The organism is Caulobacter sp. GW821-FHT09B11 (assembly GCF_059418205.1).
Genome location: NZ_JBWKPK010000023.1, coordinates 54,965 through 103,749, shown reverse-complemented (window position 1 = coordinate 103,749; position 48,785 = coordinate 54,965). Strand labels below are relative to the sequence as shown.

At 67.8% G+C, this 48,785-nt stretch carries 44 protein-coding genes, 1 tRNA gene and 1 pseudogene (1 of these 46 cut by a window edge); 27 read left to right on the top strand and 19 right to left on the bottom strand.

The features are described 5' to 3' along the window. Nucleotides 1-308: 308 nt before the first annotated feature. Both AC07N1_RS17495 and AC07N1_RS17490 read right to left on the bottom strand, forming a co-directional pair. Nucleotides 309-1,034 (bottom strand): energy transducer TonB, encoded by a 726-nt coding sequence (locus AC07N1_RS17495; RefSeq protein WP_494672941.1) that lies wholly within the window; start codon nt 1,032-1,034, stop codon nt 309-311. 83 nt (nt 1,035-1,117) lie between these two features. After that, the gene (locus AC07N1_RS17490; RefSeq protein ID WP_494672940.1) at nt 1,118-1,879 is read right to left on the bottom strand and encodes a glutathione S-transferase family protein; all 762 of its coding nucleotides are present in this window, start codon (nt 1,877-1,879) and stop codon (nt 1,118-1,120) included. Between the two features lie 95 nt (nt 1,880-1,974). On the opposite strand from AC07N1_RS17490, the gene AC07N1_RS17485 reads away from it, so the two are divergent. From AC07N1_RS17485 to AC07N1_RS17470, 4 genes are all read left to right on the top strand, one after another. Next, entirely contained in the window at nt 1,975-2,709 is a 735-nt protein-coding gene (locus tag AC07N1_RS17485) for a helix-turn-helix transcriptional regulator (protein ID WP_494672939.1), read from the top strand. 119 nt (nt 2,710-2,828) lie between these two features. Continuing rightward, on the top strand, nt 2,829-5,135 hold the full coding sequence (locus tag AC07N1_RS17480) for a TonB-dependent receptor (RefSeq protein ID WP_494672938.1): 2,307 nt from the start codon (nt 2,829-2,831) through the stop codon (nt 5,133-5,135). Next, the gene (locus AC07N1_RS17475; RefSeq protein ID WP_494672937.1) at nt 5,132-5,695 is read left to right on the top strand and encodes a hypothetical protein; all 564 of its coding nucleotides are present in this window, start codon (nt 5,132-5,134) and stop codon (nt 5,693-5,695) included. Before AC07N1_RS17480 ends, AC07N1_RS17475 begins: the two co-directional genes overlap by 4 nt. Then, the gene (locus AC07N1_RS17470) at nt 5,695-7,191 is read left to right on the top strand and encodes a PepSY-associated TM helix domain-containing protein (protein ID WP_494672936.1); all 1,497 of its coding nucleotides are present in this window, start codon (nt 5,695-5,697) and stop codon (nt 7,189-7,191) included. The genes AC07N1_RS17475 and AC07N1_RS17470 overlap by 1 nt, the downstream gene beginning before the upstream one ends. Nucleotides 7,192-7,265: 74 nt before the next feature. On the opposite strand, the gene AC07N1_RS17465 is transcribed toward AC07N1_RS17470, so the two are convergent. Continuing rightward, nucleotides 7,266-7,340 (bottom strand) — tRNA-Gly (locus AC07N1_RS17465). 670 nt (nt 7,341-8,010) lie between these two features. Here AC07N1_RS17465 and AC07N1_RS17460 point away from each other — a divergent pair. The 7 genes and pseudogenes from AC07N1_RS17460 (at nt 8,011) to AC07N1_RS17430 (ending at nt 17,201) form a co-directional block, all read left to right on the top strand. After that, the gene (locus AC07N1_RS17460) at nt 8,011-9,075 is read left to right on the top strand and encodes an alpha/beta fold hydrolase (protein ID WP_494596677.1); all 1,065 of its coding nucleotides are present in this window, start codon (nt 8,011-8,013) and stop codon (nt 9,073-9,075) included. Between the two features lie 367 nt (nt 9,076-9,442). Then, a pseudogene (locus AC07N1_RS17455) lies at nt 9,443-9,610 on the top strand (LacI family DNA-binding transcriptional regulator); the annotation flags it as partial. Beyond that, nucleotides 9,590-10,477, top strand: a complete 888-nt coding sequence (locus AC07N1_RS17450) for a LacI family DNA-binding transcriptional regulator (RefSeq protein ID WP_494672942.1) — start codon at nt 9,590-9,592, stop codon at nt 10,475-10,477. The pseudogene AC07N1_RS17455 and the gene AC07N1_RS17450, both read left to right, overlap by 21 nt. Before the next feature lie 174 nt (nt 10,478-10,651). Further along, the gene (locus AC07N1_RS17445) at nt 10,652-13,108 is read left to right on the top strand and encodes a TonB-dependent siderophore receptor (protein ID WP_494672935.1); all 2,457 of its coding nucleotides are present in this window, start codon (nt 10,652-10,654) and stop codon (nt 13,106-13,108) included. A 96-nt stretch (nt 13,109-13,204) separates the two neighbouring features. Then, nucleotides 13,205-15,034 (top strand): alpha-amylase family glycosyl hydrolase, encoded by a 1,830-nt coding sequence (locus AC07N1_RS17440; RefSeq protein ID WP_494672934.1) that lies wholly within the window; start codon nt 13,205-13,207, stop codon nt 15,032-15,034. Then, the gene (locus tag AC07N1_RS17435; RefSeq protein ID WP_494596682.1) at nt 15,031-15,963 is read left to right on the top strand and encodes an ROK family protein; all 933 of its coding nucleotides are present in this window, start codon (nt 15,031-15,033) and stop codon (nt 15,961-15,963) included. Before AC07N1_RS17440 ends, AC07N1_RS17435 begins: the two co-directional genes overlap by 4 nt. After that, on the top strand, nt 15,960-17,201 hold the full coding sequence (locus AC07N1_RS17430) for an MFS transporter (protein ID WP_494672933.1): 1,242 nt from the start codon (nt 15,960-15,962) through the stop codon (nt 17,199-17,201). Before AC07N1_RS17435 ends, AC07N1_RS17430 begins: the two co-directional genes overlap by 4 nt. A gap of 202 nt (nt 17,202-17,403) precedes the next feature. Here AC07N1_RS17430 and AC07N1_RS17425 read toward each other — a convergent pair whose 3' ends face one another. Next, nucleotides 17,404-18,858, bottom strand: a complete 1,455-nt coding sequence (locus AC07N1_RS17425; protein WP_494596685.1) for an efflux transporter outer membrane subunit — start codon at nt 18,856-18,858, stop codon at nt 17,404-17,406. A gap of 94 nt (nt 18,859-18,952) precedes the next feature. Between AC07N1_RS17425 and AC07N1_RS17420 the strand changes: the two genes are divergently transcribed. From AC07N1_RS17420 to AC07N1_RS17405, 4 genes are all read left to right on the top strand, one after another. Continuing rightward, nucleotides 18,953-19,576, top strand: a complete 624-nt coding sequence (locus AC07N1_RS17420; protein WP_494596686.1) for a TetR/AcrR family transcriptional regulator — start codon at nt 18,953-18,955, stop codon at nt 19,574-19,576. Nucleotides 19,577-19,652: 76 nt separating this feature from the next. Further along, the gene (locus AC07N1_RS17415) at nt 19,653-20,744 is read left to right on the top strand and encodes an efflux RND transporter periplasmic adaptor subunit (RefSeq protein ID WP_494596687.1); all 1,092 of its coding nucleotides are present in this window, start codon (nt 19,653-19,655) and stop codon (nt 20,742-20,744) included. Next, on the top strand, nt 20,741-23,833 hold the full coding sequence (locus tag AC07N1_RS17410; RefSeq protein WP_494672932.1) for an efflux RND transporter permease subunit: 3,093 nt from the start codon (nt 20,741-20,743) through the stop codon (nt 23,831-23,833). The genes AC07N1_RS17415 and AC07N1_RS17410 overlap by 4 nt, the downstream gene beginning before the upstream one ends. Before the next feature lie 55 nt (nt 23,834-23,888). Next, a complete protein-coding gene (locus AC07N1_RS17405; protein WP_494596689.1) occupies nt 23,889-24,353 on the top strand; it encodes a PaaI family thioesterase in 465 nt (154 codons plus the stop codon). Nucleotides 24,354-24,573: 220 nt separating this feature from the next. Here AC07N1_RS17405 and AC07N1_RS17400 read toward each other — a convergent pair whose 3' ends face one another. Next, nucleotides 24,574-27,687, bottom strand: a complete 3,114-nt coding sequence (locus AC07N1_RS17400) for a PAS domain-containing protein (protein ID WP_494672931.1) — start codon at nt 27,685-27,687, stop codon at nt 24,574-24,576. A gap of 256 nt (nt 27,688-27,943) precedes the next feature. Next, nucleotides 27,944-28,588: an arylesterase gene (locus tag AC07N1_RS17395; protein WP_487290767.1), complete on the bottom strand. Its 645-nt coding sequence runs from the start codon at nt 28,586-28,588 to the stop codon at nt 27,944-27,946. A 57-nt stretch (nt 28,589-28,645) separates the two neighbouring features. On the opposite strand from AC07N1_RS17395, the gene AC07N1_RS17390 reads away from it, so the two are divergent. Next, entirely contained in the window at nt 28,646-29,335 is a 690-nt protein-coding gene (locus tag AC07N1_RS17390) for an ABC transporter ATP-binding protein (protein WP_487290766.1), read from the top strand. Beyond that, entirely contained in the window at nt 29,332-31,851 is a 2,520-nt protein-coding gene (locus tag AC07N1_RS17385; protein WP_487290765.1) for an ABC transporter permease, read from the top strand. The genes AC07N1_RS17390 and AC07N1_RS17385 overlap by 4 nt, the downstream gene beginning before the upstream one ends. A 424-nt stretch (nt 31,852-32,275) precedes the next feature. Here the strand turns inward: AC07N1_RS17385 and AC07N1_RS17380 are convergent, their stop codons facing one another. From AC07N1_RS17380 to AC07N1_RS17360, 5 genes are all read right to left on the bottom strand, one after another. Further along, on the bottom strand, nt 32,276-32,527 hold the full coding sequence (locus AC07N1_RS17380) for a hypothetical protein (protein WP_487290764.1): 252 nt from the start codon (nt 32,525-32,527) through the stop codon (nt 32,276-32,278). 71 nt (nt 32,528-32,598) lie between these two features. Further along, on the bottom strand, nt 32,599-32,862 hold the full coding sequence (locus AC07N1_RS17375) for a hypothetical protein (protein WP_487290763.1): 264 nt from the start codon (nt 32,860-32,862) through the stop codon (nt 32,599-32,601). A 10-nt stretch (nt 32,863-32,872) separates the two neighbouring features. Beyond that, complete coding sequence (locus tag AC07N1_RS17370; protein ID WP_487290762.1) at nt 32,873-33,355, bottom strand: Hsp20 family protein; 483 nt, start codon at nt 33,353-33,355, stop codon at nt 32,873-32,875. 375 nt (nt 33,356-33,730) lie between these two features. Then, nucleotides 33,731-34,282: a type 1 glutamine amidotransferase domain-containing protein gene (locus tag AC07N1_RS17365; RefSeq protein ID WP_487290761.1), complete on the bottom strand. Its 552-nt coding sequence runs from the start codon at nt 34,280-34,282 to the stop codon at nt 33,731-33,733. Between the two features lie 141 nt (nt 34,283-34,423). After that, nucleotides 34,424-34,744, bottom strand: a complete 321-nt coding sequence (locus AC07N1_RS17360) for a plasmid stabilization protein (protein WP_494672930.1) — start codon at nt 34,742-34,744, stop codon at nt 34,424-34,426. Nucleotides 34,745-34,940: 196 nt separating this feature from the next. Between AC07N1_RS17360 and AC07N1_RS17355 the strand changes: the two genes are divergently transcribed. The 4 genes from AC07N1_RS17355 (at nt 34,941) to AC07N1_RS17340 (ending at nt 36,765) form a co-directional block, all read left to right on the top strand. Beyond that, nucleotides 34,941-35,228, top strand: coding sequence for a hypothetical protein (locus AC07N1_RS17355; RefSeq protein ID WP_494672929.1), 288 nt, complete (start codon nt 34,941-34,943; stop codon nt 35,226-35,228). A 107-nt stretch (nt 35,229-35,335) separates the two neighbouring features. After that, complete coding sequence (locus AC07N1_RS17350) at nt 35,336-35,518, top strand: hypothetical protein (RefSeq protein ID WP_494672928.1); 183 nt, start codon at nt 35,336-35,338, stop codon at nt 35,516-35,518. A gap of 327 nt (nt 35,519-35,845) precedes the next feature. Further along, nucleotides 35,846-36,139: a DUF3175 domain-containing protein gene (locus AC07N1_RS17345; protein ID WP_494672927.1), complete on the top strand. Its 294-nt coding sequence runs from the start codon at nt 35,846-35,848 to the stop codon at nt 36,137-36,139. 236 nt (nt 36,140-36,375) lie between these two features. Next, the gene (locus AC07N1_RS17340) at nt 36,376-36,765 is read left to right on the top strand and encodes a response regulator (RefSeq protein WP_494596709.1); all 390 of its coding nucleotides are present in this window, start codon (nt 36,376-36,378) and stop codon (nt 36,763-36,765) included. A 23-nt stretch (nt 36,766-36,788) separates the two neighbouring features. On the opposite strand, the gene AC07N1_RS17335 is transcribed toward AC07N1_RS17340, so the two are convergent. The 4 genes from AC07N1_RS17335 to AC07N1_RS17320 form a co-directional block, all read right to left on the bottom strand. Further along, the gene (locus tag AC07N1_RS17335) at nt 36,789-37,217 is read right to left on the bottom strand and encodes a response regulator (protein WP_487290755.1); all 429 of its coding nucleotides are present in this window, start codon (nt 37,215-37,217) and stop codon (nt 36,789-36,791) included. A gap of 141 nt (nt 37,218-37,358) precedes the next feature. Further along, nucleotides 37,359-38,453: a response regulator gene (locus AC07N1_RS17330; protein WP_494672926.1), complete on the bottom strand. Its 1,095-nt coding sequence runs from the start codon at nt 38,451-38,453 to the stop codon at nt 37,359-37,361. A gap of 239 nt (nt 38,454-38,692) precedes the next feature. Further along, the gene (locus AC07N1_RS17325) at nt 38,693-38,986 is read right to left on the bottom strand and encodes a hypothetical protein (protein WP_494672925.1); all 294 of its coding nucleotides are present in this window, start codon (nt 38,984-38,986) and stop codon (nt 38,693-38,695) included. Between the two features lie 295 nt (nt 38,987-39,281). Further along, nucleotides 39,282-39,443, bottom strand: coding sequence for a hypothetical protein (locus AC07N1_RS17320; protein ID WP_487290751.1), 162 nt, complete (start codon nt 39,441-39,443; stop codon nt 39,282-39,284). A 212-nt stretch (nt 39,444-39,655) separates the two neighbouring features. Between AC07N1_RS17320 and AC07N1_RS17315 the strand changes: the two genes are divergently transcribed. Further along, nucleotides 39,656-40,021, top strand: coding sequence for a PRC-barrel domain-containing protein (locus tag AC07N1_RS17315; protein ID WP_487290750.1), 366 nt, complete (start codon nt 39,656-39,658; stop codon nt 40,019-40,021). Between the two features lie 205 nt (nt 40,022-40,226). Here AC07N1_RS17315 and AC07N1_RS17310 read toward each other — a convergent pair whose 3' ends face one another. After that, nucleotides 40,227-42,491, bottom strand: coding sequence for a TonB-dependent siderophore receptor (locus tag AC07N1_RS17310; RefSeq protein WP_487290749.1), 2,265 nt, complete (start codon nt 42,489-42,491; stop codon nt 40,227-40,229). A gap of 157 nt (nt 42,492-42,648) precedes the next feature. On the opposite strand from AC07N1_RS17310, the gene AC07N1_RS17305 reads away from it, so the two are divergent. From AC07N1_RS17305 to AC07N1_RS17295, 3 genes are read left to right on the top strand one after another with little or no spacing between them, the layout of a single operon-like run. Beyond that, a complete protein-coding gene (locus AC07N1_RS17305) occupies nt 42,649-42,957 on the top strand; it encodes a hypothetical protein (RefSeq protein ID WP_487290748.1) in 309 nt (102 codons plus the stop codon). Then, a complete protein-coding gene (locus AC07N1_RS17300) occupies nt 42,954-44,582 on the top strand; it encodes a PepSY-associated TM helix domain-containing protein (protein ID WP_487290747.1) in 1,629 nt (542 codons plus the stop codon). Before AC07N1_RS17305 ends, AC07N1_RS17300 begins: the two co-directional genes overlap by 4 nt. Then, nucleotides 44,572-44,889 carry a DUF3325 family protein gene (locus AC07N1_RS17295; protein WP_487290746.1) on the top strand — a complete coding sequence of 106 codons (318 nt, stop codon included), beginning with the start codon at nt 44,572-44,574 and terminating at the stop codon, nt 44,887-44,889. The genes AC07N1_RS17300 and AC07N1_RS17295 overlap by 11 nt, the downstream gene beginning before the upstream one ends. 208 nt (nt 44,890-45,097) lie before the next feature. On the opposite strand, the gene AC07N1_RS17290 is transcribed toward AC07N1_RS17295, so the two are convergent. The 3 genes from AC07N1_RS17290 to AC07N1_RS17280 all read right to left on the bottom strand — a co-directional run bounded on the left by AC07N1_RS17290 (nt 45,098) and on the right by AC07N1_RS17280 (nt 46,920). After that, complete coding sequence (locus tag AC07N1_RS17290) at nt 45,098-46,027, bottom strand: alpha/beta hydrolase fold domain-containing protein (RefSeq protein WP_494672924.1); 930 nt, start codon at nt 46,025-46,027, stop codon at nt 45,098-45,100. Continuing rightward, entirely contained in the window at nt 46,024-46,443 is a 420-nt protein-coding gene (locus AC07N1_RS17285; RefSeq protein ID WP_494672923.1) for an EF-hand domain-containing protein, read from the bottom strand. The genes AC07N1_RS17290 and AC07N1_RS17285 overlap by 4 nt, the downstream gene beginning before the upstream one ends. A 69-nt stretch (nt 46,444-46,512) precedes the next feature. Beyond that, nucleotides 46,513-46,920: a hypothetical protein gene (locus tag AC07N1_RS17280; RefSeq protein WP_494672922.1), complete on the bottom strand. Its 408-nt coding sequence runs from the start codon at nt 46,918-46,920 to the stop codon at nt 46,513-46,515. 158 nt (nt 46,921-47,078) lie between these two features. Here AC07N1_RS17280 and AC07N1_RS17275 point away from each other — a divergent pair, with 158 nt between their 5' ends. Both AC07N1_RS17275 and AC07N1_RS17270 read left to right on the top strand, forming a co-directional pair. Further along, nucleotides 47,079-47,786 carry a response regulator gene (locus AC07N1_RS17275; protein ID WP_337685406.1) on the top strand — a complete coding sequence of 236 codons (708 nt, stop codon included), beginning with the start codon at nt 47,079-47,081 and terminating at the stop codon, nt 47,784-47,786. 2 nt (nt 47,787-47,788) lie between these two features. Next, on the top strand, nt 47,789-48,785 hold the 5' portion of the coding sequence (locus AC07N1_RS17270; RefSeq protein ID WP_494672921.1) for a sensor histidine kinase. The gene runs 353 nt beyond the window's last position; only the first 997 of its 1,350 coding nucleotides appear in the window; it begins with the start codon at nt 47,789-47,791; its stop codon lies beyond the right edge, outside the window.

The following is a 48,785-nucleotide window of genomic DNA, read 5'->3' as shown; positions in this document are numbered from 1 at the left end:
GGAAAAAGCCTGGGTCCCCGCTTTCGCGGGGATTTTACGGGAGGGGGCAGGCTCCCCGCTCGTAACTTCCCTCGCCCAACCCAACACCGCCTTCCTGGGCCTTGTGCCCAGGATCCATCGTTCAGCCGCTCAGGTCTTTGCACTACGGCCTGGGTTTGAGCGGTCGCCGGCATGGACCCTCGCCACAGGGGCGAGGGAGGCGGGGTTTTGTTTGTTGCTGGGTGCGGAGACGGCCCGCGTCGCGGAAGCTGAAAACTTCCCCCCTCCGGCGCTTCGCGCCACCTCCCCCAGAGGGGGAGGATCTTGGCCTAGCCCTTCACGGCGTAGGAGATCGGGGTCTCGAAGCGGCGGCGGTTCCAGTCGGAGTCGCGGGGGGCCTTGGGGAAGGGGGCGGCGGCGGTGAGGAGGTCCAGGGCGGCGGCGTCGAGGGCGTGGTCGCCGCTGCTTTCGACCACCGCCGCCCGCGACATCCGGCCGAAGCGGTCGAGGGTGAAGGCCACCACCACGACGCCCTGGGAGCGGCGGTGGCGCAGGGCCTCGGGCATGGTCTTGCGGGCCTCAATCCATGACAACACCTGGGCGGCGTAGGGGTCGTGCGACTTGGCCGCATCGCCGCGAACCTGCACCGGCGCGCCGCCGCCGGCCTGGGCCGAGGCGGCCGCGGCGACCGTCGCCACCGGGGTGACCGCCGACGACACGCGGCTCTCGACCGTCTGGGGCGCGACCTGCGGAGCGGCGTACAGCGGCTCGGGCGCGGGAAGCGGGACCGGGCGCGGGCGGATCGGCGAGACGCTGCGGGCCTCGCGCGGCACTTCCTGCGCGCGCCGTTCGCTCGACGTCGTGGACGGCGAAGGCTCGGGACTGGGGGTCAGGGCCTCGAACAGCGCCGCCTCCATGGCCGGCGGCTCGGACAGGCCCGGCATGGTGCGCACGAAGCCGACGAGCGCCAGAACGGCGGCCGCGTGCAGACCCAGGGAAACGCCCGTCGCGAGCGCCTTGTCCCCGCCTCGCCCGCCCGTCCGGGGTCGTCCCACGCCGATAGACTCCACGCACTCGATAAGAATGCGTCGCATCTACAGGAAGGCGCGCCCCGAAACAACGTCCGGACGGATACGGATCACGCGGCCCACAGGGTCTCTGGTTGCTTCTCCGGGCGCACCTCCTCACGGCCTTGGGGCGCGAAGGCCGGATAGAAGCTCGCCAACATCCGCTCGGCATAGGCCACGAGGTTGCAGAACCCCTCGGCCCGCCGGCGGATCGGCGAGTCGAAGAACGGCGTCAGGATCTGGGCCAGCATGGAGAAGACGATGGCGTCGACGCTGGTCGGCCGCTCGCCCATCATGAAGGCCTTGTCGCCCAGCATCTCCGACAGCGCGGTCAGCGACCAGGCGGCCAGCTCGACGATCTCGTCGGGCGAATGGCGGCCGATCCCGACGGCCTTGAGATTGGCCTCGACCGCGTCGAGCAGGCCCGCCTTCAGGTCCTGGCGCATGGCTTCGGGCGCGCCGTCGAACCAGTGGGCCGGCCCTTTCTCGAAATTGTCGAAGTCGAAGAAGCGGAAGTAGCAGTTGGCCCAGCCCAGCTGGTTCTCGACCATCCGCTCGATCGCCCAGGCCTGGGCGCGTTCGACCCGGGTCAGGCCCGCATCAAGATCGACGCCGTAGCTGCGCTCCAGATAGGCGCGGATGAAGGTGGAGTCGGCGACCTTGACTCCGTCGTCGTCGATCCAGGGCAGTTGGCCCTTGGGCGAGGTCTCGGGATGGGCCGGGAGCTTCTGGTAGGCCAGGCCCGCCATCATCAGGTGGATCTCGGTCTTGGTGACGTAGGGGCTTCCCTCAGGCAGGCCGTAGGCCGGGCCGGCGGCGTAGAGCGTGATCATCTCGAGGTCCCTCTCGTGCGGTCTTGCGATGAGGACAGACTGCCGCCACCCTGCTGCCAGCATGCTGTCAGCAACGATCCGGCACTGTGGGACCCATGAGACGCGCTGAACGCCTATTCCAGATCATCCAGATCCTTCGCCGCAGCCGGACGCCGGTCACCGCCGACTCCATCGCCGCCGAACTGGAGACCTCCAAGCGCAGCGTCTATCGCGACATCGCCGCCTTGGTCGGTCAGAGGGCGCCCATCCGCGGCGAGGCGGGCGTCGGCTATGTGCTGGAGGCCGGATACGACATGCCGCCCCTGATGCTGACGCCGGACGAGATCGAAGCCGCCGTGCTGGGCGCCCAATGGGTGGCCGGCCGCGGGGATCCCGCCCTGGCCACCGCCGCCCGCGATCTGATCGCCAAGATCGCCGCCGCCGTGCCCGACAACCTGCGGCCCTATGTGCTGGAGCCGGCGACCCGCGCCCCCGCGCCGTGGAACCCGACGCCCGACAATATCGACATGGCCCAGACCCGGGCCTGGATCCACGCCGGACGCAAGATCCGCCTGGACTATCGCGACGAGAAGGGCGCGGTCAGCCAGCGGGTCGTCTGGCCGGTGACCGTCGGTTACCTCTCGACGGTGCGGATGCTGATCGCCTGGTGCGAGCTGCGGGCCGACTTCCGCAACTTCCGCACCGACCGGGTGGTGGCCGCGCAGTTCCTAGACGACCGACACGGCCAGCGTCCCGCCGTGCTGCGCGCCCGATGGCAGCGGCAGATGGAGGAGGAATGGGCCGCCTACGACGCGGCCAAGGCGGCGGGACCAGCCCTGCCCTCTTCCTGAACCATGGCGGCAGGCATCGAAACTGCGCACCTAGCGATCACTTTTGCAAATGAGTTTGCATTTGACTCGCAACTGAACGCCCGGTAGCTGCGACCCGTTCTTAGTAACGGGGGAAGTGCATGAAGTCGCGATTGATGATGGCGAGCGCCCTGGGCGCGTGGGCGGCGCTGGCGGGCGTGGTTCGAGCCGAGGAGCCGATCGCGACGGCGCCCGAAGCCCCCACCGCCGTCGACGCCGTGGTCGTGACCGGCGAAAAGACCGCCCGCTCCCTGCAGGACACCGTCACCAGCGCGGCCGTGACCACCGCCGCCACGATCGAGCGCGAGCAGATCCGCAGCTTCTACGACGTGGTCGCCAAGACCGCGAACATGAGCGAGACCTATGGCAAGAGCGGCTTCACCATCCGCGGCGTGGCCAACAACAACGTCTCGGGCGGCGGCACCAGCGGCCTGGCCACGGTCTATGTGGACGGCGCGGCCATTCCCGAGCGGGCCATGTACGGCGGTCCGCTGGACATGTGGGACGTGGGCCAGGTCGAGATCTTCCGGGGTCCGCAGTCAACCCTGCAGGGCCGCAACGCCCTGGCCGGGGCGGTGATCATCCGCACCACCGACCCGAGCTTCGACTGGAACTTCAATAGCCAGGTCGCCTTCGCCAGCGGCGACGACCGCTCGATCGGCCTGGCCGGCGGCGGCCCGATCGTCGACGACCAGCTGGCGTTCCGGGTGGCCTTCCACGATCGCCAGGCCGACGGCTTCATCTACAACACCGTCCAGAAGCGCGACGACGACGCCGTCGACACCCGCTCGTACCGCGGCAAGCTGCTGCTGACGCCCACGGCGCTGGAAGGCTTCAAGGCGATCGCCACCTACAGCCGCAACGAGAACAAGTCTGGCTATCTCTACACCTACGCCCGCACCGACACGCCGGACTATTACGACCACCGCGTCAGCACGACCGACAGCCCCAACACCAGCGACATCACCACCGACATCGCCAACCTGGAGCTTTCCCAGACCCTGAGCGATCGCTTCACCCTGTCGGGCGCGTTCTCGTGGAGCAAGGTCGACCTGGCCCAGCGCTACGACGTCGACCTGACGCCCGCCCGGCTGTCCTACGGCGGCCAGGACGAGGTGGTGAAGACCACCAGCCAGGAGGTCCGCCTCAACTACGACGGCGAGCGGCTGAAGGGCCTGGTCGGCCTCTACCACGCCAAGCGCGACGCCGACCGCAAGTCGGCCAGCCTGACCAATGTTCCCTTCCCCACCGCCACCCTGGTCAGCGTGCTGACCTCGACCCTGGTGGGCGGCGGAACGCCGCTGGCCACGGCCCAGGCGCAAGCCAACGCCTTCGCGGCCATCTATGTCGCCGCCCTGCCGGTGATCCCGGTCGACTATTCGTCGGACGCGCCGGAGATCGTCACCACCACCGCCCTGTTCGCCGACGGCAGCTTCGACCTGACGCCGAAGTTCAGCGTGCTGGCCGGCTTCCGCTACGACCACGAAGAGAACGAGCAGCGATCCACCCAGACGGCGGTCTTCGCGGGGACCTATCCGACCCCGGCCAACTTCGGCGCCTATGCGCCCTACGTGGTGCTGGTGAACAACTTCGTGGCCTCGATGGTCGCCCAGGCCGGCGCGGCCTCGCCGGGCGCGACCCGCAAGTTCGACGCCTTCCTGCCCAAGCTCGGCGTCAAGTACGCCTGGACCGACGACCTCTCGACCAGCTTCGTCGTGCAGCGCGGCTATCGCTCGGGCGGCTCGACGGTCAACGCCGCCCGCGCCAGCGTCGTGCCCTACGACCAGGAATTCACCTGGAACTACGAGTTGTCGCTGCGCTCCTACTGGCCGCAGTGGGGGCTTACGGCCAACGCCAACGCCTACTATGTCGACTGGAGCGACCAGCAGGTGATCGTCAACCTGGGCCTCAACACCTACGACTACCAGGTCGAGAACGCCGGGACCTCGCACCTCTACGGCTTCGAGGTGGAGCTGAACCAGCGCCTGTCGCCCAAGGCCGGCTGGTGGGCGTCGCTGGGCCACACCAGGACGAAGTTCGACGAGTTCCGCGTCGGCACCGGTTCGGACATCCGCGACCTGTCGGGCTCGGAATTCCCCTATGCGCCGCACTGGACCTTCGCGATCGGCGGCGACTATCGCTGGGACAACGGCCTGGTCGCCAACCTCAACGCCAACTACCGCGCCAAGGCCTTCACCGAGGCCGGCGGCGAGCAGGACGGCCGCATCGCCGACGCCCGCACCCTGGTCAACGGCCGCTTCGGCTACGAGGCGGCCCACTGGGGCGCCTATGTGTTCGGCAAGAACCTGCTGAACGAGAAGTACAAGCAGTACAGCCGCGGCGACGTGTCGGTGGCCCTGCTGGGAGAGCCGCGCATCCTGGGCGTGACGCTGGAGACCCGCTGGTGATCGGTGTCGGCGGACTTGCCCTCGCCCCACTTGCCGTGGCCGGCGCGCTGCTGCTGCGGCGCGCCTGGACCCATGCCGACGCCCGCCGCCCCTGGCTGATCGTCGGCGGCTGGGCGCTGCTGGCGGCGGCGCTGGTCGCCTCCGCCCCGATCCTGGGGGTCGTGCGCGGGCCGTCGATCATGCTGGCCCTGGCCTCGACGGTCGCCCTGGCCGTGGTCGCGGTCAGCGTCGAGCTGCGGACGGCCAGGCGCAAGGCCCCGCGCGAGGTGGCCCTGGAACCGTCGGACCGCCGCCGCGTCGCCTGGCGCGGCTGGCTGCGCGGCTTCCTGGCCGGACCGCTGGGCGGCGCCGCGGCCATGGGCGTCGGCCTGGCCGTCGCCGTCTGCTTCCCGGCCGAGGTCAAGACCCGGCTGATCATCGGCGGCATGCTGGTGCCGTTCCTGTGGGCCGGCGGCATGGCCTGGACCCTGTCGGACGACAAGATCCTGCGCGCCCTGGCCGTGCTGGTCGGCGTCACCGTCCTCGGCTTCGGCGCCGTGTTCCTGAAGGGCTCCCTCTGATGCACGCCCCGCAAGCCAAGCCCAAACCCGGCAAGCCGATCTGGCCGAAGATCCCCGCCGCCTTCGTGCGCGCCATGCTGGCCGGACACTCGGCGCTGGGACTGGCCTTCGCCGCCCTGATCTATCTGGTCTGCTTCTCGGGCGCGGTGGCGGTGTTCACCAGCGAGTTCAATCGCTGGGAGCAGCCCACGGCCCCGGTGCTGCACAGCGTAACCCCGGCCGCCGTCGGCGCGGCCTTCAAGGAAGTGCTGGCCAAGAATCCCAAGGCCCACGACCTCTTCATCCGCATGCCCGAGCCCGCCCTGCCCCGCCTGTCGGTGCACGGCGACGACGCCAAGGGCGGCGAGCACACCTGGTTCGCCGACGCCTCGGGCAGGATCGTCGCCGAGCAGAAGACGCCGTGGAGCCAGTTCCAGGCCAGGCTTCACACCGCCCTGCATCTGCCGGGGACCTGGGGCTTCTTCCTGGTCGGGCTGACGGGCGTGGCCTTGCTGTCGTCGCTGGTCTCGGGCGTGCTGTCGCATCCCCGGGTGTTCAAGGACGCCTTCGCCTTCCGGTGGGGCGGCTCCAAGCGCCTGCAGGAGGCCGACCTGCACAACCGCATCTCGGTGTGGGGCCTGCCCTTCCACGTGGTGGTGTCGCTGACCGGCGCCTTCCTGGGCCTTTCCGTGCTGATCGTCGGCGTGCTGGCCATGGTGGTGTTCGATGGGAACCGGGAAAAGGTCTTCGCCCTCTTCAGCGGCCCGCCGGTGGCCGACGACGCACGTCCCGCCCCGGTGATCGACGTCGCCAGGGGCCTGGCCGTGCTGCAGGCCCAGAACCCCAAGGCCGGCTTCAACTACATCTTCGTCGAGCACCCCGGCGAGACCGGCCAGCACATGAGCGTCAACCGCACCACGCCCGGCAAGCTGTCGCGCGGCGAGATCATCATCGTCGACGGAAACGCCAAGGTGCTGGGCCCGGCCGGCTTCGAGAGCGGCAACCTGGGCATGGCCATCTACTCCAGCCTGACGCCGCTGCACTTCGGCTGGTTCGGCGGCTGGCCGGTGAAGGTCGCCTACTTCCTGCTGGGCCTGGGCCTCACGGCCGTGACCGCCAGCGGCGTGGCCATCTGGCTGGCCCGCCGGCGCGACAAGGGCCGCCCGGCCCCGCGCTGGGAGCGGGTGTGGGTCGCCTTCTGCTGGAGCCAGCCCCTGGCCTACGCCGTCTCGGCCATCGTCGCCCTGCTGGCGCCCAGCGCGCCGCCGGTCGCGGTGTGGGGCGGCGTCACCCTGGCGGCCAACGCCTGCGCGTTCCTGTGGACGCCGGCCACGCTGTCGATCCGCCTGCGCCTGGCCTCGGCCGTCGCCCTGGCCCTCGTCGCCCTGGCGCACCTGGGCCTCAACACCGGCCGGACGGTGGATCCGGTCGCCTGGATCCTCGACGCCTCGCTCGTGCTGGGCGCGGGCCTGCTGGCGGCGTCGGTCTGGGCGTCGAAGAAACCCGCCACGGCCTGAGCCGGACCGATCCGCGAAACGACGAAGGCCCGCCGGAGACGGCGGGCCTTTTTCGTGGTCGCTCAAAGAAAGCTTGGAGCGGGCGGGGGGAATCGAACCCCCGACATTCAGCTTGGGAAGCTGACGTTCTACCTCTGAACTACGCCCGCGCGCGTCAATGTTTTCAAGAGCTTACCGCCCTCGCCGCTGTTCTGAACCTGATCGGCTCGCACAGCGGTTTACAGAGACCGTTCCGAAGGCGTCCCGTCTACCCGGTCTTCGCGACCCGCTCAAGCGCAATGAGGGGTGTGGGCGTGGTCGCGGGATCCGCGTAATGCTTACGGATGGTCGCCCCGGCGACCGCCAAGCGCTTGCCATCGCCAAGGCTCGCGGCGCCGTGCTAGGCGTCGAGCCCCAGACCGCAGTCGCCATGCTGCTTGGTGGAAACCCGGCACTAGCGACGAACCGCTGCTTATGACGCTCCTGGACGGCGGAGCGCGACTATCTAGGGCACAGGAATCTCTGGGCCAAGGGTGTGAGAGGCAGCAAAGCGCCAGTTGCTGACGTTGGCATCCCTCCAGCAAGCGGACATTCAGCCCGCCATGCAGACGGGCGAGATCGACCCTAGTCGGAAATTGAAATCGTCAGCTTTGGGCGAGCCATTCACGGCGGCTTATCTTTCAGCTTCAAGGCACGCTGTATCGAACAAACCTTGAGCCGACGGCCACCATGTAAAGTTGGGCGCCTGGGTTTCGACTTCGGCGCAGGCGCCTGCGGTGATAAGCGCCACGAAGCATGCGCGTCCATCTTGGGCGATGAGCGGCGTGTTTGGGGGCGGACATGAGAGTATTGGGTTTCGCTGCGGCGTTGCTGCTGTCCTGTGGCGTCGTCGGGGAGGCCCACGCGACGGAGCTTAGCCCAGGATGTCGAACGCGGGGCCAGCCCATCAACGAGTCCGGCTTCATCAACATTGGCGGTATCAAGCAGTGGGTGACGGTCGAGGGGCACGACTGCGCCAATCCGGTGGTGCTGATCGTCCACGGCGGTCCCGGTAACCCGAACACGCCTTTCGCCCACGCCCTGTTCGGCGAGTGGGCAAAGGACTTCACCGTCGTCCAGTGGGACCAGCGTGGTTCGGGCAAGACCTATGGCGCTAACAAGCCGGCCGAAGACGAGGCTTTGACTCTCCAGCGCCTGACGGCCGACGGCGTCGAGATGGCCCGCTATGCGACCCATCGCTTCGGCAAGCGCAAGGTCATCATCATGGGCGGCTCCTGGGGCTCGGCCCTGGCGGTTAACATCGCCATGGCGGAGCCGGACCTATTCAGCGCCTATGTCGGCACGGCCCAGCTTGTTAACTACCAACTGGACATGGCGGCCAGCTACGCCAAGACCCTTGGTCTGGCGCGAGCCGCCGGCGACACGGAGTCGATTGGCAAGTTGGAGGGGCTCGGCGCCCCGCCGTGGACCAATCCCCGTGCTTTCGGAATCCTGCGCCGCATCACCCGCAAGTACGAGGCTCTGGCGACCGACGCACCGCCCAAGGGCTGGTTCACGTTCGGCCCCGGCTACGACACTCCCGCCTACGAGACCGACTACACCGCCGGCGAGGATTATTCCTTCCTGAACTTCGTCGGCCTCGCCGGCGACGGCATGGGGCCGAAGATCGACTTGCGCAGGCTGGGAACGGCGTTCGCCATGCCAGTCTACATGCTGCAGGGCGAGGCCGATCTGGTGACCCCGCCGGAGGTCTCTAAAGCGTATTTCGACGATCTGACCGCGCCCAAGAAAGTGTTCTTGCCACTCGCCCGTACGGGGCACGACCCCAACCAGACGATGATCGACGCGCAACTCGCGGCTCTGGAGCAAGTTCGCGGCGAGGCAATGGCGAAGGACAGACCGTGAGGCGTTCGACTGCGCCGCAGCGCCGTGGCGCGCCAGCGTGCAGCGATCATGATGGGCTTGAGGCGCCGGCCTCAGACGCGGCGACGGTGATCGTCGCAGAACCTGAATGTAAGTTCTTCGGGTTCACTCCAACGTCACAAGCCCGCCCTTCTCAGCCGGGCCGGAGGTCTGCATCGCCGACCGGGTCGCGCCAGAAGCTGACCTTGCGGCACCTTCCTGGATCCGACATTGCACAGCGGCGCGCTTACGGACCACCAAGCCTGCTTCTCTCTCGTTCTTCTCGCCAAAAACTTGATAGGCGGCCGACGCCGTCAACTGGACCCGAAGCAACTGGTGCAAAGCGCGAACGATAAACTATCGTCGATTCATGAGTAATGAGCTTCCCGATAACGGATCCGCAAACTCCGGCCGCATCAAGATGTCGGACATCGCCAGGCTCGCCGGCGTCTCGACCTCTACGGTGTCGAGGGCGCTGTCGGGCCACAAGTCGATCCCCCAGCCGCTACGTGAGCAGATCGTAGCCCTGGCCCACGCCCAGGGCTACGCGATCAACCAGGCCGCCCGCAGCCTTCGCCTGCAGCAGACCCATGTAATCGGAGTCATCGTGCCGCTCGGCCACGAGGCCGGGCAGCTGATCTCCGACCCGTTCTTCCTGGAGATGATCGGCCGGCTGGCCGACGAGATCACCGGCCGCGACTACGAGGTGCTTCTCAAGAAGGTGGTGGCTCCGCGCCCCGGCTGGCTGGAACAGATCGTCCAATCCCACAAATCCGATGGCCTCCTAGTCATCGGTCAGAGCGACCAGCATGAAACGCTCAACGCCGTGGCCAGCACCTATCGTCCGATGGTGGTCTGGGGCGGCGCGCTGGACGACCAGCACTACTGCACCGTAGGCACCGACAACATCGCCGGCGCCCAGCTGGCCACCGAACACCTGATCGGCCTAGGACGGCGAAGGATCGCTTTCCTGGGCGCGCCAGAGGCGCCCGAAGTCGGCCTTCGCCGCGAGGGCTATCTGCGGGCGCTGGCCAAGGCTGGCCTCAAGCCGCAGCCGGAGCTGAGCGCGGCCGCCCACTTCACGGTCGAGACAGCCCAGGCCACCGTGCGGGACTTGATCGAAAGCGGCGTGGCGTTCGACGCGGTTTTCGCCGCCTCGGACCTCATCGCCATCACCGCCATCCAGGCGCTGGTCGAAGCTGGCCGGTCTGTTCCGGGCGACGTGTCCGTGGTCGGTTTCGACGACATCGCCCTTGCCCGGCATGTGGCGCCGGCGCTCACGACCGTAAGGCAGGACCTGGCGACCGGCGCCAGGTCCATGGTGGATCTGCTGTTCCGCCAGATCGCCGGCGAAGATGTGTCCTCCGTCTTCATGCCGCCCCAGCTGATCATCCGCGGATCCTGACCAGGCGGCTTTGACCGGGCGGCATTCCCAGCGGCACTGTTGCGAAAATAACGCAATCGATTGCGTAAATCGCGGGATTGCAAAAATCACCCTTCGCAATCGATTGCGTAACCCGCATGCTCACGCTCGCAGCCTTCTCTTCAAGAACGGAGGCGCGTCACTGGGAGGAAGCGAATGGACAAGCACAAGGCCAAGCTCGTGGCCGGCGTAGCCGCGCTGGCGATGGTTCCCGCGCTGGCTCAGGCCAGGCAGGCGGACCAGACCGACACTAACAAGGACGTCCTGGCGCTCGACGCGGTCGTGGTGACCGCCTCGCGCGATGGCGCCACCAAGATGACCTCGTCGATCTCGGTCAGCGCTCTGTCGGCTGACCAGATCGCCGCCCAGGCGCCGCGCTCCACGGCCGAGATCTTCCGGAGTCTTCCCGGTATCCGTTCGGAATCGACCGGCGGCGAAGGCAACGCCAACATCGCCGTCCGCGGCCTGCCCGTCGCCTCCGGCGGCGCCAAGTTCCTGCAGTTGCAGGAAGACGGCCTGCCGGTCATGGAGTTCGGCGACATCGCCTTCGGCAACGCCGACATTTTCCTGCGCGCCGACCAGAACGTCTCGCGCATCGAGTCCGTCCGCGGCGGCTCGTCCTCGACCTTCGCCTCCAACTCGCCGGGCGGGGTGATCAACTTCATCAGCAAGACCGGCGATACCGAAGGCGGCGCGATCGCCCTGACCAAGGGCCTCGGCTATGACCACACGCGGCTGGATTTCGACTACGGAGCGCCGATCAGCGACACCCTGCGCTTCCATGTTGGCGGCTTCTACCGGGAAGGTGAAGGCGCGCGGAAGTCGGGCTACACCTCCGAGAAGGGCGGCCAGATCAAGGCCAACCTAACCAAGGAGTTCGAAAACGGCTTCGTCCGCCTGCACGTGAAGTACCTGGACGACCGCGCGGTCGGCTACCTGCCCATGCCCACCCGCGTCACCGGCTCCAACAGCGATCCGAGCATCGGCTCCTTCCCAGGGTTCGACATCAGCCACGAGGATCTTCAGTCCGTCTACCTGACCACCAATCCGGGCCTCGAGGGCGACGGCAATCGCCGGATCAGCAAGGTCGCCGACGGCATGCACCCCGACACCCTGCAGTTCGGGGCCGAGACCAAGTTCAATGTCGGCGGCTGGAAGATCGAGGACCGCTTCAAGGTCGCCAAGACCTCGGGCCGCTTCGTAGCGCCCTTCCCAGCCGAGGTGACCTCGGCCCAGACCCTGGCGGCCGAGATCGGCGGAACCGGCGCGACCCTGCGCTACGCCAACGGCCCCTTGGCGGGCCAGACGATCACCTCGCCCTCGAGCCTCAATGGCAACGGTCTGGCGATGCGCGTGCACATGTTCGACGTCGAGATCAACGACTTCGGCAACGCCATGAACGACCTGAAGCTGTCGCGCGCCTTCGATGTCGGCGGCTTCTCTGTCGACGTTACCGCCGGCTACTACAAGTCGCGCCAAACCATCGCCATGGACTGGTTGTGGAACACCTTCATCATGGAGGTGAAGGGTGACAACGCCGCCCTGCTCGACGTCTATAACAGCGCCGGGACCAAGCTGACCCAGGCGGGGCTCGCAGCCTACGGCGTGCCCTACTGGGGCAACTGCTGCACCCGCCGCTACGACGTCACCTACGACATCGACGCGCCCTATCTGAGCCTCTCCACCCGCGTCGGCGACCTCAGCCTCGACGCCAGCCTGCGCCGAGACGAGGGCAAGGCCCGCGGCAGCTACGCCGGCGCCAAGCAGGCCAGCGTCGATGTCAACGGCGATGGCGTGATCCAGACCGTCGAGCAGAGCGTGTCGGTGATCGACAACGCCAGCGCCGCGCCGGTGAACTACGACTGGGGCTACACCTCCTGGTCGCTGGGCGCCAACTACCAGTTCACCTCGGACCTCGCGGTGTTCGCCCGCGCCAGCCGCGGCGGCCGCGCCAACGCCGACCGGCTGCTGTTCGGCAAGGTCCGGGCTGACGGCACGGTGGCCAAGGAGGACGCCGTCGACATGGTCGACCAGGTCGAGGGCGGGGTGAAGTTCCGTCGCGACGGCTTTGGCCTCTTCGCCACGGCCTTCTGGGCCAAGACCGAAGAGCAGAACTTCGAGGCCACCAGCCAGAAGTTCTTCGACCGGACCTACAAGGCCAAGGGCGTGGAACTGGAAGCCAGCTATCGCATCGGCGACTTCTCGATCAGCGGCGGCGCCACCTACACCGACGCGGTAATCGACAAGGACGCCCTCAATCCGGCCGTGGTCGGTAACACCCCTCGTCGCCAGGCCAAGTGGATCTATCAGTTCGCCCCGACCTGGCGCTTTGGCGACAAGGCCACGATCGGCGCCAGCGTGATCGGCACCACCAAGGCCTACGCCCAGGACGAGAACCTGCTGGCCTTCCCCGGCTACGCCCAGGTCAACGCCTTCGCCGAGTACAACATCGCCGAGGGCCTTTCGCTGTCGGTCAACGCCAACAACCTCTTCGACAAGGTCGGGCTGACCGAAGCCGAGGAGAGCGCAATCACGGCCGGCTCGGTCAATGCGATCCGGGCCCGCTCGATCAACGGCCGAACCGTCACGGCGACGCTTCGTTACGCTTTCTAGTTCCCTGACCGGCGGGCTTCCCCCGTTGGTTCCTTAGCCTCGCCGCGCGCTCCTGCCGCGTTGGCGAGGCCTTTCTTTCCCAAAGAGCTTCACCGCATGGTCCTGGCCTCCCCGCTCCAATCACCGCACGAGGACGCCGTCCAACGCCGCTTCGCGGCGCTATGGCCGACCATCGCGGCCATCTTCGAAGACCTTTACGGCGGCCACGAGAACCACCCGATCGTCCTGGAGCAGCTGAAGTCCAGGCTTCTGGCGGCCGCCCGCACCCGGCCAGAGCCGCTGCGCGCGCTCGACGCCGCCCGCGAGGCGGATCCGGCCTGGCTGCTGGCGCCGGGGCAAAGCGCCTACACCTTCTACGTCGATCGCTTCGCCGGCGATCTCACCGGCGTGCGCGGCAAGCTCGACTACCTCTCGGAACTGGGCGTGCGCTGGCTTCACCCCCTGCCCCTGCTGGAGCCGCGCCCCGGCGACAGCGACGGCGGCTTCGCCGTCTCCGACTATCGCCGGGTGGATCCCAGGCTAGGAACCATTGATGACCTCGAAGCCCTGGCCGCCGATCTACGCGCGCGCGACATGGGACTGATCCTGGACGTGGTCTGCAACCACACCGCCCGCGAACACGAATGGGCGTCCAGGGCGCGCGCGGGCGATCCCGCCTATCGCGACTACTATGTCGTCCTGCCGGACGCAGGGAGCGCCGCGGCGCGCGACCGCGACCTGATCGACGTCTTCCCCGACACCGCGCCAGGCAGCTTCACCTACGACGCCGACATGGACGGCTACGTCTGGACGACCTTCTATCCCTTCCAGTGGGACCTCAACTACGCCAATCCGGCGGTGTTCGCCGAAATGCTCGACGTCCTGATATTCCTGGCCGCCAAGGGCGCCCAGGGGTTCCGGCTCGACAGCGCGCCCTATCTCTGGAAGCAGGCCGGCACCACCTGCCGCAACCTGCCCCAGGCCTACGCCATCGTCGAAGCCTGGCGCGCGGCGCTGTCGATCGTCGCCCCCGGCGTGGTGCTGCTGGCCGAAGCCATCGAGAGCCTCGAGGACGTCCTGCCGTTCTTTGGCCGTTCGGCCCCCGGCTGCGACTTGGCCTACAACAACGTCGTCATGACCGCCCTCTGGGGCGCCCTGGCCGACGCCGATGCGGCGATCGCCCGCCGATGCCTGGCCGTCGCGGCGCAAAAACCCGCCCATGGCGCTTGGCTGAACTATGTCCGCTGCCACGACGACCTGATCTGGAACGCTCTGGCCGCCTACGCTCCGCCCGAGGACCTCAAGCGCTGGTCTGACGCCTACGGCCAGGGCGGGGGTTTCTCGCGCGGGCGCGCCTTTCAGACCGCGGCGGGGGGCGTGCCCTCCACCAACGGCATGGCCTCCTCGCTGGCTGGCCTGGACGCTGGCCAGGACCTGGACGGGATGGGCGCACGCCGCCTGACCCTGCTCTATGGCGTCATCCACGCGCTGGACGGCTGGCCCCTGATCTACATGGGCGACGAGATCGGCCTGGACGACGACGTCGCCTACCAGCGTGATCCTTTGCGGGCTGGTGACGGACGATGGCTGCATCGCCCGCTGATGGACTGGGAGGCGGCAGGAAGACGCCATGATCCGGAGGCGCTGGAAGCTCACCTCTTCACGTCATTCGGCCTTTTGGCGCGGCGCGCTCGAGTGCTCGCTGACTTGGGCGTGGCCGGCCCCGCAAAGCCGTTGGATCTAGCGGTTCCTTCTCTCTTGGCCTTCGTGCGCGAGGAGGGCCAGCGGCGCTTCCTATGCCTTGCCAACCTGTCGGCTTCAACGGTCGGCGCGGCGCTACCGCCGCCCTTCGACGACCTGACCGAGGACATTCTCGACGGTGAGCCCTATGCCGGGCCTGCGCAGGTGTTGGGTCCCTACGCAATCAAGTGGTTGGTGACCCGATGACCCGGATCGCGGCGATTGAGCTTGGCGGCACCAAGGCCCTGATCGCCTTTGGCTCCAGCCCGGGCGACCTGACCGCTCCGGTCCGGATCTCCACGACCACGCCGCAGGAGACCTTGGCGGCGATCGAGGCTGTTTTAGAGGATCAGCACCGGCATGGCGGCTTCGACGCGATCGGCGTCGCCAGCTTCGGTCCGGTTCGGCTCGACCGCGCCGCGGCCGACTGGGGCCACATGCTGAAGACGCCCAAGCCGGGATGGTCGGGCGCAAACGTCGCCGGCAGGCTTTGCCGCAGGTTTGGCCTGCCGGTCGCCTTCGACACCGATGTGTCGGGCGCGGCTGTGGCCGAAGGGGCCTGGGGCGCGGCCAAGGGATTGTCCAACCATGCCTACGTCACCATCGGCACCGGGGTCGGCGTCGGGCTGGTGGTCCATGGGCGCCCCGTTCATGGCCTTCTGCATCCGGAAGCCGGCCACCTGCTGGTCCGGCGCGACACGGCCAAGGACCCCTTTACCGGATGCTGCCCTTTCCACGGCGACTGTCTGGAAGGCCTGATCAGCGGTGCTGCCCTGGCCGCGCGGACGGGCGCGCCGGGCGAGACCCTGGCCGTCGATGATCCGGTCTGGGATCTCGTCGCCGACTATCTGGCCCAGCTCTTGATGAGCCTGGTGCTGGTCGCCTCGCCCCAGCGGGTGATCGTCGGCGGCGGGGTCGGGCAAAATCCGCGGCTGCTGGCGCGGACCCGCGAACTCCTGGCCGCCAAGCTCGCCGGCTATCTCGACGCGCTGGACACGGACGCCGCGATCGCGGCGTTCGTCGCCGCGCCTGGGCTTGGCCAGACCTCCGGCCTGCTCGGCGCCGTCGCGCTCGGCCTTGGCATACTGGAGTCGCCAGGCCCGTCCTTCGAAACCAGAGCTGGAGAGCAGCGATGATCGCACCGGACCCCGACGCACAGCGCAACCCGCGCCTGATCCGCGTGCTGACCTATCTGATGTTCATGATGTTCGCCATGACCACGGACTCGGTCGGCGTCATCATCCCCCACGTCATTAAGACCTTCGGCTTAGGGATGGCCGCTGCCGGCTCGTTCCACTACGCCAGCATGACCGGGATCGCGCTGGGCGGGGTCTGCCTTGGGTTCCTGGCCGACCGCCTCGGCCGCAAAGCCACCATCGTCATCGGCCTGGTCGCCTTCGCCGCTTCGGCCTTCCTGTTCTCGGTGGGCCAGACCTTCGGTTTCTTCGTGGGCCTTCTGCTGCTGTCGGGCTTGGCTATCGGCGTTTTCAAGACCGGGGCCCTGGCGCTGATCGGCGACATCTCGACCTCCACTCGCGCCCACACAGCCACCATGAACATGGTGGAAGGCTTCTTCGGCGTCGGCGCCATTATTGGCCCGGCCATTGTCGCAGCCCTGCTGGCGGCAGGCGCATCGTGGAAGTGGCTCTATGTGATCGCCGGCGCCCTCTGCGTCCTATTGATCATCGCCGCACTGGCGGTCCGCTATCCCCAGACGCCCCGGGCCGCCCAGGAGAAACTCGACCCGCGCGTCACCCTGGCCATGTTCGCCAATCCCTACGCCTTGGCCTTCAGCCTCGCGATCATGCTCTATGTCGGCGTCGAGACGGCGATCTACGTCTGGATGCCGACCCTTCTGGCCGCCTACCAGGGACCCGCAGTCGTCCTGGCCGCCTACGCATTGTCGGTGTTCTTCGTCCTGCGCGCCGTCGGCCGCTTCCTGGGGGCCTGGCTGCTCCACCGCTTGGCCTGGACCAAGGTCGTCGCGCTATGCAGCGTGGCGATCCTGATCTGCTTTGGCATGGCGCTGATGGGTGGGCGCGATGTGGCTGTGTTTTCCCTGCCCGTCTCGGGCCTCTTCATGTCGGTGCTCTATCCGACCATCAATTCCAAAGGCATCAGTTGCTTCCCCAAGGCCCAGCATGGCTCGGTTTCCGGCGTCATCCTGTTCTTCACCTGCGTGAGCGCCGTGGTCTCGCCTTGGATGATGGGTCTCGTCAGCGATCGCTTCGGCGACGCCGCCTATGGCTTCCGGTTGGCGACGGTTCTGGCGGGACTGTTGGCGCTCTTTGCCGTGATCAATCTGATCTTCGATCCCAGCCGTACGCGCCTGACGGCGCGTCAGCACACCGACTACAAAGACCCGCCCGAATGAAAATTACAAAGTAGAGGCGCCGATCCTCGTCAATCAGCACTCTACCTTCGACACTCCGATCAACCACGCTCAATGCGTGTCCCGGACAAACAGCCCCGCGAACTAGCTCCATGCATGCGCGCTTTGCGACGCAATGCGCCATGAACTGACCTTGGAGCCACTCCAGACTCCGGACGTTCAATTGCTGTCGCTGGCGGAGCCCCTAACCTTTACTCGCCCCGACCGTGTGGCCCCAGCCGCCGCCCAAGGCTCGGAATGAACGAATGGAGGCACGGGCCGCCTCGGTCCGAGCCTGGACCCTGGCGTCTCTTACGGCCAGTAGGCGAGCATCAGCGTCGAGCACCTCGACAAGGCTGACGACGCCGGCGTCGTAAGCGACCTTGGACGCGCCCCTGGCCTTGACCAACGCCGCCTCGCCTTGAGCCAGCACCCGCTCCTGGTCCTCGCGCTTAACCAGACTGGAGAACGCGTTCTCCACGTCCTCGGTCGCCCGCAGGACCGACTGCTGGTAAGCGACCAGCGCTTCGGCCTTCTGGCCGCGGGCGGTGCTGACCTCTGCGCCGACCCGGCCAAAGTCAAAGAGCCGCCAGCGAAGACCGAGGACGCCTTGAGCCTGCGACGCGGGGCTCTCGAAAAGTGTGCTGCTGCTGGTGGTGGCCGTGCCGACCAGGCCGCTCAGAGAGAACTTGGGAAAATACTGCGACAGGGCCGATCCGACCTGGGCGTTGCTCGCGCGAAGCCGTTGCTCGGCCACGACAAGGTCGGGACGCCGCCGCAGCAGCTCGGCCGGCCCCTCGGCCTCGGCCAGGCCCGGCGCGGCCGGGATCGGGGCCGCCACGGCCAGTTCGGCGCGATAGGTTCCCGGCTGCGCGCCCAGAAGGACGTCCATGGCGTTGAGCGCCGCGTCCAGGCCTTCCTCGAGAGCAGGGATGCCAGCCCTGGTCTGCTGCAGGGCGCCGAGCGCCTGCTGCAGTTGGAGTTCGGCCGCGACGCCCTGCGCGCGCTGCAGGCGGACCGTCTCGACGAGTTGGGCTTGCGTCTCCACCTGCTCGCGGGCGACGGCCAAACGGGCCTGGAGCCCCCGAACCAGCATGTAGGTGTCGGCGGTCTGGGCGGCGACCGCCAGCCTCGCGGCGGCGACGCCGGCCCTAGCGCCCTCGTATTGGGCGCGGGCCGCCTCCTGGTCGCGACGCGAGCCGCCAAAGACGTCCAACTCCCAGCCAGCGACGACATTGGCCTCATAAAGCGCGCCGTCGCGATCGAAGTTGGGCGTGGCGGCCAGGAGGCGCCCGGTCGGGGTCTGGGTGGAGGCGTGGGCCTGGGCACCGCGCGCCTCGATCGACGCCGAGGGCAGCAGGGCGGCGGTCGCCGCGCCCAGGCCCGCCCGCGCTTGCGTTACGCGGGCGGCGGCCTGCGCCAGGTCGAGGTTCTGGGCCAGGGCGCGATCGACCATCCCGTCAAGAACCGGATCGTTGAAGCCGCGCCACCAGGCATCGATCGGCGCGGCCGGGACCGGCCTGGCGGCGACGGCGGCCCCGCCCATGAAGGCCGGCGGGGCCGCGATCGTCGGCGCCACATAGTTGGGACCGATCGCGCAACCGCCCAGCACGGCGACGCCCGCCATCGCAGGGAGAGTCCGAAGGAAGACGGCGCGCATCGGCATACTTTCCGGGCTAAGAAACCAGATGTGACCAAATTCCAATATCGTCACTTGTTTGTCAATCGCGATGACCGATGCTAGCTTGCCAGCCATGAGCACCCTCGATCCCTCCCCCCCTGCGGACGGCCAACGCGGGCCCATCGAGCACGGTATCCGAGACCAGATCGTCGATGCGGCCGAGGCGCATTTCAGCCGTTACGGCTATGGCAAGACCACGGTTGCGGATCTGGCCAAGGCGATCGGCTTCTCCAAGGCCTACATCTATAAGTTCTTCGACTCCAAGCAGGCGATCGGCCAGGCGATCTGCGTCCAGTGCCTGGACAAGGTGCTTGCAGCGGGCGAGGCCGGCGTCGCTGAAGGCAAGACAGCTTCCGATAAGTTACGCCGTTTTTTCAATGGAATAACCAGCAAGAGCGCAGAACTCTTCTTCCAGGACAAGCTGCTCTACGACATCGCCGCCCACTCGGCCGAAGAACGCTGGCCCTCGGTGATCGCCTATCTGGCGCGAGCTGAGGCCATCCTTCGCGACATCATTCTTCTGGGCCGCGAGACCGGCGAGTTCGAGCGCAAGACGCCGATCGACGAGATCTGCGAGGCGATCTTGCTGGTCATGCAGAGCTTCATGAATCCGCTGATGCTCAAGCACAATCTGGACGATTTGCCCGAAGCGCCGACCAAGGCGGTCAACCTCGTGCTTCGCAGTCTCGCGCCATGAGCAAAAGTGACTAGTTGACAGTTTAGTCACTCGCCGCCAGCTTAGGGACCTTCCGTCAAGGCAGGACCTTCAAGCCATGTCGTCTCGCACCCTCGCCGCCGTCCTGCTCCTAGGCGGCCTAGCTCCCTTGACCGCCTGTGGCGGCAAGGCCGACGCCAACGATCCGCGCACCCAAGCCCCGATCGTCCGGACGGCCGTCGCGGGTCCGGCGACCACCGGCGAGCGGCGGTTCAGCGGCGTCGTCTCGGCCCGCGTCCAGAGCGACCTGGGTTTTCGGGTCGCCGGCAAGGTGGTCGCCAGGCTTGTCGACGCCGGCCAGACCGTGCGCCTGGGCCAGCCGCTGATGCGCCTCGACGCGGCCGACTACGTCTTGGCTGTCGCGGCCCAGAACGAACTGGTCGAAGCCGCCCGCTCTCGCGCCGTCCAGACCGCCTCCGAGGAGCGGCGCTATCGCGGCCTGGTCTCGGCCGGCGCGGTCTCCGCCCTCGCCTATGACCAGGCCAAGGCGGCCGCCGATGCGGCTCAGGCGCAGCTGGCGGCGACGCAGGCCCAGGCCCGCGTCTCTCGCAACGCCGCCGGCTACGCGGTTCTGATCGCCGACGCCGATGGCGTGGTGATGGAAACCCTGGCCGAACCCGGACAGGTCGTGGCCGCCGGTCAGCCCGTCGTGCGCCTGGCCCATGCCGGCCCGCGCGAGGCCACCATCACCCTACCCGAGACCGTTCGCCCCCCGCTCGGCTCGACGGCGGACGCCTACGCATTCACCGGCGCCAAGGCCGGCCAGGCGCGCCTTCGCCAGCTTTCCGACGCGGCCGACCCGCGCACCCGCACCTATGAGGCCAAGTACGTGCTGAGCGGTCCGGCGGCCCAGGCGCCGCTGGGCTCGACCATGGTCGTGGCCCTGCCCGGCCAGGCCGGCGGCGAGGCGGCACGCGGCGTCGAGGCGCCAATCGGCGCCCTCTACGACGCCGGCAAGGGTCCGGGCGTCTGGGTCATCGATCCGCGTACCTCCACCGTCCAATGGCGCGCCGTGCAAGTGGCGTCTCTGGGGACCGAGACGGTTACGATCGCCGGAGGCCTGTCCGGCGGCGACCGGTTCGTAGCTCTGGGCGCCCACATGCTCCACCAGGGCCAGAAGGTCCGCGTTCAGAGCGGAGCGGCTCAATGACCTTCAACCTCTCCGCCCTGGCGGTCCGCGAGCGTTCGATCACGCTGTTCCTGATCATCGCCGTGACCTTCGCCGGCGCCTTCGCCTTCATGAAGCTGGGACGCGCCGAGGACCCCAGCTTCTCGATCAAGGTCATGACCATCGTCAGCGCCTGGCCCGGTGCCACGGCCCAGGAGATGCAGGACCAAGTGGCCGAGCCGCTGGAGAAGCGGTTGCAGGAGCTGAAGTGGTACGACAGGAGCGAGACCTTCACGCGGCCGGGCCTGGCCTTCACCACCCTGACGCTGAAGGACCAGATCCCGGCCAAGGAGGTCCAGGAACAGTTCTACCAGACCCGCAAGAAGATGAGCGACGAAGCGGCCAACCTGCCGCGCGGGGTCCTGGGTCCGTTCGTCAATGACGAGTACGGCGACGTCACATTCGCCCTCTACGCCCTCAAGGCCAAGGGCGAGCCCCACCGCCAACTGGTGCGCCAGGCCGAGGCCTTGCGCCAGCGGCTGTTGCACGTCCCCGGCGTCAAGAAGGTGATGATCATCGGCGAGCAACCCGAAAAGATCTTCGTGGAGTTCTCGCAAGCCCGCATCGCCACCCTGGGCGTCAGCCCCAGAGACCTCTTTGCGGCCCTCAATGATCAGAACCTCGTCACGCCGGGCGGCTCGATCGAGACGGCGGGCCCTCAGGTGCAGATCCGCCTGGACGGCGCGCTCGACGACTTGGAGAAGATCCGCCAGACGCCGATCGTGGTCGGCGGTCGCACGCTCAAGCTGGCGGATATCGCCCAGGTCAAGCGCGGCTACCAGGACCCCGCCACCTTCCTGATCCGCAGTGACGGCGAGCCGGCCATTGAGCTGGGGGTGGTGATGAAGGATCGCTACAACGGCCTGCAGTTGGGCAAAGACCTCGAGACCGAAGCCAAGGCCATCGCCGCGGAGATGCCGCTGGGCATGAGCTTCGCCAAGGTCACCGATCAGTCGGTGAACATCGAGGAAGCCTACGACGAGTTCATGCTGAAGTTCTTCGTGGCGCTCGCGGTCGTCATCGTCGTCAGCCTGATCAGCCTGGGCTTCCGGGTCGGGCTGGTGGTGGCCATGGCCGTGCCGCTGACCCTGGCGGGCGTCTTCGTGATCATGCTGGTCACCGGCCGAGACTTCGACCGCATCACGTTGGGCGCGCTGATCCTGTCGCTGGGCCTGCTGGTCGACGACGCCATCATCATCATCGAGACCATCGTGGTGAAGATGGAGGAAGGCCGCGACCGCGTCTCTGCGGCAACCTATGCCTGGGGCCATACGGCTGCGCCCATGCTGTCGGGCACGCTGGTGACGATCATCGGCCTGATGCCGGTGGGCTTCGCCAAGTCCACGGCCGGAGAATATGCCGGCAACATCTTTTGGGTCGTGGCCTTCGCCCTGATCACCTCCTGGTTCGTGGCAGTGATCTTCACGCCCTATCTGGGCGTGCTGATGATCCCCAAGATCAAGCCGGTCGAGGGTGGACATGAGGCGATCTACGATACGCCGCGCTATCGCCGCCTGCGCGCGATGGTGACCTGGACGGTGGACAACCGCTTCAAGGTGGCGGCCGGCGTGGGCGTGGCGATGGTCATCGCCGTCCTGATGATGGGCGGGACCAAGAAGCAGTTCTTCCCGATCTCCGACCGGCCCGAGGTGCTGATCGAGGTGCAGATGCCCGAGGGCGAAAGCATAGCCTCGACCGGCCAGGCGGTGGAGAAGGTCGAGGCTTGGCTGCGCCAACAGCCCGAAGCCAAAATCGTCACCAGCTATATCGGCCAGGGCGCGCCGCGCTTCTTCCTAGCCATCTCGCCGGAGCTGCCCGATCCGTCCTTCGCCAAGATCGTGGTGCTGACACCCGACCAGAAGGCCCGCGAAGTGCTCAAGCGTCGCCTGCGCCAGTTCGCGGCCAGCGGCGCGGTCCCCGGTGCCAGGATCCGCGCGACCCAGATCGTGTTCGGTCCGCCCTCCCCCTTCCCGGTCGCCTTCCGGGTCATGGGTCCCGACGCCCCGCGCGTTCGCCAGATCGCCGAGCAGGTCCGCACGGTCATGCTGCGCAACGACGGCCTGCGCCAAGTCAACACCGACTGGGGCGAGCGCGTACCAACGGTCCACTTCGTGCTCGACCAGGATCGCCTGCGGGCCTTTGGCCTGAGCTCCAGCGATGCGTCGCTGCAGCTGCAGTTCCTGCTGACCGGCGTGCCGGTGACCCAGGTGCGCGAGGACATCCGCTCGGTGGAGATCGTGGCGCGCACCACGGGCCAAGACCGCCTGGATCCGGCCAAGCTGGGCGCCTTCACCCTGGTCGGCGCATCGGGCGAGCGCATTCCGCTCGACCAGATCGGCCGGGCCGAGGTGCGCATGGAAGATCCCATCCTGCGTCGCCGCGATCGCCTGACGACCATAACCGTGCGCGGCGATATCGATGAGCGGCTACAACCGCCGGACGTCTCCACCCAGGTGATGAAGGATCTCAAGCCGATCATCGCCACCCTCCCGGCCGGCTACAAGATCGAGATGGGCGGCTCCATCGAGGAGGCCGGCAAGGCCAACGTCGCCCTGGCCGCGATCTTCCCGCTGATGTTCATCCTGATGATGATCGTGATCATCTTCCAGGTCCGCTCTCTGTCGGCGATGTTCATGGTGCTGCTGACCGCGCCCCTGGCCCTGGTCGGGGTCGCGCCGACCTTGCTGCTCTTCCATCAGCCGTTCGGGTTCAACGCCATCCTCGGACTGATTGGCTTGGCCGGGATCATCATGCGCAACAGCCTGATCCTGATCGGCCAGATCCACACCAACCAAGAGGATGGCCTGGACCCGTTCCATGCCGTCATCGAGGCGACGGTTCAGCGCGCCCGGCCGGTGATCCTCACCGCCTTGGCCGCCATCCTGGCCTTCATCCCCCTGACCTTCTCGGTGTTCTGGTCGTCGATGGCCTACACCCTGATCGGCGGCACGATCGGCGGGACGATCCTGACCCTGGTGTTCCTGCCGGCGCTCTACGCGATGTGGTTCAAGATCAAGGATCCTAGCCTCGCCCCCGCCAAGGCTCATGGGCCGCAACCGCTGGCGACTTGAAGCGAACCGTTCCCAAGCCGTTTCGATCACGTATCGCTTTATTCTGGAGCCAACCATGAACGTTCCTGAACCTACCCTCGCCGACCAGATCGCCCCCGGGGCCTCCGGCTTGGAGCAGCTCCTGGCGATGATCGCCGCCGGTGGGCGCCCGCCCATTGGCGACACCCTGGAGTTTTCCCTGACCGAGGCCGGCGACGGTTGGGCGGCGTTCGAAGGGGTGCCCGGCCGCCACGCCTACAATCCGATCGGCACAGTGCATGGCGGCTACGCCGCGACCCTGCTCGACTCCGCCTGCGGCTGCGCGGTGCATTCAAAACTTAGCGCCAAGCAGGGCTACACTACCCTTGAACTGAACGTGGCCTATCATCGGCCGATGACTGACAAGACGGGTCAGGTGCGGGCAGAAGGAAGGGTCGTAACTTTCGGGCGCCGCGCCGCCTTTGCCGAGGCGACGATCAAAGACGCCAGGGGACGCCTCTACGCCACGGCGACGTCGAGCCTGCTGGTCTTCGAGCGTTGAGCGGGGCTGGGCTTAATCTCAGGCAGCTCAAGGCTTTGCAACAGCCCGCTCCAAGCCACGGGGGGCGTAGAACGCCAGAAGCTGACATTCGCCCCCTGCTCTATGGCCACCACGGACATTGGGCCACCGCCAGTAAAGGGACGTCCAGCAACCGGGCCCGAAACGCTTAGCGTTCCGCAGTTGATTGAAATGCCGATTGCCTCCTGAAATGGGCCATCGGTCAAAGCCCGAGATCGGCGATGGCGTCGGAGAGCTCCTGAGCCCGGAAGGGCTTGGTCAGGCGCGGCAGATCCGGCGCGATGCCGTCCTCCTCGGCATAGCCGGAGATGATCAAGGTCGGCAGCGAGGGATGCGAGAACCTGACGGCGCGCACGAGTTGGGCCCCGTCCATCCCAGGCATCAAGTGGTCTGTCACCAGCAAGGCGAAGTCGTCTCGATCCCTTATCAGCATCAGGGCGCGCTCGGCCGATCCCACCTCGACGACCTCGAACCCGAGGTCCTCGAGCATGCGGGCGGTGCTCTCGCGCACAATTTCCTCGTCATCGACCAAGAGGACCGCGCCATGTCGATCGCCCGTCGGCCGCGGCTCGCCCTGCCCCTCTACGGCCGCCGTGTTTAATTGTCGGCTGACGGGCAGCCAAAGCGCAACCCGAGTGCCGACGCCCACCCGGCTTGCAATATCGAGCGCGCCCCCAAGCTGCCGAGCCAGGCCATGAACCATTGACAGGCCAAGACCTGTGCCCTTGCCGATGCCCTTGGTGGAGAAGAACGGCTCGATCGCCCGCTCCAGGGTCGCCGCATCCATGCCAGCGCCGGTGTCGGCCACCGTAATCTTGATATAGCGCTCGTCGTTGAGGCCCTGAGGCTTGGCCTCGCCCGCGGCCGACATCACCACCGAGATCCTCAATTCGCCGCCTTCAGCCATGGCGTCTCGCGCGTTGACGCTGAGATTGAGAATGGCCAGCTCAAGCTGGTTGAGATCGCCGTGGGCCATGGGCAAGCTCGGCGCGATGTCCGTCACCACCCGCACGTGCGGCCCGGTCGTGCTCGACACCAGATCGGCCATGCCCGCTACGAGGCTCGCCGTGTCGACGGCGGTCGGCTGCAGAGGCTGTCGCCGGGCGAAGGCGAGCAAACGCTGAACGAGCGTCTTGGCCCGTTCGGCCGATTGCAGGGCGCCATCGATAAGGCGCTGCTCGCGATCGGTGTTCAGCGCCTTTCGACTCAACATGTCGAGGGAGCCGATGATCGGGGTCAGAAGATTATTGAAGTCGTGGGCCACACCGCCGGTCAACTGGCCAAGCTGCTCGACCTTCTGGGACTGGCGCAATTGCTCTTCGGCGTCGGCCAGCCGGCGCTGTTCGGCGACCCGGGCGGTGACGTCATAGACGAACTGGTAGGCGCCGGCGATCTGGCCCGAGGCGTCGCGGTAGTTGCGGAACGTCATCTCGAACCAGCGGCGCTCATACCCCGCGCCGCCAAACTCGCGCATGTCGGTATATTCCTCGCCGGCCAGCGCGCGATCCCAAGAGGCCCTGACCTCGGCGATGTCGTCTCGCCGCCCGCCCAGCAGGGCGATCATGTTGTCGCCGATCTGCGGGCGGGGACCGTAGGCCCGCTGGAAGGCGTCCACGCCGGCCCGATTGATCGCCAGCACCCGGTAGTCCCGATCCAACACAATGATGATGGCGTCGGTGTTCTCGACGAGGTCGATGAGCAGCCGTCGCTCGGCGATCCCCTCGGCGATCCGTTGCTCCAGGGTCTGGTTGAGCTCCCGCAGGGCCTGCTCATTAGCCTTGCGCGCGGTAATATCGATCGCCGTGCCGATGACCCGCAGGCAGCGGTCGCCTTCGAAGAGGCCACGGCCCTTGGCCGCGACCCAGCGCGTTGTCCCGTCTTCCAGGCCGACGGTGCGGTATTCGACATCGTAGACTTCGCGCACAGCCGGATCGGCCGCCGCGGCGAAGGCCCGCGTCGTCGCTTCGAGGTCATCGGGATGCAGACCGGCGTAGAAGTCGGCCAGGGTGACGGTGCGGTCCGTCAGCAGGCCAAACATCGCCCTCACGCGCGGCGGCCAGTAGAGGGTGTCATTGACGACGTCGACGTCCCAAAGCCCGATCTCGGCGGCGTCGGTGGCAAGGCGCAGCTGTTCTTCGCGCCGGCGCAGGGACGCCTCGGCGCCGGAGCGTTCGATGTGGGCCCAGGAGCGCTCGGTCACTGCGCGAATGACGGCCAGTTCGTCGTCGGTCCAGGCGTGAGGAAGCTTGTCGTGAATGGCCATCAGGGCCACGAGTCGCCCGGCCTTGATCAGCGGCATGCAGATCGTGGCGGCGACGCCGATGTCCTGGAAGGTCTTGGCTTCGTGCGGCGGAAGTTCTGCGAGATTGTCGTTGATGATCAGCGGACGCCCCGCCCCAAGCTCCCGGACGGCGAAGGCGCCGAAGTCGGCGAGGCGGTAGCGGCCGACGATCGAGGGCGAGCCGGGTTCGTGCCAGTCGCCGCGGATCGTGAAGCCGTCCTCGTCGGCGTCCATGTCGGCATAGGCGCAGTTGGAGACACCCAGATGCTCGCCGACCATGCGCGTCGTCACCCGCAGGATTTCGTCGGCGGTGCTGTAGGCGCTGAGCGCCAGTCCGAGATGGTCGAGAAACTGGAAAAGTCCCGCGCTGCTGGCCAGTCGCCTCTCGGCCAGGATACGCTGGGTGATGTCGAACACCATAGCCAGGATGCCGACCGGGCGGCCGGCGGCGTCGCGAACAGGCGTGTACTCAAGGTCCATCCAGACCTGCTCGGCGCGCCCGAGCCGCCAGAGCGCGAGGGGCTGGGCGGCGTAGTGCAGCGCCTCGCCCGCAAGGCCCTTTTCCAGGACGTTGCGGTTGAACGCCTCGGCTTCGGGCCAGATTTCCAGGAGCCTGCCCCCGAGAGAAGCCGGGTGTCTTGGACCGCAGACCTCGGCATAGCCGTCATTGTAGATCAGGCGCCCTTCTGGCCCCCAAAGCAGCACCATCGGCACGCGCGACGACAATATCGTCTGGACGGTTGCGAAAAGCTCCGCCGGCCAGCCGGCGATCGGCCCCAGGTCGGTCACGCTCCAGTCGTGGGCGCGGATCAGATCGCCGACCGCGCCGCCGCCCTGCAACTGGCGAGAACCCGCAGGCCGCGGAGCTCCAGTATCGGGTTCCAAAACGTCCACAGCCCACTCTCGTTGATCGTTAGCGATAGCCGAACTCGTCTGGCTCGAAAAGCCGATCGGGAAAGCCAGTTCGATCGCGTGCCACGCCCTTGTGTCGGCGCTCAACCGCAAAGAGGCGCCCGGATCGCGGACGGCAAACAAAAGAGCTCGCAGCGCACTAACTCAAGCCTGGGCAGCGCCATGAGCTGACATTGGCCCACCTCCAGGAATGCGACGTTCAGCACCCGGCGGGAGAAAACCGGCGCCGCCCCATGGAGGACGTCGAAAGCGTCAGGTTCCTACGAGGGTCTTCACTGAGGGCGGGAAGACGCGTCTGCTTCTTTGAAGCCTGCTAAGGTCGCAGCCGAAGCTGCGCATCAATAGTCCCTGGGCGCCAATCCGCGTCGCCATCAAGGAGCTAGCCAACGCGGGCCTTCAGCGCCTTGGCCACGATCGGCGCCAAGGCCTCGCCGATCCGTCTGGCTCCGCCCGCATTGGGATGGACGCCGTCCCGCTGCATGAGGGCGGCGTTCGTGTTCACCCCGGCAAGGATGTTGGCGTAGAGCGGCACGCCGAACTCGCGCGCCAGGCTGGCGTAGATCGCGTTGAACTCGCGGGCGTAGGCCGCCCCGATGGCCGACGGCGCGCCCACGCCGACCAGGACCGCGTCGATCCTGCGCGCCTTCAGCTTCTGGAGGATGCCGCGCAGGTTGGCCTTGGTCTGGGCGGGCTCCACGCCCTGCAGCAGGTCGTTGCCGCCCAGGGCGACCACGCAGATCCTGGTGTCGGCCGCGACGCTGAAGCCGACCCGCGCCAGCCCGCCGCCGCTGGTGTCGCCCGAGACGCCAGCCGCCCGGACCATCGCCGGTACGCCCAGCCGGCCTAGGGCGGCCTGCAGCTGCGCGGGCATGGCGTCACGCGCCGGCAGGCCCAGGCCCGCGGTGATCGAGTCGCCCAGGACGGTGACGACAGGCGGCTTCGGCGCGGCGGCGATCTGGGTCAGCAGGCCCAGGCCGAGCAAAAAACGACGACGGCTTGGAAAACGCTGTGCGGTCGGGTCCATGCCTTCCTATGTAGGCTGACCGCCGGCCGAACAAGGGCCGGCCTCGCAGGAAACACCATGTCCGACGACCCCTCGCCCCCGGCTCCCCCCCTGGCCCTGAGCGCCGTCGCCCTGACCCTGCCTTCGGCCGCTGGACCGGTGAACATCCTGCGGGGCGTCGACCTGACGGTGAACGCCGGCGAGCGCGTGGCCGTGGTCGGCCCGTCGGGCTCGGGCAAGTCGTCGCTGATCGCGGTCGCGGCCGGCCTGGAAGACCCCACCGCCGGCGCGGCTCGCCTGTTCGGCCAGGACCTGGCGACGCTGAACGAGGACGGCCGGGCCCGGCTGCGGCGCGGCCGGGCCGCGTTGGTGTTCCAGTCCTTCCACCTGTTGCCCAACATGACCGCCGAGGAGAACGTCGCCACGCCGCTGGAGATCGCCGGAGCCGACGACGCCCTGGCGACCGCCCGGGACTGGCTAGGCCGCGTGGGCCTGTCGGCTCGCCTGACCCACTATCCCCACCAGCTGTCGGGCGGCGAGCAGCAGCGCGTCGCTCTGGCGCGCGCCCTGGCCGCGCGTCCCGCCCTGCTGTTCGCCGACGAGCCGACGGGCAACCTGGACAGCGTCAGCGCCACGTCCGTCGCGGACCTGATGTTCAACCTCGTCGCCGAGGTCGGGGCGGCCCTGGTCATGGTCACGCACGACCAGGCCCTGGCCACCCGCGCCGACCGCATCGTGCGGATGGCCGACGGGCGCATCGCTTCGTGAGGCCGCCCCTCGCCTTCCGCCTGGCCGCCCGCGAGCTGCGTTCTGGCGTGCGCGGCTTTCGCATCTTTCTGGCCTGCCTGGCGCTGGGAGTGGCCGCCATCGCCGCCGCCGGCTCCACCGCCGAGGCCTTCCGCCAGGGCCTGGCCAGCCAGGCGCGCGAGATTCTCGGCGGCGACCTGTCGTTCTCGGCCGAGAACCGCGACTTCACCGACCAGGAACGCGCGGCCTTCGACAAGCTGGGAGTCACGACCTACGCCGCCTTGGCACGCGCCATGGCCCAGACGCCGAGCGGCGAGCGCCGCCTGGTCAGCCTGCGCGGCGTGGACGCGCGCTTCCCCTTGGCGGGCGCAGTGACCCTGGAGGGCGCGCCCAACCTTGCGACCGCCCTGGCCGACCGGGACGGCCTGCCCGGGGCGGCGGTGGAGCCGGCGCTGCTGGACCGCCTGCACCTGAAGATCGGCGACCGGTTCGAGGCCGGCCCCATCACCCTGGTCGTGCGGGCCAAGCTGATCAGCGAACCCGACGGGCTATCGCGCGGTTTCTCGATGGCGCCGCGCCTGCTGGTCCGCCGCGACGTCCTGGAACGGTCCGGCCTGCTGGCGCCGGGCGGCCTGTCCGGACGGGCCGTGCGCATCGCCCTGGCGCCGAACCAGGACCCGCGCGCCGTCGGCAAGGCCGTGCAGGCGGCGCTGCCGGACTCGCACCTGCGGGTCCGTGACCGTCTCGACAGCGCGCCCGGCGCGCGACGGCTGATCGACCAACTAGAATACTTCCTCGGCTTCATCGGCCTGGCGTCGCTGGTGGCCGGCGGCCTGGGCGTGGCCGGCGCGGTTTCGGCCTATCTGTCGACCCGGGAGCCGGCCATCGCCGTGCTCAAGGCCCTGGGCGCGGAGAGCGGCCTGATCCGCGACCTTCACCTGATCCAGATCGCGGCGCTGGCCCTGCTGGGCGTGACGATCGGCCTGGTTGTCGGGGCGCTGGCGCCGCTGGTCCTGGGCCAGTTGGCCGGCTCCAGCCTGCCGATCCCGGCGCTGTTCAAAGTCTATCCGTGGCCCCTGGCCAAGGCTGGGCTGTTCGGCATGCTGGCGGCGGCCGCCTTTTCGCTGCTGCCGCTGGCGAGAGCCCGGGCCACCCCGCCCTCGGCCCTGTTTCGACGTGCGCCCAAGGCCCGCCTGCCGCTCGGGTTCGAGACGCTCGGCGCGGCCCTCTCGGGCGCCGGCCTGGCGGCCTTGGCCGTGGCCACCGCGCCGACCCCGCTGGCGGCGGCGATCATGATCGCGGGCGTTATGGTCGCCTTCGGCCTGCTGGCCGTGCTCGGCCGCTCGGCCGCCTGGCTGGCGGGAAGGGTTCGCGGCCTGACGCGCGGTCTCGCCAAACTGGGCCTCGCCAACCTGGCCGGACCGCGCTCAGCGGCGCGGACCGCCAGTCCCGCCATCGGCCTGGGCGTGGCCCTCCTGGCCTGCGTGGTGCTGATCCAGTCGGCGCTGCTGGCCCAGGTCAGCGACGTGGCCCCGCGGACCGCCCCGGCCATGATTTTCACCGAGATCCCCGGTGACCGCGTCGCCGCCTTCGACGCCGCCGTGGCCGGGGTGACGGGCCCGCTGCACGCGGACGCCTATCTGCGCATGCCTTTCGCCACGGGCCGGATCATCGCTCTCAAGGGCAAGCCGATCGACACCAAGACCATCAAGGCGTCCGAGCGCTGGGCCTTCGACAACGACCTCAGCCTCTCGTTGCTGGCCAGGGAGCCGAACAACGCCGGCGTGGTCGCCGGCCGCTGGTGGTCCGCGAACGACGCCGGTCCGCCGAAGGTGGCGTTAAGCGCCGAGATCGCCCAGGCGGCCGACCTCAAGGTCGGCGACACGATCACCGTGCTGGTTCTGGGCCGCGAGATCGAGGCGCGGATCGCGGTGCTGCGCAAGGTTGACTTCGGCGGCTTCGGGCCCAACTTCAACCTGATCTTCAACCCCGCGACCCTGGAGGGCGCGGAGCTGCGCAGCGTCGCAATCGCCCGCCTGAGCCGCGGCCAGGAAGCGGCCCTGACCCGCAGCCTCGGGGAGGCTTTTCCGGGCGTCAACGTGATCAGCGTCCGCGAGCAGCTGGACGCAGCGGCAGCCCTGTTCGACCGCCTAGCCTTGGCCGTTCGCGGCGCGGCGGGCGTCGCCGGCCTGGCCGGCCTCCTGGTGCTGGTCGGCGCCATCGCCGCCGGAGCGCGCGCCCGAGCCCGCGAGGCCGCGACCCTGAAGGTTCTGGGCGCCACGCGCGGCCAGATCCTGCTCGCCTATGTCATCGAGTATGGCGCGGTCGGGCTGATCGCCGGCGCGGCGGGCGTGCTGCTCGGCTTCGCCGCCGCCTGGCCAGTGGTCGTCAAGGTGTTCGAGGCCAGCTGGAGCGTCGACTGGAGCGGCGTCCTGGCCCTGCTTGCCGGCGCGACCGGCCTGGCGACCCTGGGCGGACTGATCGCCGCCGGCCTGGCGTTGTCTCAACGCCCGGCGCCCGTGTTGAGGGGCGAGTAAATCTTAAATTCGTGCCGGCCGCCAAGACAGTCTAGCGACGTTTTCCGCCGATCGGGAGGTTTGATCCCAGACCGGGTCGCGCCAGGAACACGCACACCACCACATTCGCGAAGCGCTCGTCGCGGCCCTCAACGAGCGCCGCCCCGTCGATCCCGCCGCCTTGCGATCGGACCGACATTGCCTCCTCGGTTGCTGGATTCACGGCGAGGGCGCCCGGCGTTGGGCGGGTAACCATGCCCTCCTAGGCTTGCTGGAAGGCCATGCGCCTTCCACCAGCAGGCGGGTCTGGTCGCCGATCAAATCAATCGTGAGCAATGGACCGAGGCAGAGATCGCTCAGCCAGGGGTCGCCCTTCGCCCTGGCGGTTGCAGACTTAGCCGCCTTGCGGCGAATGCGGGCGACGGCTGGATCGGTTGCGGCCTAGCTAAGCGCGCAGCGCCGAGGCTGCTTCCGTCTCCGCCGCGTGCGGTGGAAACAGGAAGCGGCCGGCGCGCGCGCCATCGCGCAGCCTGATGTCCAAGACCACAGGCTCGCCGGCGTCCGCCAGGCGATGGGCCAAGTCACGCGCGGCCTGCTCGGCGCGGGCGCCGGTGGCAAACTGGAGAGGACCGCCGCTAAAGTCGCCGCGAACGATCCAGCCGTCGCTCGACGGCTCGACAAAGATGAAACAAGGCATGGTCATAACGCAAAGCAGTGAGCGGGGCGAAGTGGCGGCCGGCCCTCCGCTGGCCGGCCGCCCGCCCCAACTCAAGAAAACATGTCGCGGTCCAGGCGGCGCAGCGCGGACAGCACCTCGCTGAGCGGCACAGGCCCGGGCGTTCCCAAGAGCCATCTCTGACTGGGCCGATGCTCGACCGCGCAGGCGTCAGAAGCCCAGGCCGCCAGGATTTCGCGCTTTTCGGCGAGATCGAGATCCTGATCCTTCAGCACCTCCAAGGGGTGGAGGAAGCCGACCGCCGGACGAACGGGCCATGGACCCGCCCGGTGGGACGCATTGGTGTGCGTGCGCATGGCCAGCTCCTTATGCGGCCTTTTGGGTCTTGGCCGGTTTGAGCTCCAACGCCTGCTGGCGTGCACCGACCCCGATCGGAACCTGCTTGGGCTTCAAGGCCTCGGGCACATCACGGACCAGATCGATCGACAAGACGCCATGGGCATGGACGGCGTCCTTGACGATGACATAGTCGGCCAGCTCGAATCGGCGCTCGAAAGCGCGGTGGGCCAGGCCCTGGTGGAGGAAGGTTCGCGCGCTCTGGTCTTCGTTCGCCGCCCTTCGCCCCTTAATCACCAGAAGGTTGGGCTCGGCCATGACCTCGAGATCCGCCGGCGCGAAACCGGCGACCGCCAACGAGATGCGGTAGGCGGCCTCGCCGGTCTTCTCAATGTCGAACGGAGGATAGCTGGCGCTCGCTTCGGTGCGGAGCGCCGTCTCGACGAGATCGACCATGCGATCCACCCCGATCATGGAGCTGTAGAGAGGGCTGAAATCAAAAACGGTGCTCATTTCCATCTCCTCGCAAGCAAGTTGGACATGAGGGGCGCCGAGCCAAGCGCTATGCGCCCCAAGGCCAGGCCCTGTCGGCGCCCGGCAAGCAGGCGATGAATTAGGACGCGGCGGAAAAGCGTCAAGACGCCCGCATCAGAAATTTTTCGATCCCGGAACTAAAGCGTTGCCCGCCCTGAAGCTGAGGCTGAACCTGGCCGCACTGCATCACCGGTTGGAGGTTAGGTCGACGCTCATCCTGAGCGGTCCCGGCGACCAAACACCCCCCGTTTGGAGACTTGCGGCTTGTCGCCTCAGTCCCCAAACGCGGAAGCTGAGAGAGGCCGCGTGCTCAGCACGCCTTCCCATCTCGCAATGGTCGCCCGCGCCAAGAGCCTAGTGGCGGCCTTCGGCGAATTCCTCGACCATCTTGGCGCAGAAGGCCGGTAGGTCGTCAGGCTTGCGGGAGGTGACGAGCCCGTCGTCAACCACCACGTCTTGGTCGATCCAATTGGCGCCGGCGTTCTTCAAGTCGGCTTCCAGCGACGGCCACGAGGTCATCTCCCTGCCCTCGACGGCGCCGGCGTTGATCAGCGTCCAGGGCCCGTGACAGATCGCGGCGATCGGCTTCTTGGTCGTCACGAAGTGCTTGATGAAGTCGATGGCGTTGGGCTCCAGCCGCAGGGCGTCGGGGTTCATCACTCCGCCCGGCAGAACGATGCAGTCGTAGTCCTCGGGCTTGGCGGCCGAGAGTTCGCGATCGACAGGGACTTTGCGGCCCTTGTCGTGGTGCTCCCAGCCCTGGATCTGCCCACCCTTGGGCGAGACGACTTCGACCTGCGCGCCGGCCGCCTTCAGGGCCTCGACCGGCCTTTCCAGTTCCGACTGCTCGAAGCCGTCGGTGGCGAGCACGGCGACCTTGCGGCCGGCCAGGGTTTGATCGGGCATGGGAGAACTCCTCGGTAAGCGGCAGGGATCAAGTGTTGGCGGAAACCCGGTCTGGCGAGCGGCGGTTCCAATCGGCGCCGACAGCGGAAATGCCAGAAACCGTTTCCGTGATTTCGGCGCGGCTCAAGGCGCTAGATGTCCCTAGGGATGGGCGTGATGCTCGGCGTTGCGCTTGCGTGTCGCGGCCGCTTTCTTGGCCGAGGCCGAGCGGTCGGCGGCGCTACGATGGGCCGAGGCTTCGCCACCCGCCTTGCCGCCCTTATGCGCCGCCGGATGACCCGTGGACTTGCCGCGTCCGGAGCCGCCCTCCTTCTTGCAGCCGCCGTCGTCCTTGTTGACCGTGGCCCAGGCCCGTCGCTCGGCTTCCTTCTCCGAAACGCCCTTGGCCTCATAGCCCTCGGCGATGTGGTCGGCCTTGCGTTCCTGCTTGCCGGTGTATTTGGATTTGTCACCTTGAGGCATCTGACGTCTCCGTTGAGATGGGTGGTGCAACGCCCACAAAATTCCCGCTGCCCACCCCGTTCCCACAGCAAAGTCAGTCGTTTAGCTCAAGTTCGGATGTCGCATTTCCGACAGAGGAACAGGCGGCGGACATGCATCGTTTGCCTCTCGCCACGTCAATCGGCGCGGCCAACATCAAGATGGGAAGCAGACGACCATGAGCGAGAACCGCGACAATCAAGGCCTGCAGCAACAGCCGAACGACGCCCAGCGGCAGCAGGCCGGGCAGCAGAACCAGCAGGTCGAAACGCGCCAGCCCCAGCAGCAAGACCAGAACCCTCAGCAGGCCCAGCCAGGTCAGCAAAACCAGCAGGCCGATCGTGAGCGCCGCCCCAATGAAGGCGTCGAGGGGACGGATCAGGACGGCCTGACCGACGGCGGTGTGACGGGCGGTAACGGCGACATTCGTCCGGGCCGCACCGGCGACGGCGGCGTTGAACGCTGAGTCTACTGAGGGCCGCTCTCGAGCGGCCCTCTTTCCGCACACGGTCCTGGTTGTACGCCCGTACATGGTGACCCTTGCCCATCGACGCGGCGAAATCGGAGGCGACGATGACCTGCGTTTTCGAGGTCTCCCCGTTTGAAGGGGGCTGGTCGGTCAAGCTCTGCGACACCTGTGAAGTTCTGTTTTTCGAAACGGGCGGACAGTCCGAGCGGGAAGCCAGGCGGCTGGCGGCGAAGCACCCCGGTGGTGCGCGCGTGCGCATCTTCGATCTAAGGCCAATTGGCGGGTGAGTGGATGCCGAAAGGCGACGCGATCTTGCCAGTCGGGTCGCACGCCCAGGCCTAACACCACGCCTTTGCTGAGGCGCAGGCCCTGGAACGGAGACAAATCATGTCAGATCAGAACGCCGAAGGCCGAAAGGCCAACGAGGCGGAGCCCCCGGGCGAATTCACGGCGCTGGGCGGGAGGAAAGCGGTCCAGCGAACGGGCAAGCGGTCACAGGCCAAGGCTGGGCTGGATGGCGGTGCCTCCGCGGACGTAGGCGACACCTTCAAGTCCGGTCCTAACCAAAGGTGAGCGGATGAAGAGCCATTGGCAAACACAGAAGGGAATTGTTCATGCCCAAGGTCGCTGACGACCATCAATGGTCGGCCAAGGTCACCGAGACGAGTGACGCGCTCGACCTGAAGGCCCACCTCTTCGAACAGGACGATCCGGCCGAAATCGCCGCCTCCCTCAAGCGTTCGGCCGAGCATAGCCACCGGCGCAAGGGCACGCCGTTCCAGTCGGCGATGTCGATGCTCACCTTCTACATCAACCGCGCGGGCGACAACCTGTCGGCCGAGCGCAAACAGGTGCTCAACGCCGCCAAGGGTGAACTGCGCCAGCAGTTTGGCCGCAAGCCGGCTTAGCGATAGGTTCGGCGCCGCTGCGCCAGCTCTAGCAGCGGACTTGAACGCTACTTCGGACACGTAGCGTTGGCCGGTTGGTGCACGCGTCTCGCGCCCATTCAGTTTCGCCAACCCTAGACGCGGATCGAGGGCGTAAGCTTCACAATTTTCAAGACATGCGACAACCGGCGCCATGAGTGAAATTCGCATTTCAGTATAGCGGTCTTGAAAATAACAATTCTTCCGGGAGGCCGATGATGCGTGTTCTGGTGGCTGACGACGACGCGTTCATCCGAGAACTCGTCGGCATTCTTGTTCAAGGCAGCGGCCTGGATGCCGTCGAAGCCGCCGACGGCTTGGAGGCGATCGCGCAATTTGAGAAGCAGCCGTTCCGCATCGCGCTCGTCGATATGATCATGCCCAATTGCGACGGTATCGAAACCATCATGGCGATAAGACGCCGCTGGCCAAATACGCGGATTATCGCCATGAGCGCCGGATCACGCTTCCTACGCCGAAAGGACGCTCTGGATTGGGCTGTGGGTCTTGGCGCGGATATGGCGATCGAAAAGCCCTTTGATCCGGTATCCTTCAGTTGCGTGATGGATGAGCAGCTTTCGCTCGCGCCGCCACGGCTGGTGGCCTGAGGCTGGGCCGAAAACTGGCCTTGCTACTCATCAACGGCGCGGGGCGCCTTCCCCGTCGTGGTGACCTCCTGGATCATCGCGAGCAAGACAGACGGCGAATAGGGCTTGGCCAGGAACCGGGCGCTGGACGGCAAGTCGGCGGGGGCCACCGCCGCCGCGCCGGTGGTGACGATGATCGGCAGTTGTGGAGATCGCAGGGCCGCCAAGCGAGCCAGACCAAGGCCGTTGATCTCGCCAGGCATATCGACATCGGTGAACATAACCGCGATGTCAGGGCGGGCTTCCAGAAGGATAAGCGCCTCTTGGGCGTCGACGGCCTCGATCGCGTGATGGCCGCCCTCCATCAAGATGTCGCAAGCCAGCATGCGAACAAGCACCTCGTCCTCGACAACGAGTATGATCAGCGGCGCGGCCTCTTCGCCCGCCACCACTGCGGTTTCATCGCCCGACATTCCATTTGCCCCGAACCGGCAATCCGCCGTCCAAAGGCTGGCGGATTTGTCGGCTTCTCGAGTAACCCACCCAGTCCCGGTTTTGTTGCTTGGCGACAGACGATCGTCGGCGGTTGGCGCCCGCCGGCGACATAACCAATTTTAAGCCTCCGCCGCGCCGAACTCCGAGGCGTTGCGGCGCGGCTTGTCCTGACCGCGCCGCTCCAGCGCCTGGCGCACCCGATCGATCAGTTCGGTTCGCCGATAGGGTTTGCCGATCACGTCCATCGCCGGGCGGGAGGGCCCGTCAATAACCAACTCCTCATTGTAGCCGGTGGTCAGGAGCACGGGCAGTTCCGGTCGCCGCCGCTGTATCTCCGCCGCCAGGCTGATGCCGTTCATGCCACCGGGCATGACGAGGTCGCTGAACAGTAGATCGAACGCCTGCGGCGAGGCCTCGAACACCGCAAGGCCTTCATCTCCGGACGTCGCGATGGTCACCTGATAGCCGACGCCCGTGAGGATTTCGCGGGCCAGCTCGAGGACCTCCAGATTGTCCTCCACCACCAGGATGTGCTCGCTGACGGGCGTCGCGGCGGTCGACGTTGTCAGGGCTGGGCCCGAAACCGCCGGCGGGATCTTGGCCACATCGCGCGCGACCGGGAACAACATGCGGATGGTGGCGCCCTGCCCTGGTGCGCTGTCGATCTCCAAGCGACCGCGCGACTGTTGAACAAAGCCGTGGGCCATGGCCAAGCCGAGCCCCGTACCCTTGCCCACGCCTTTGGTGGTGAAGAACGGCTCGGTGGCCCGCTCGACGACGTGGGCGGGCATGCCCTCCCCCTCGTCGCGGACCTCGACGGCGACATAGTCGCCGCTGGGCAGGTTGCGCGCCTCCGCGTCGCCGTTGAGATGCAGCGCCGAGGTGGTGATCGTCACCAGCCCGCCCTTGGGCATCGCATCGCGCGCGTTGATGACGATGTTGAGCAGCGCCATCTCGAAATTGTCGGCGTCGAGCATGACCGCCGGAAGCCTGCGACGCAGGCTCAGCTGAAGCTCGACCTGCGAGCCGAGCGTGCTCTCGATGATCTCGCCAAACTCGGTGATCAGGGCGGAGATGTCGACGGCCTGTGGCTCCAGCCGGGTCTTGCGGGCGAAGGCCAGAAGCTGACGGGTCAATTTCGCGCCGCGCTCGGCCGCCGAGCGCGCGGCCTCCACATAGCGGACGCTGCGCTCGTCCAGGGGACGCGAGGCCAAGGGGCCTTCTCCGACAAGCTTGGCTGCGCCTTCCCGATGCGCAACGCCTGGGCCCTTATCAGGTTCGCCCAATCTGTCGAGCCGGCGCCCGACCGTGCCCCCTAAAGCTGGGGGCGGGTCGCGCCATTTGCTGCCGTCGGCGCACCGCTAGGAACCGGACGTTCAGCGACTAGGGTAAGGAGACGGCCTCCGCCCCTCGCCTTCCCCCTTGAGACAACTTGTCGGCGGAGACTTGGGTGTTAGCCTTCCCGAGATCGAAAGGGAGCCGGCGTGGATTGGATCGCCTTCTCGATCGAACGAGGTCCAGGGCCTTGGCCTGCGTCGATGCACGATTGCTCGAAGTCGTATGAAGAGCCGCGCTTGGCCAGAACCTTGATCCGGCAGGCATGCGTGTGGGCGCCGCTCAGGCCTTCCCCGTCGTAGCGACGCAGGGAGGCGTTTGGCGGATCGCCGCAGGAAATGTCGGCCGCGACGAAGATGCCGTGCTTGAGCGGCAGAGCGCCGCCCAAGTCCCGTGCCGGCTTGATCAGCACGTCGCGCTCGGAAGCGCCCTCAGCGGTTACCGAGGCTGTCGGTAGATCAGCACGGGAAGCGCTCGCACTGGGCGCGGCCTGTATCGGCGCGCTCGGCGACGCTACTGCCTCACCGCGCGCGCCCGAAGTCCGCGACGCAGGCGCGGCGGAACGTTCGCCACAGGCGGCCAGCGCCAGGACCTAAAACAGACCGACAACGACGGCGCGAGACAGCATGGGCATTCCTTAGTCATGGACGCTAGCGGGCGCACGCTGCTCTAGGCGCCAAGTGACGTGTGGCGAGGTCATCCAGGGTTTAATCTGCGCCGTTGCCCGGGTCGTCCGCTGTCGGATCATGGGTCGCGTTGGTTTTCTTGTTGGGGTCGAGCTCGGGCGGCAGCGGCGCCTCCTGGCCAGCTGGTCTTTCCCCAGCGGGCGGATTTTTTGGCGTAGGCGTTGCCTTGTTGCTGTCCGTCATGGCGGTCTCCTCTCCCGCCCCCAATCCCCGACAATCGGAAAGGCTCCCGCGATCGAGTACGACCGGAGTGCGCGCCGGCCTCGCCACCTGGTCGTCAGGGGGCTGTCAGATGGCCTTTGGCAATATGCGGGCTCGCCGCTGCCTGGCGCTTTGCAGGCAACGCGCGACGCTCGGGTCACGTTATCCGAGCCCCTGTCACAAGGAGTTAGCCCATGAAGACCGCCATCCTTGGCCTGTCCCTGGCCGCCATCGCCACCGGCGCACTGGCGCAGACAACCATCGCCCGCAACGAGGCCCAGCCCGCCAAGGGCGCTTTCACGGTCGGCCACATCGAGGACGCTGACGTGATCGACTCGGCCAATCGCAAGGCCGGCGAGGTCGAGCACGTTTTGCTCGACGCCGCTGGGAAGCCGACAGCGATCGTCATCGAGATCGACCGAATGGGACCCGACAAGAAGGTCGTCGTCGCGCTGGCGGACGTGTCCGTCGCTCCAGAGCCGGGCGATCCGGAGGATCACATTATTCGAACCAAGCTGACCAAGGCGCAGCTGGCCGCGCTTCCAGACTGGAAAGGCTAGGCCCCGGACTGGCGCGCTTGGCAAACGAGCGTGCCAGTTCCTTTCGGCGGAGCGCCCGAGCGTCGCCTTGGCGCCACGAGCAGAAGCTCTAGCGGCTCCAGAAAGGCGACCTTCACGGTCATGCAGGGTTAAGCGGCAGCTGATTGCAGATCGGACACCAATGCCTGCTTCGGCTGGCGGCCAGCTGGCCGCCAGCCGAAGCAGTCTACCAGCTGTAGCGCAGTGTCGCCGTTACCGTGCGGGCGGAGCCGAAGTAACAGCTATTACTGAACGGACAGGCCGAGATGTGCCGCTTGTCGAACAGGTTGGCCGCGTTCAGGGCCGCTTCCCAACCTTTCAGCTCAGCTTTGGCAGCGCCCAGGTCGTAGCCGATCAGGGCGTCGACCAGGATGAAGCCGTCGGTGTGGAAGCGCTGGAAGGTGGTGACGTTGTTGATCACCGCATAGGTCGTCGTGCCGTCCGAGCCGCCGACATAGCGCAGCCCCCCGCCCAGACGCAGGCCCGCCGCCGGGCCCGCGACCCGGCCGGCGCGGCCCAGGTCGTAGGAGACGAAGGTCGAGGCGCCCCACTCCGGCACGCCCAGCTGCCGGGTGCCCGTGGTGGTCGGGGTGCCGCTGTTGGTGGCGGTGGCCGCGATGGCCGGCGCGCCCTGGGTGATGATCGCGTCGGTGTAGCTGAGCGCGGCCACCACGTTCAGACCGCGCGAGACCTCCCCCCGGCCCTCCAGCTCGACTCCGCGCACGCGAACCTCGCCGATCTGGATCTGCGAATTGGCCGGGATGCCGTTCGTGCCGGCCTGCGGGTCGGCGACCGGAACCTTGCGTCGCTCCAGTTGGTAGGCGGCCAGGGTGAATAGCGCCGAGGTGCCCTTGGGTTGGTACTTCAGCCCCCCCTCCAGCTGGCGGCCGGTGACGGGCACGAAGGCCTCGCCCTGCCAGGTCGTGCCGGCCTGGGGCTCGAAGGATTCCGAATAGCTGACATAGGACGCCAGGCCCGCGCCCAGGTCGTAGAGCCCGCCCAGCCGCATGGTGAAGGCGTTCTGCTCCAGTGTGCTGGAGGTGTTGTTCTTCTTGTTGTCGGTGACCTGCTCGTACCAGTCGTAGCGACCGCTGGCGATCAGTTGCAGCCGGCCGATGGTCATCTGGTCCTGGGCGTAGAGGCCCTTCTGCTCGCGGCGACTGTAGGTGTTCACATAGGCCGTCGACAGGACGGTAAGGTCCATGCTGGGCAGCGTGCCGCCATAGGTTGGCGCGAACAGCGACAGGTTGGGGATGCTGGTCAGCGGATTGCTGGTTTGGCCGGTGTTGAACTGCTGGAAGTTCTCGCCGGTGATCTTCTGGTAGTCGAAGCCGGCCAGCACCTGGTGCTTGATCGCGCCGATCTCGAAGCGGGCACTGACCTGGTTGTCGAGCGTCAGGGTGTCGAAGTCCTCGTCGGCGCCGCCGCCGCCCCGGATGATCGTCGAATAGTCGGTGTTGCGAGCCGCGCCAACGCCCGTGGTGGCGAAGCCGCCGACATAAAGCTGGCGGTAGGACAGCTTGTTGTTCTGGAAGCGGGCGTTCGAGCGGAAGGTCAGGTGCTCGTTGAAGTCATGGCGGAAGAAGGCCGCCACCGACCCTGCCTTGTGGTCGTAGCGCTCGTAGCCGGGATCGCCGGTGTTGATATCGCGCGGCAGCTTTCCGAACGGGTTGGGTAGCACCGATCCGAAGGCCGGAACGCCCGAATAGCCGCCGCCGCTGGGCGAGCGCTGGTAGGTGCCCACCAGGGTCAGGCTGGTGTCGGCGGTCGGTTCGAACGTCACCATCGGGCTGACGTGATAGCGCTCGCTGAAGGTGCCCTCGGTCATGCCGTCGCCCTTCTGCCAGCCGGCCAGGATGCGGCCCAGCCACTTGCCCTGGCTGTCGAGCGGGGCGTTGACGTCGACGGCCGCGCGGCGGGTGTCGAAGTTGCCGAGCTGGCCTTCGATGCGTCCGAAGCTGCCCTCTTCCGGCAGTTTGCTGGTCAGGTTCACGAGGCCGCCGGGCGTGGAATTGCCGTAGAGCACCGAGGCCGGACCCTTGACGATGTCGATATGGTCGATGCGGTTGAAGTCGATCTGCGGTGTCGAATATGGGCCGGCGATCAGGCGCATGCCGTCCAGGAAGACGCCCGGCGCGAAGCCGCGCACGACCAGCTGGTCATAGCGCGTGACCATGCCGCCGCGCTGGTTGGGCGAAACGCCGGCGACGAAGCCCAGGGCCTGGTTGATCGACTGCACGTTGCGGCGCGAAAGCTCGTCGCCGTCGATGACGGTGATGCTCTGCGGCGTCTCAATCAGGGCGGTCTCGGTCTTCGTGCCGGCGGCCGCGCGACGCGCCTTCAGGCCGGTCACCTCGACTCGCTCGACAGTGTTGGAGTCGTTATCGGCGTCATCGGCCCAGGCGGCGGTCGCGCCCAGCCCCTGCAGCGCCGCCGCGGCGGCGACGGTCACGGCCAGCCCTCGCAAGACCCCGGCATTGGCGTTCGCGCCACGCGCGGTTTTGGAACGGATGACCATGCAGACCCTCGTCAAGATTGTCGATAAGATTGATAATGAGTTGCAACTATCGAAACGAGTTGTTAGGCGCAAGCCAACTTTCGGAGGGTGCGTGAACAACGATCGATCAGCGAAACAGGCGGCCGCGTGGCCCGGCGTGGCGCGGATGACCGCCCGCGCCCTCACCGCCCTGTTCGGCGGCTATGTGGCCGCCGCGGCGCTGGCCTCGCTGCTGGCCCGCCTGCTGCCGATCGCCCCGGCCGAGGCCTCGGCCTGGGGCATGATCCTGTCGTTCCTGGCCTTCGCGGGTCTTGGCCTGTGGGCCTTCCATGAGCGCCGACTGGCCATCGTGACGGCCGCGATCTGGGGCTCGGCGCTGGTCGCCGGCGCAGCGGTGCTGCTGCTGGGAGCCCGAGCGTGAACGTTCGGTCGACCTTCCCCGCCCCTGCCCCGCCGGCTCGCGCCCTGCGCCAGTCCATGGCCTGGATCCACGCATGGCTTGGCCTGCTGGCCGGCTGGATCCTGTTCGCCATGTTCCTGACGGGCACGGCCAGCTACTTCCGCCCCGAGATCACCCAATGGATGCAGCCGGAACTGCGTTCGGCCTCGGTGCCTGCCGAGCAGGCCGCCCAGGCGGCGATCGCCCACATGCAGGCGACCACACCCGACGACCAGCAGTGGTTCATCTACCTGCCCGACGACCGCACGGCCGTGACCCGGGTGTTCGCCCGCGCCAAGCCCAATCCCGAAAAGCCGCCGGCCCGCCGCCCCGAACTGAAGCTGGACCCGGCCACCGGCCAGGCGCTGGAGGCGCGCGACACGCGCGGCGGCGAGCACTTCTATCGCTTCCACTTCCAGCTCCAGCTGCCGCATCCCTGGGGACGCTGGCTGGCCGGGATCTGCGCGATGTTCATGCTGACGGCGATCATCTCGGGCGTGATCACCCACAAGCGCATCTTCGTGGACTTCTTCACCCTGCGCTGGCGCAAGGGCCAGCGTAGCTGGCTGGATGCGCACAACGCCTCTGCGGTGCTGGCCCTGCCGTTCCACGCCATGATCACCTACACCGGCCTGATCACGCTGGTGGCGATGTACATGCCCTGGCCGATGAAGGCCAATTTCGACAAGCCCGACGCCTTCACGGCCGCCGCCTATGGCGCGCCGGCCGAGGCCAAGGCTTCGGGAACGCCGGCGCCGCTGCTGCCGGTCGGTCCGATGATCCAGGCGGCCGGACGGGCCTGGAGCGGCGACGCTCCCCGCACCGTAGTCATCCGCAATCCGGGCGACGCGGCTTCGACCGTCACCCTGCTGCGCGCCACCGAAGGCCGGCTGAATGCGCGGCCGGACTCGATCACCTTCTCCGGCGCCACGGGTCAGGAGCTGTCACGTTCGCCATCGCCCGGCCCGGCGATCGCCACGGCCGGCGTCATGCTGGGCCTGCACCTGGGCCATTTCGCCGGCCCGGCCCTGCGCTGGGTCTATTTCCTGCTCGGACTGACCGGCGCGGCCATGGTCGGGACGGGCCTCGTCCTCTGGGTGGTCAAGCGCCGCAAGCCGAACGCCGCCCCGTTCTTCGGGCTAAGGCTGGTGGAACGGCTGAACATCGGCGCCATCGCCTGCCTGCCCAGCGGCATGGCCGCCTATCTGCTGGCCAATCGCCTGATCCCCGCAGATCTGCCCGGCCGCGCGGAACTGGAGGTCAAGGCGATGTTCTGGACTTGGTTCGGCCTGGCCGTGGTCTCGCTGCTGCGTCCAGCCCGGCGCGCCTGGATCGAGACCCTGAGCCTGGCGACGCTGACCTTCGCCGCCCTGCCGGTGGCCAACGCCGTGACAACCGATCGCGGACTGGTCGCCAGCCTGTGCACCGGCGACTGGCTGTTCGCCGGCTTCGATCTGGCCATGCTGGCCATCGCCGCGCTGTGCGGGCTGGCCGCCTTCAAGGCCTCGCGCAAACCGCAGCCACCCAAGCGTAAGGCGTCCATCCGCGCGCCCGTGACGGCCAGTCCTGCGCCAGCGCCGATCAAGGAGGGCGTCGATGCCCTTTGAGAGCGGCCTGATCACCTTCGCGGCGTTCACCTGCATGGCCCTAGCCATGAAGAAGCATGGAAGCAGTCTGGCCTGGAAGGCCCTGCCCTCGCAGCGCGTGCTGCGGATCCTGGGTTGGGTGCTGCTAGCGTTGGCGGCCACGACCGCCGTGGCTCGGTTGGGCGCGCCGCTCGGCGTCACCACCTGGGTCGGCCAGATGTGCGTGGCCGTGTCGCTGCTGGTGCTGCTGCTTTCGTGGTGGCCAAGGCTGGCGGCGATCCTAGCCGGCGGCGCCTTTGTCGTCGCCGTCTTCTTGGCGCTCCTTTGATCGGGAAGACCTAGCGTCGTGCTAAGAATGCAACGCCATGAAAACACGCCCGGCTGATCATGAATTCCAAAGGGGCGTAGCGACTGGTCTACGCCGCGCCATTAGCAGACCTTGGTCTCGGTCCAGGAACACGACCTTCGCGGGGTGGCGCATCGAACGATCACCGCGCTACACATCACAAGCTAAGGCTTGCCTGTCGCAGCCGCGCCTAGCGAGACGACAGCAGACACTCCGCGATAAAGGCGTCCACCGCATCCGTATAGGCGCCGGGCACCCCCAGCGTCCGGTTGATGTCGGCATGGGTCAGGACTTGGGGCAGGACAGGCATGTCGCGTCCGGCCGCTCGGGCCTTGGCCTGGAACCGCCGCGCGTCGTCACACGGATCGTCCGGTCGCCTAGTCGAACAGACCAGCATCATCGGCATGGCCCGGGGCGTCCATTGGTCCATCGGCGAAGCCTTGGCCCAGTACGCGGAATCGGCGCCGAACGCGCGGTCATAGAAGCCTGGGTGACGGCCGGCCATGGTCGCCGAGACCTGCATGGCGGCCGAATCGAGCACCACCGTCCCGGCCCATGGCCGGCCGACCATATCGGGCCGCGACGAGACCAGCGCCGCCAGGTGGGCGCCGGCCGAGTGGCCCATCAGGACGATCTTCCCGGGATCGCCGCCCCAGCCCCCGGCATGGCCCTGCACCCAACGCACGGCCTCGGCGACGTCCTGCGCCTGCTCGTAGGCCATGGCGTCGGGCAGCATACGATAGTTCACGCTGACCACGATCCAGCCCCGGGTCAGCCAGTGCTTGAGCTTGTTCTCGACCGAGCCGGTGTTGGCCTTGTCGCCGATCATCCAGGCCCCGCCGTGCACCATGATCAGGATCGGCGCGTCGCGGGCGCCCGGCGGAATGTAGACGTCCAGCCGCTGGGCGGGGTCGGTCCCGTAGGCTTCGGTCCGCTTGCGGGCGCCGGGCAGGATGACCCGCAGGTCGATCGGGCGCTCTTCCTCGGCCTTCTTCTCCAGCACGCGCTGGCGCAGCGGCCCGCGCAGGCCCAGCCCCAGCTGAGCGGCCTCGACGGCGCCGGCCCCGCCGAGGGTCGCGACCGCCAGGACGATCAGCAGAGCGCTTCGGCGTGACGTCATTTCAGGCTCTCGAGCTGATCGCGGACGGCGGCGACCTCGTCGCGGGACAGTCGCCCATCATGGTCGCGGTCGGCGCGGTCGAACAACGGGGCCGGTCCGTCGACGAACTCGGCGCGGGTGACCCGGCCGTCGCCGTCGCGGTCGGCGTGGGTGATCACCGTCTTCAGGGCCTGGGCCTTGGGACGGTTGGACTTGGCCAGGCGTGGGAACTCCGACAGCGTCACCACACCGTCGCCGTTGCGGTCCAGGCGTTGGAACTGCGCCGCGCGCGAGGCTCTGAATTCGTCGCGGGTGACATAGCCGTCGTGATTGGCGTCGGCCTTGTCGAGCGCCGCGCCGGGCGTGCGCGAGGCCGCATCGGCGCCGGAAGCGCCCATGGCGGCCAGGCAGATGAGGGACAGGGTCAGGATCTTCATGTTCGGTCTCCGGAGAACGCCCGCCGCGCCGTTTGGGGAGCCTGGCGCGGCGGGCCTGGACGGGTTCGATCAGGGGCGGGTCACCGTCCCGCTGACGGAACGCGTCGAGCCGTCGTAGCCGGTGCGCGAATGGTCGTAGCTGACCGTGCCGTCGCCGTTGTTGACGACGTTGGTCGAACGGCTGGCTGAGGCGCCGTTGTTGAACGTGCGGGACGCCCCGCCGTGATAGGCGCCGTCGCCCCAGCTGGCGTTGCGGTTGCTGGCCACGCCGCGACCGGAATTGGTCTGGGTCCCGCGCGACACCGAGATCGCGCCGGGCTGGCGGCTGACATCGCGGTTGTGGACATAGCCGTGGCCGCGCGCGCCTTGGACGCTGACGAAACGCCCGTGCTGGCCGGCCTGGGCGGGCGCGGCGATCATGGCGGCGAGAACCGCCAGGGACGAGAGGCCGGCGGCCAGGATGGAAGTCTTACGCATGATGGCTCCATGGGGAGTGGGGTCGGTGTCCCTCGACGCCGCCATCTGACCACCGCCGGGCAATCCCTGGTTTGCTCGCGCCCGACGAACTGTGTCGAAGTGTAAACGGGCCGAGTGGCGGCTTCCGCTGGGCCGGGGCTTGAGGCATCTCCTTGACCATGGCCGACAACACGCTGATCGCGGTCGTGGAAGACGACGCCGAAATCCGGGACCTGACCTTGGGGCTGCTGCGCCGCGAGGGTTACGACGTCGTGGGCTGCGCCGACGCCGAGGCCTTCGACCGCCTGGCCGCCCGCCGTCGCGTGGACCTGGTGCTGCTGGACATTATGATGCCGGGCGAAGACGGCCTGTCGGTCTGCCGTCGCCTGCGGGCGGCCGGCGACACGGCGATCCTGATGGTCACCGCCAAGGGCGACGACATCGACCGGGTGATCGGCCTGGAGATCGGGGCCGACGACTATCTGGCCAAGCCCTATAATCCGCGCGAGCTGCTGGCCCGGGTCAAGGCGATCCTGCGCCGCACCCGCGAGGTCCATCGCGTGACCAGCACACCGCCCGGCGAGGTGCTGGGCTTCGCCGGCTGGCGGCTGGACACGGCCAGCCGCGACCTGACCGATCCCGATGGCCGGCCCGTGACCCTGACCGGCGGCGAGCACGACCTGCTGATGGCCTTCCTACGTCACCCCCAGCGGGTGCTCAGCCGCGACCAGCTCCTGGACTGGACCCGCGGTCGCAGCGCCGAGCCGTTCGACCGCGCCGTGGACGTGCTGCTGAGCCGCCTGCGCCGCAAGTTGGGCGGCGCGGCCCTGATCAAGACCGTACGCGGCGGCGGCTACCTATTCAGCGCGCCGGCGGAACGGCTCTAGCCATGATGCTGTCCGACAATCTCTCCACCCGCATGACGGCCATCCTTCTGGCCGGGCTGGCGGTGATGCTGGTGATCGGCGCGGCGCTCCTAGTGTGGCCGCAGGGCCAGGGCGAAGGCGGCGTACGCTTCTATCAGCTGCCCCGGCCGTCCGAGGCCCAGGCCATCGTCGAGGCGGTCGAGGCCAGTCCGCCGCCGGCCCGGCCCAAGGTGGTCTCGGCGCTGGACACCGGCGTCATCCGCACCACCCTAGAGACCGATTTCCCGCCCCTGCAGTTGCGCGCTCGCGCCGCAGACACGGGCGATCCCGGCTACCAGGCCTATCGCCAGGCCCTGGGCGACCGGCACCTGCGGATCGACATGCGGCGCGGCGGCCGGTTGCGCCAGGACGCCCTGCCCGGCCGCCAGGCCCTGCGGCTGTCGGTGCGGCTGGCCGACGGCGGCGTGCTGGTGCTGCGCCGTCGCGCCCCGGAGACGGCGCGGCAGTTCTTCAGCCGGGTCTCCCTGGCCGCCGCCGCCCTGCTTGTCGTCACCCTGCTGATGCTGGTCCTGGCCGTTCGCCAGACCACCCAGCCGGTCAGCCATCTGGCCCACGAGGTCGCGCGGTTCGGCGACGACCTCGACACCAAGCTCCTGCCGCTGCGGGGCCCCCGCGAGCTACGGGAGCTGTCGGCGGCCTTTAACACGATGCAAGGTCGGATCCGGGGCTTGATGGACGAGCGCACGCGGATGCTGGCGGCCATCGCCCACGACCTGCGTACCTACCTGACCCGCCTGACCCTGCGGGCCGAGTTCATCGCTGACGACGCCCAGCGCGCCAAGGCTGGGAGCGACCTGGCCGAGATGTCCCAGTTGCTGGACGACACTCTGCTGTTCGCCCGTCAGGACGCCGGACGCGGCGACGGCGCGCGGTCCATCGACGTCCGCCATGAGCTCGAGACCCTGGTCGCCTTGCGCCTCGAGATGGGCCAGGCCGTGCTGCTAGCGCCCGAGGCGGCCG

Excerpts from the sequence above, each read along its gene's own strand:
- AC07N1_RS17490 (WP_494672940.1), bottom strand. The coding sequence starts at position 1,879 with ATGATCACGCTCTACGCCGCCGGCCCGGCCTACGGCCTGCCTGAGGGA.
- AC07N1_RS17485 (WP_494672939.1), top strand. The coding sequence starts at position 1,975 with ATGAGACGCGCTGAACGCCTATTCCAGATCATCCAGATCCTTCGCCGC.
- AC07N1_RS17480 (WP_494672938.1), top strand. The coding sequence starts at position 2,829 with ATGAAGTCGCGATTGATGATGGCGAGCGCCCTGGGCGCGTGGGCGGCG.
- AC07N1_RS17470 (WP_494672936.1), top strand. The coding sequence starts at position 5,695 with ATGCACGCCCCGCAAGCCAAGCCCAAACCCGGCAAGCCGATCTGGCCG.
- AC07N1_RS17460 (WP_494596677.1), top strand. The coding sequence starts at position 8,011 with ATGAGAGTATTGGGTTTCGCTGCGGCGTTGCTGCTGTCCTGTGGCGTC.
- AC07N1_RS17445 (WP_494672935.1), top strand. The coding sequence starts at position 10,652 with ATGGACAAGCACAAGGCCAAGCTCGTGGCCGGCGTAGCCGCGCTGGCG.
- AC07N1_RS17440 (WP_494672934.1), top strand. The coding sequence starts at position 13,205 with ATGGTCCTGGCCTCCCCGCTCCAATCACCGCACGAGGACGCCGTCCAA.
- AC07N1_RS17435 (WP_494596682.1), top strand. The coding sequence starts at position 15,031 with ATGACCCGGATCGCGGCGATTGAGCTTGGCGGCACCAAGGCCCTGATC.
- AC07N1_RS17430 (WP_494672933.1), top strand. The coding sequence starts at position 15,960 with ATGATCGCACCGGACCCCGACGCACAGCGCAACCCGCGCCTGATCCGC.
- AC07N1_RS17425 (WP_494596685.1), bottom strand. The coding sequence starts at position 18,858 with ATGCGCGCCGTCTTCCTTCGGACTCTCCCTGCGATGGCGGGCGTCGCC.
- AC07N1_RS17420 (WP_494596686.1), top strand. The coding sequence starts at position 18,953 with ATGAGCACCCTCGATCCCTCCCCCCCTGCGGACGGCCAACGCGGGCCC.
- AC07N1_RS17415 (WP_494596687.1), top strand. The coding sequence starts at position 19,653 with ATGTCGTCTCGCACCCTCGCCGCCGTCCTGCTCCTAGGCGGCCTAGCT.
- AC07N1_RS17410 (WP_494672932.1), top strand. The coding sequence starts at position 20,741 with ATGACCTTCAACCTCTCCGCCCTGGCGGTCCGCGAGCGTTCGATCACG.
- AC07N1_RS17405 (WP_494596689.1), top strand. The coding sequence starts at position 23,889 with ATGAACGTTCCTGAACCTACCCTCGCCGACCAGATCGCCCCCGGGGCC.
- AC07N1_RS17395 (WP_487290767.1), bottom strand. The coding sequence starts at position 28,588 with ATGGACCCGACCGCACAGCGTTTTCCAAGCCGTCGTCGTTTTTTGCTC.
- AC07N1_RS17390 (WP_487290766.1), top strand. The coding sequence starts at position 28,646 with ATGTCCGACGACCCCTCGCCCCCGGCTCCCCCCCTGGCCCTGAGCGCC.
- AC07N1_RS17380 (WP_487290764.1), bottom strand. The coding sequence starts at position 32,527 with ATGCCTTGTTTCATCTTTGTCGAGCCGTCGAGCGACGGCTGGATCGTT.
- AC07N1_RS17375 (WP_487290763.1), bottom strand. The coding sequence starts at position 32,862 with ATGCGCACGCACACCAATGCGTCCCACCGGGCGGGTCCATGGCCCGTT.
- AC07N1_RS17370 (WP_487290762.1), bottom strand. The coding sequence starts at position 33,355 with ATGAGCACCGTTTTTGATTTCAGCCCTCTCTACAGCTCCATGATCGGG.
- AC07N1_RS17365 (WP_487290761.1), bottom strand. The coding sequence starts at position 34,282 with ATGCCCGATCAAACCCTGGCCGGCCGCAAGGTCGCCGTGCTCGCCACC.
- AC07N1_RS17360 (WP_494672930.1), bottom strand. The coding sequence starts at position 34,744 with ATGCCTCAAGGTGACAAATCCAAATACACCGGCAAGCAGGAACGCAAG.
- AC07N1_RS17355 (WP_494672929.1), top strand. The coding sequence starts at position 34,941 with ATGAGCGAGAACCGCGACAATCAAGGCCTGCAGCAACAGCCGAACGAC.
- AC07N1_RS17350 (WP_494672928.1), top strand. The coding sequence starts at position 35,336 with ATGACCTGCGTTTTCGAGGTCTCCCCGTTTGAAGGGGGCTGGTCGGTC.
- AC07N1_RS17345 (WP_494672927.1), top strand. The coding sequence starts at position 35,846 with ATGCCCAAGGTCGCTGACGACCATCAATGGTCGGCCAAGGTCACCGAG.
- AC07N1_RS17340 (WP_494596709.1), top strand. The coding sequence starts at position 36,376 with ATGCGTGTTCTGGTGGCTGACGACGACGCGTTCATCCGAGAACTCGTC.
- AC07N1_RS17335 (WP_487290755.1), bottom strand. The coding sequence starts at position 37,217 with ATGTCGGGCGATGAAACCGCAGTGGTGGCGGGCGAAGAGGCCGCGCCG.
- AC07N1_RS17320 (WP_487290751.1), bottom strand. The coding sequence starts at position 39,443 with ATGACGGACAGCAACAAGGCAACGCCTACGCCAAAAAATCCGCCCGCT.
- AC07N1_RS17315 (WP_487290750.1), top strand. The coding sequence starts at position 39,656 with ATGAAGACCGCCATCCTTGGCCTGTCCCTGGCCGCCATCGCCACCGGC.
- AC07N1_RS17295 (WP_487290746.1), top strand. The coding sequence starts at position 44,572 with ATGCCCTTTGAGAGCGGCCTGATCACCTTCGCGGCGTTCACCTGCATG.
- AC07N1_RS17290 (WP_494672924.1), bottom strand. The coding sequence starts at position 46,027 with ATGACGTCACGCCGAAGCGCTCTGCTGATCGTCCTGGCGGTCGCGACC.
- AC07N1_RS17285 (WP_494672923.1), bottom strand. The coding sequence starts at position 46,443 with ATGAAGATCCTGACCCTGTCCCTCATCTGCCTGGCCGCCATGGGCGCT.
- AC07N1_RS17280 (WP_494672922.1), bottom strand. The coding sequence starts at position 46,920 with ATGCGTAAGACTTCCATCCTGGCCGCCGGCCTCTCGTCCCTGGCGGTT.
- AC07N1_RS17275 (WP_337685406.1), top strand. The coding sequence starts at position 47,079 with ATGGCCGACAACACGCTGATCGCGGTCGTGGAAGACGACGCCGAAATC.